Annotated in this window: 47 protein-coding genes; 22 read left to right on the plus strand and 25 right to left on the minus strand. The window is 58.7% G+C overall.

Annotated features, from left to right (window positions below):
- Positions 1–375 precede the first annotated feature (375 nt).
- Positions 376–1,221, plus strand: coding sequence for an MBL fold metallo-hydrolase (locus DWU99_RS10505; protein ID WP_115477974.1), 846 nt, complete (start codon positions 376–378; stop codon positions 1,219–1,221).
- Between the two features lie 276 nt (positions 1,222–1,497).
- Here DWU99_RS10505 and DWU99_RS10510 read toward each other — a convergent pair whose 3' ends face one another.
- The 13 genes from DWU99_RS10510 to DWU99_RS10570 form a co-directional block, all read right to left on the minus strand.
- The gene (locus DWU99_RS10510; protein WP_115477975.1) at positions 1,498–2,136 is read right to left on the minus strand and encodes a glutathione S-transferase family protein; all 639 of its coding nucleotides are present in this window, start codon (positions 2,134–2,136) and stop codon (positions 1,498–1,500) included.
- A 125-nt stretch (positions 2,137–2,261) separates the two neighbouring features.
- Positions 2,262–3,095: a fatty acid desaturase gene (locus DWU99_RS10515; RefSeq protein WP_199535761.1), complete on the minus strand. Its 834-nt coding sequence runs from the start codon at positions 3,093–3,095 to the stop codon at positions 2,262–2,264.
- A gap of 286 nt (positions 3,096–3,381) precedes the next feature.
- Positions 3,382–3,678, minus strand: coding sequence for a DUF1330 domain-containing protein (locus DWU99_RS10520; protein WP_115477977.1), 297 nt, complete (start codon positions 3,676–3,678; stop codon positions 3,382–3,384).
- 232 nt (positions 3,679–3,910) lie between these two features.
- Entirely contained in the window at positions 3,911–4,678 is a 768-nt protein-coding gene (locus DWU99_RS10525; protein ID WP_199535763.1) for a fimbria/pilus periplasmic chaperone, read from the minus strand.
- Between the two features lie 33 nt (positions 4,679–4,711).
- Positions 4,712–5,482, minus strand: a complete 771-nt coding sequence (locus tag DWU99_RS10530) for a fimbrial biogenesis chaperone (protein WP_233511039.1) — start codon at positions 5,480–5,482, stop codon at positions 4,712–4,714.
- A gap of 55 nt (positions 5,483–5,537) precedes the next feature.
- Complete coding sequence (locus tag DWU99_RS10535) at positions 5,538–6,023, minus strand: fimbrial protein (RefSeq protein WP_158543258.1); 486 nt, start codon at positions 6,021–6,023, stop codon at positions 5,538–5,540.
- A gap of 85 nt (positions 6,024–6,108) precedes the next feature.
- Complete coding sequence (locus DWU99_RS10540) at positions 6,109–6,657, minus strand: fimbrial protein (protein ID WP_115477979.1); 549 nt, start codon at positions 6,655–6,657, stop codon at positions 6,109–6,111.
- A 10-nt stretch (positions 6,658–6,667) separates the two neighbouring features.
- Positions 6,668–7,195, minus strand: coding sequence for a fimbrial protein (locus DWU99_RS10545; RefSeq protein WP_158543259.1), 528 nt, complete (start codon positions 7,193–7,195; stop codon positions 6,668–6,670).
- A 9-nt stretch (positions 7,196–7,204) separates the two neighbouring features.
- The gene (locus DWU99_RS10550; protein ID WP_233511040.1) at positions 7,205–8,284 is read right to left on the minus strand and encodes a fimbrial protein; all 1,080 of its coding nucleotides are present in this window, start codon (positions 8,282–8,284) and stop codon (positions 7,205–7,207) included.
- A complete protein-coding gene (locus tag DWU99_RS10555; protein ID WP_158543261.1) occupies positions 8,281–11,115 on the minus strand; it encodes a fimbria/pilus outer membrane usher protein in 2,835 nt (944 codons plus the stop codon). The genes DWU99_RS10550 and DWU99_RS10555 overlap by 4 nt, the downstream gene beginning before the upstream one ends.
- A gap of 105 nt (positions 11,116–11,220) precedes the next feature.
- Positions 11,221–11,979, minus strand: a complete 759-nt coding sequence (locus DWU99_RS10560; RefSeq protein WP_115477983.1) for a fimbria/pilus periplasmic chaperone — start codon at positions 11,977–11,979, stop codon at positions 11,221–11,223.
- Between the two features lie 76 nt (positions 11,980–12,055).
- On the minus strand, positions 12,056–12,628 hold the full coding sequence (locus DWU99_RS10565) for a fimbrial protein (protein WP_115477984.1): 573 nt from the start codon (positions 12,626–12,628) through the stop codon (positions 12,056–12,058).
- A 689-nt stretch (positions 12,629–13,317) separates the two neighbouring features.
- Positions 13,318–15,213: an AI-2E family transporter gene (locus DWU99_RS10570; protein ID WP_233511041.1), complete on the minus strand. Its 1,896-nt coding sequence runs from the start codon at positions 15,211–15,213 to the stop codon at positions 13,318–13,320.
- A gap of 326 nt (positions 15,214–15,539) precedes the next feature.
- On the opposite strand from DWU99_RS10570, the gene DWU99_RS10575 reads away from it, so the two are divergent.
- From DWU99_RS10575 to DWU99_RS10595, 5 genes are all read left to right on the plus strand, one after another.
- Positions 15,540–16,682 (plus strand): efflux RND transporter periplasmic adaptor subunit, encoded by a 1,143-nt coding sequence (locus DWU99_RS10575; RefSeq protein WP_115477985.1) that lies wholly within the window; start codon positions 15,540–15,542, stop codon positions 16,680–16,682.
- Complete coding sequence (locus DWU99_RS10580; RefSeq protein ID WP_267897520.1) at positions 16,679–19,783, plus strand: efflux RND transporter permease subunit; 3,105 nt, start codon at positions 16,679–16,681, stop codon at positions 19,781–19,783. The genes DWU99_RS10575 and DWU99_RS10580 overlap by 4 nt, the downstream gene beginning before the upstream one ends.
- Before the next feature lie 283 nt (positions 19,784–20,066).
- Positions 20,067–20,438 carry a DUF2946 domain-containing protein gene (locus tag DWU99_RS10585; protein ID WP_158543262.1) on the plus strand — a complete coding sequence of 124 codons (372 nt, stop codon included), beginning with the start codon at positions 20,067–20,069 and terminating at the stop codon, positions 20,436–20,438.
- Between the two features lie 237 nt (positions 20,439–20,675).
- Positions 20,676–21,776 carry a transporter gene (locus tag DWU99_RS10590; RefSeq protein ID WP_199535764.1) on the plus strand — a complete coding sequence of 367 codons (1,101 nt, stop codon included), beginning with the start codon at positions 20,676–20,678 and terminating at the stop codon, positions 21,774–21,776.
- Positions 21,777–21,866: 90 nt separating this feature from the next.
- Positions 21,867–22,382: a peroxiredoxin family protein gene (locus DWU99_RS10595; protein ID WP_199535765.1), complete on the plus strand. Its 516-nt coding sequence runs from the start codon at positions 21,867–21,869 to the stop codon at positions 22,380–22,382.
- A 268-nt stretch (positions 22,383–22,650) separates the two neighbouring features.
- Here DWU99_RS10595 and DWU99_RS10600 read toward each other — a convergent pair whose 3' ends face one another.
- The 3 genes from DWU99_RS10600 to DWU99_RS10610 all read right to left on the minus strand — a co-directional run bounded on the left by DWU99_RS10600 (position 22,651) and on the right by DWU99_RS10610 (position 24,242).
- Positions 22,651–23,403 carry a hypothetical protein gene (locus DWU99_RS10600; RefSeq protein ID WP_115477987.1) on the minus strand — a complete coding sequence of 251 codons (753 nt, stop codon included), beginning with the start codon at positions 23,401–23,403 and terminating at the stop codon, positions 22,651–22,653.
- 89 nt (positions 23,404–23,492) lie between these two features.
- Complete coding sequence (locus tag DWU99_RS10605; RefSeq protein WP_115477988.1) at positions 23,493–23,849, minus strand: YciI family protein; 357 nt, start codon at positions 23,847–23,849, stop codon at positions 23,493–23,495.
- Positions 23,850–24,032: 183 nt separating this feature from the next.
- Positions 24,033–24,242 carry a hypothetical protein gene (locus DWU99_RS10610; RefSeq protein ID WP_147292908.1) on the minus strand — a complete coding sequence of 70 codons (210 nt, stop codon included), beginning with the start codon at positions 24,240–24,242 and terminating at the stop codon, positions 24,033–24,035.
- Positions 24,243–24,897: 655 nt separating this feature from the next.
- On the opposite strand from DWU99_RS10610, the gene DWU99_RS10620 reads away from it, so the two are divergent.
- Together DWU99_RS10620 and DWU99_RS10625 are read left to right on the plus strand one after the other, a co-directional pair.
- On the plus strand, positions 24,898–25,353 hold the full coding sequence (locus DWU99_RS10620) for an FHA domain-containing protein (protein ID WP_233511042.1): 456 nt from the start codon (positions 24,898–24,900) through the stop codon (positions 25,351–25,353).
- A 4-nt stretch (positions 25,354–25,357) separates the two neighbouring features.
- Positions 25,358–27,064, plus strand: coding sequence for a protein kinase domain-containing protein (locus tag DWU99_RS10625; RefSeq protein WP_115477992.1), 1,707 nt, complete (start codon positions 25,358–25,360; stop codon positions 27,062–27,064).
- Here the strand turns inward: DWU99_RS10625 and DWU99_RS10630 are convergent.
- The 6 genes from DWU99_RS10630 to DWU99_RS10660 all read right to left on the minus strand — a co-directional run bounded on the left by DWU99_RS10630 (position 27,051) and on the right by DWU99_RS10660 (position 31,733).
- Entirely contained in the window at positions 27,051–27,995 is a 945-nt protein-coding gene (locus DWU99_RS10630) for a LysM peptidoglycan-binding domain-containing protein (RefSeq protein WP_115477993.1), read from the minus strand. The two genes, DWU99_RS10625 and DWU99_RS10630, sit on opposite strands and share 14 nt — an antisense overlap.
- Positions 27,992–28,858, minus strand: coding sequence for a PP2C family protein-serine/threonine phosphatase (locus DWU99_RS10635; protein WP_115477994.1), 867 nt, complete (start codon positions 28,856–28,858; stop codon positions 27,992–27,994). Before DWU99_RS10635 ends, DWU99_RS10630 begins: the two co-directional genes overlap by 4 nt.
- Before the next feature lie 620 nt (positions 28,859–29,478).
- Positions 29,479–30,003, minus strand: a complete 525-nt coding sequence (locus DWU99_RS10645; RefSeq protein ID WP_158543263.1) for a hypothetical protein — start codon at positions 30,001–30,003, stop codon at positions 29,479–29,481.
- A gap of 139 nt (positions 30,004–30,142) precedes the next feature.
- Positions 30,143–30,673, minus strand: a complete 531-nt coding sequence (locus tag DWU99_RS10650; protein ID WP_115477997.1) for a hypothetical protein — start codon at positions 30,671–30,673, stop codon at positions 30,143–30,145.
- A 113-nt stretch (positions 30,674–30,786) separates the two neighbouring features.
- Entirely contained in the window at positions 30,787–31,263 is a 477-nt protein-coding gene (locus DWU99_RS10655) for a hypothetical protein (protein ID WP_115477998.1), read from the minus strand.
- Positions 31,239–31,733 (minus strand): VOC family protein, encoded by a 495-nt coding sequence (locus DWU99_RS10660; protein ID WP_158543264.1) that lies wholly within the window; start codon positions 31,731–31,733, stop codon positions 31,239–31,241. Before DWU99_RS10660 ends, DWU99_RS10655 begins: the two co-directional genes overlap by 25 nt.
- Before the next feature lie 85 nt (positions 31,734–31,818).
- Between DWU99_RS10660 and DWU99_RS10665 the strand changes: the two genes are divergently transcribed.
- Complete coding sequence (locus tag DWU99_RS10665; RefSeq protein WP_147292909.1) at positions 31,819–32,334, plus strand: hypothetical protein; 516 nt, start codon at positions 31,819–31,821, stop codon at positions 32,332–32,334.
- Between the two features lie 309 nt (positions 32,335–32,643).
- Here the strand turns inward: DWU99_RS10665 and DWU99_RS10670 are convergent, their stop codons facing one another.
- Positions 32,644–32,934 (minus strand): hypothetical protein, encoded by a 291-nt coding sequence (locus DWU99_RS10670; protein ID WP_115478001.1) that lies wholly within the window; start codon positions 32,932–32,934, stop codon positions 32,644–32,646.
- 108 nt (positions 32,935–33,042) lie between these two features.
- Between DWU99_RS10670 and DWU99_RS10675 the strand changes: the two genes are divergently transcribed.
- Together DWU99_RS10675 and DWU99_RS20990 are read left to right on the plus strand one after the other, a co-directional pair.
- Positions 33,043–34,008, plus strand: a complete 966-nt coding sequence (locus DWU99_RS10675; protein WP_115478002.1) for a GlxA family transcriptional regulator — start codon at positions 33,043–33,045, stop codon at positions 34,006–34,008.
- A 14-nt stretch (positions 34,009–34,022) separates the two neighbouring features.
- Positions 34,023–34,166: a hypothetical protein gene (locus DWU99_RS20990; RefSeq protein WP_158543265.1), complete on the plus strand. Its 144-nt coding sequence runs from the start codon at positions 34,023–34,025 to the stop codon at positions 34,164–34,166.
- Between the two features lie 32 nt (positions 34,167–34,198).
- On the opposite strand, the gene DWU99_RS10680 is transcribed toward DWU99_RS20990, so the two are convergent.
- Positions 34,199–34,387, minus strand: coding sequence for a hypothetical protein (locus DWU99_RS10680; RefSeq protein ID WP_115478003.1), 189 nt, complete (start codon positions 34,385–34,387; stop codon positions 34,199–34,201).
- 256 nt (positions 34,388–34,643) lie between these two features.
- Here DWU99_RS10680 and DWU99_RS10685 point away from each other — a divergent pair, with 256 nt between their 5' ends.
- From DWU99_RS10685 to DWU99_RS10730, 11 genes are all read left to right on the plus strand, one after another.
- Positions 34,644–34,997, plus strand: a complete 354-nt coding sequence (locus DWU99_RS10685; RefSeq protein ID WP_115478004.1) for a YkgJ family cysteine cluster protein — start codon at positions 34,644–34,646, stop codon at positions 34,995–34,997.
- 13 nt (positions 34,998–35,010) lie between these two features.
- Positions 35,011–35,160 (plus strand): hypothetical protein, encoded by a 150-nt coding sequence (locus DWU99_RS21110; RefSeq protein WP_199535766.1) that lies wholly within the window; start codon positions 35,011–35,013, stop codon positions 35,158–35,160.
- The gene (locus DWU99_RS10690) at positions 35,157–35,651 is read left to right on the plus strand and encodes a YaiI/YqxD family protein (protein ID WP_115478005.1); all 495 of its coding nucleotides are present in this window, start codon (positions 35,157–35,159) and stop codon (positions 35,649–35,651) included. The genes DWU99_RS21110 and DWU99_RS10690 overlap by 4 nt, the downstream gene beginning before the upstream one ends.
- Before the next feature lie 272 nt (positions 35,652–35,923).
- Entirely contained in the window at positions 35,924–37,303 is a 1,380-nt protein-coding gene (dbpA, locus tag DWU99_RS10695; RefSeq protein ID WP_115478192.1) for an ATP-dependent RNA helicase DbpA, read from the plus strand.
- A 39-nt stretch (positions 37,304–37,342) separates the two neighbouring features.
- On the plus strand, positions 37,343–37,849 hold the full coding sequence (locus tag DWU99_RS10700) for a GNAT family N-acetyltransferase (protein WP_115478006.1): 507 nt from the start codon (positions 37,343–37,345) through the stop codon (positions 37,847–37,849).
- A 185-nt stretch (positions 37,850–38,034) separates the two neighbouring features.
- A complete protein-coding gene (locus DWU99_RS10705; RefSeq protein ID WP_115478007.1) occupies positions 38,035–38,841 on the plus strand; it encodes an AIM24 family protein in 807 nt (268 codons plus the stop codon).
- Positions 38,842–39,200: 359 nt separating this feature from the next.
- A complete protein-coding gene (locus tag DWU99_RS10710) occupies positions 39,201–41,597 on the plus strand; it encodes a type I restriction-modification system subunit M (protein WP_115478008.1) in 2,397 nt (798 codons plus the stop codon).
- Positions 41,594–42,811, plus strand: coding sequence for a restriction endonuclease subunit S (locus tag DWU99_RS10715; protein WP_115478009.1), 1,218 nt, complete (start codon positions 41,594–41,596; stop codon positions 42,809–42,811). The genes DWU99_RS10710 and DWU99_RS10715 overlap by 4 nt, the downstream gene beginning before the upstream one ends.
- Positions 42,812–42,828: 17 nt before the next feature.
- Entirely contained in the window at positions 42,829–43,071 is a 243-nt protein-coding gene (locus DWU99_RS10720) for a hypothetical protein (protein ID WP_147292910.1), read from the plus strand.
- 26 nt (positions 43,072–43,097) lie between these two features.
- Positions 43,098–46,205, plus strand: a complete 3,108-nt coding sequence (locus DWU99_RS10725) for a type I restriction endonuclease subunit R (RefSeq protein ID WP_115478011.1) — start codon at positions 43,098–43,100, stop codon at positions 46,203–46,205.
- Positions 46,206–46,207: 2 nt separating this feature from the next.
- Complete coding sequence (locus DWU99_RS10730) at positions 46,208–46,930, plus strand: M48 family metallopeptidase (protein WP_233511043.1); 723 nt, start codon at positions 46,208–46,210, stop codon at positions 46,928–46,930.
- 179 nt (positions 46,931–47,109) lie between these two features.
- On the opposite strand, the gene DWU99_RS10735 is transcribed toward DWU99_RS10730, so the two are convergent.
- A complete protein-coding gene (locus tag DWU99_RS10735) occupies positions 47,110–47,379 on the minus strand; it encodes an XAC0095 family protein (RefSeq protein ID WP_115478012.1) in 270 nt (89 codons plus the stop codon).
- Positions 47,380–47,465 lie beyond the last annotated feature (86 nt).

Consider the following 47,465-nt stretch of genomic DNA (forward strand, 5'->3'; position numbering starts at 1 on the left):
CGGAAAAATCGGCTTGGCGGGGGCACGCGCGAGCGTGCGTGCCGTATGATCGAACGTAACCATGATCAACTCTCTATCTAGTTGGTTGTGGCCAGCGGATCGTTTGGGGTGCAACCCAGGCGATCCGCGCTACTTCACTCATGTCGGGCGTGCCGGCTTCATCGAACCGGGATGGGCACGCCCGACAACAGCACCATCGCATAGATGCGATGCCGTGATCTGTCAGGGGACGCGGATTGGTGTTGACGGTAAAGCCGATGTGCTTTAGCCGATGTCGACCTTCCATGCGCCGAGCCGCCGCATCGGATGGAAACTTGAGCCGCGCGAGCCTAAACTCCGGTAGGGTCGAACCCTGAGCGGGGAGGCGTGAGCGCCATGCTGAGCTGGCAAGTAGGCCGGGTGAAGATCACCCGCATCGTCGAAATGGATTTGCCGGTGCCGGCCACATGCCTGCCGCAGGCCACGGCCGCGGAGCTGCGCAAGTCGCCGTGGCTCTATCCGCACTTCGTCAGCGAGGACGACAGCATCCTGAAGCTCAGCATTCACGCGCTGCTGGTCGAGGCGCCGGGGATGAAGCTGGTCGTCGATACCTGCATCGGGAACGACCGGCCGCGCGAGATCACCGGCGGCCTGCCGCTGGCGACGCCGTTCCTGCAGCATCTTGGCGATGTTGGCTGGTCGCGCGAGGGCGTCGACACGGTGGTGTGCACGCACCTGCACGTCGACCACGTCGGCTGGAACACGATGCTGGAGAACGGCAAGTGGGTGCCGACCTTCCCGAAGGCGCGCTACCTCATCGGTCGGCGCGAGTACGACTACTGGCGCACCTATGATGACGAGGAGCAGCAGACGATGCTCGGCGACAGCGTCAAGCCGATCTTCGACGCTGGCCTTGTCGAGCTGGTGGAGCTGGACCATGTGATCTCGCCGGAGATCCGGCTTACGCCTTCCATCGGCCACACGCCGGGCCACGTCAGCGTGATGATCGAGTCCGACGGTGAGCGCGCGGTGATCACCGGCGACATGACCCACCATCCCTGCCAGATGGCGCACCCCGACTGGATGTTCGGCGACGACGACCCGAAGGCCGCTGTGCTCACTCGCTCGCGCCTGTTCGCGGAATGGTCCGACCGACCCATCCTTGTCATCGGCACGCACTTCCCTGCCCCTACCGCCGGCCGCGTGGTTCGCGACGGTGTAGCGTTCAAGTTTGAGGTGTAAGGGCGACGAGCCTGAGGCTTGTGTCAGCAAATCATGGGGATAGATTTGGAGCGACATACCGCATGCTTTTTTTTGCTCGTCATCCCGGCGCAGGCCGGGATCCAGTGAAATACGCGTGCGCAGCACACTGAATAGCTTTTAGTTGTTGAGTGCTTCGCACCGGTATTCAAACTGGATCCCGGCCTGCGCCGGGATGACGAGCAAAAACGTGGCGACGAGCCCCACTCCCATCGCTGTGAACGCCATTCACTTGGTAGCAAACCGAACGGTGACCCACTATGCCGTTTGCGCGAGCCACGCCTTCCTGGAGTGACAGGTTTCCATGGCGCGCTTGTAGCCTTCGCGTGCGCGGGTGCGCGCCAGGTAAGACTGCTCTGCCTCGCCGAGGGTGATGCCGCCACTGGTTTTGGCCAACTCCAGGGCGTAGGTCACCGAAATGTCGGCGGCGGTGAACGTTTCGCCGGCAAGAAAGGGCGTGCGTGCAAGCTGTCGCGTCACCAGTGTCAGCCGGCTCTCGAAAACGCTTAGCGCCTGGCCAGCGCTCCAGTTCTTCCGCTCGGATTCCGGCGCAAAGTTGCGGGCACCCACGACGAAGTAGATGGAAGCCGCGAGGCCGGCTTCACCGAGGTGAAGGAACTGTTGATAAGCGGGGAAGGTGGGATCGTGCGGGTCGGGCGCGAGCGGCGTCGGCCCGTAACGCGCCATCAGGTATTCCATGATGGCGATGGACTCGACCATCGTGACGTCGCCGTCCTGAATCGCCGGAATGAAACCGGCGGGGTTGATGGCCAGGAACTCCGCGTCATGCTCGGCGCCAGCCAGCAGGTTCACCGGCCTCAGCCGGTACGCGAGCCCCATCTCCTCCAGCAGCCAGACGACCCGGAAACCTCTTCCTTCACCAAAGACTGTGATCATCGTTCGTCATCCTTCTTTGATTCGGCCTTATCGGCCCCGCCCCGGAACGACGAACGGGCATTTCGAAAATCGACATGGCCGGCAGAATTTATCCAGATCGCGCGATGGGGCCGGGCGCGTCTCCTTTAACGTACTTTGCCAAACCCGCGAAACTGCCGGAGCGCGGCTCTGAAATAACCCGCTTCGGTATCGGGAGCGGAGGCTGCGGCACCCTCGCGCGCGAGCGCCGGAAGCGCTGTCCACGGCAGCGTGGGATGCTGGTGATGCAGGCGGTGAAGATGATGATTCATCAACACGGGCCGCCAGATGGCCGGCGCGCGAAAGTTGCGAGCCCGTCCTTGTTCGTCAAGCGTGACATCGTAATGTGGAAGGTTATCCACCAGTGAGAGCCACAGTCCGCGCAAAAACATCGTTATGGCAAGCGCGGGCCACCACGCGCCGTAGAGATAAAATGCGCAGGCGTGGAGTGCGACCGATAGTATCCAGTCATGCCGCATACGGACGCGCCGCTCCGGATTTCCGGCAAAGCCGACAAACAGGCGCTGGACATCACGGCCTATCGGCTCTTCGCTGTGAAACTTGTGCGCGACGATGCGGCACACCCATGGGGTCGGCAGAAAGGTGACCAACGGCACCGCAAGTTCCACCAGATACAGACCGCCCAACAAGCGCGTGTAATAACCGACGCGAGCGAGCATGTGATGCGTCACGCCATCATGCACGTCCGGCCGGTCAAAGGGTTCGCGCGTAAAGCGGTGATGCATCAGGTGACCGAAGCGCACGGCGTCGAACGGCAACACGAAGGCGATGGCCAATGCCCGCCCAAGCCATTCGTTGAGCCGCCGTTGGGGCGATAACTGCCCATGAATGGATTCGTGGATCAGCCCCCAATGCGTCGGGGCCAGCACCACGAGCGGCAGCGCGACCCACAGCGCGGACGCACCCCACTGCCGCAACATGAATGGCCATGCGATGAGCTGCACCAGCACGGCTGTCGCGACGAGTCCAAGGAGCGCCCCATTGGCGCGATGGTCGATGGGAGCACGCCGATACGTCCGCCGTTCCGCCGCTGTTTGGGGGCCATCCCTTTCTGCCGCTGCCTGTAGGCGCATCTTTTCCCCACAAGTACAGAATAGTCGCCGGATAACCTAGCAGCGTCTTTTGACAGCTTAAAGAGCGTGCCAGCGATTAAGTCCTTTTGACCGGATAGGGCCTGAAATACCCCACCGCTTCGGTGCAACTCATTTAGGTTGGAAGGCCTTCAACGATGCGAACGTCACGTTCGGCTGCGCCCACGAGGTGCTGCACCGCGGCCTGATACTCGGGGCTGCGATACGCGGCGTCAGCGGCGTCGAGACTGCTGAACTCGACGATGGCTACGCGCTGCAGCATGCCCGCTTCGTAGGCAAAGGCGGGCAGGCCCACCGCTAGAACCCGGCCACCTTGAGCCCGGATGACCGGCCCAGCAGCGGCTGCGTATCTGTCGAAGCCAGCCTGATCCGACAGGGACCGAAATGTCATGATCCAGTATCCACTAGCCATCGTTCACTCCTCTGGGTGGGATATCGCCTAGGCATAAATCGTGAGAACAAGACACGGACTTTGCCACAGACATGAAGCCTGTGCCGATTAACCCATCGTGCGCAGATCGCGACGCAGCCCGTCGAGCAACGCCAGGGTGGCTATAGAAACAGTCGCATGTTGAAGAAAGTCTTCATGGCGCTGCTGACACATCGGTGATTTCGTCCAGCGTCCTGGATTTTTCAAGCTGCCCTTACGGCGTCAACGTCGCGGTGTGCGGCACAAATTGGCCATAGTCGCTGATGCTGCTGAAATGCACTTCCAACTTCGCCCCGTTGGCCGGATGAAAATCCTTGAGCGGGTAACGTTGCGTGCCGCCGGGCGCGATCATTTGCGGGGTGTCGCTCTTGATGTCCTTGCCATCCGCGACGAGCGACACGCTTTCGAACGAGACGTGATAGACGCTGGGGTTTTCCGCGACCAATGCCGGTTCCGCGCCGTCTGTCACCAGTTTCCAACGTAACTGGCCTGGCGCATCGGCGGCATTGCCTTTCAGACCTTTGGGTCGGAAGAACAGCTTGATGCGCGTGCGAAATGCCAGTTGCAGCGTATTGGGCTGCTGTCCGTTGACGGCCTTGGGCTTGGGCGGTATTTCCAGCACATTGAGCCAAAACACCGACTCTTTGTCCGTGGGCAGCGGTTTATCGTTGTCCTTGAGGTAGGTCACCCGCAGTGCTTGCCCCTTGCCGGGGTCGATGCGAAATACGGGCGGTGTCAGGAGGAACGGTACATGGAGCTGATCCGGCGTGCTCTTCTCATTGCCGTCATCGATCCAGGCGTGCACCAGCAGCGGCGACTTCTCGTCCTGATTAGTCAGCTTGACGGTGATCTCGCGCTCCTGCGCGGGATAAATCACCCGTGTAGTGTCGAGCACGACACCGGCCTGGACGGGAACGGTGAACATGCTTGCCAGGCAGCAGGCTGCCAGCGCACATAGCGAGCGAACGTGGTGCATCTTCATGAGTAGTCTCTCCCCATCCTCAAGGATGGGTGTTCAATGCCATTGCAACTTGGCCGTATAGTTCTGCTCGCTGCCGTAATCATCGACAGCCGAAAAATGCACTTCTGACGTCGCATCGGTCTTGCCGGAGAAGTCTTTGAGCACGTAGCGTCCCGTACTTCCCGGAGCAAGCATCGGCGGTGCGTCGCTTTTGATGTCCTTGCCGTCCACCACCAGCGCGATCTTGGAAAACGAGATGTGGTAAGCACTGGGGTTGTAAACCTCCAAGGCTTGCGCTGCACCGTCTGATACGAGTTTCCACTTCAACTGCCTCGGTGCAGCGTCAGGCTGGCCGGCGAGACCGTCGGGGCGGAAAAACAATTTGATCCGGGTGCGGAAGGCAAATTGCACGGTGTTTTCGCTGGCCTTGCCGGCGGGTTTGGGCGGCACCGCCAACACGTTGAGCCAGAACACCGACTCCTTGTCCGCGGGCAATGGCTTTCCGTGGTAATCGCTTTTTGTATAGATGACGCGCAAGGCTTGGCCCTTGCCCGCGTCCAGGCGAAACATCGGCGGTGTCAGCGTAAACGGCACATCGATCTGATCGGGCGTTTTACTGGTGTCGCCATCGTCGATCCACGCGCGCACCAGCCGTGGGTCGGTTTTTTCGTCATTGGTCAGCTGGACGGTGACTTCCCTCTCTTTCGCGGGATAAATCACGCGCGTGCCGTTGATCACGATATCGGCCTGCACCGGCGCACAGAACAGCGCCATCAGGCACGTGGCGGCAAATAAACGGGCAAGGTTTGAAAATAACATGTTCATGATCTCGACTCCCTCGATGATGTCTTTCCACTCGCAGAGAGGAACGTAGGCCGCATCAGTTATACGACAACATCACGGTCACCACGCTATCGGCCGCACCCGGCGTGACCGTTGACAGTGTTTGCACATAACGCGCCCGCATGGGGTAGGTACTGCCGGCTGCGACCGGTGACCAATTCAATAAATTGGTGGTGCTGTTGGGCACCACGGTGGCGGTGCCATCCTGGGTCTGCAGTTGTATCCCGATCCCGCTGGCGCCACCGGTAGCAATCGCAAACAGGCCGCTGTTGGTGGTGTCGGCGTTTCCGTTAAAGCCCATATGAATGGTCACGATATCGGCACTGCATCCTTCCGAGGTGATCGGAAAATCGACCCAGCCGGAGGGTGGTGACGTACCGACGCCGGTAAATTCGCTGGCGTCGTGCGCACCCAGGTCGACCGGATTCGTCGAGATGGCGCAAGCGCCGCCGCCGATGACGCCGGTGACGTTGATGGTGGCGTTCCCGGTCTGCGCCAGCGCAGCACCGGATACCAGGGTCATCAAGCCCGCCAATAAAGCGATAGCCCGTCGACGATGCCCTAAACGGGTATGGGGAAATACATACGGGTGTCTCATCTCGTGCATCTCACGTATAAGTGATCAGGACGGTGATGGTTGCGTCGGCCGGCCCTGTGGTGATGTTGAGGTCGCTTTGTACATAGCGCGCAGAGAACGTGTAGAGCCCGCCTGCAGCCTGAGGTGTAAACGGCACCGGGGTGCTGCTATTGGGTATGGCTATAAAGCCGTTGAGCTGAAACAACTCGATGCCGACACCGGCAGCACCCCCGGTCACCGCAAATAAATGGGGGTTGGTGCTGTTGGCTGGGGCGGTGAAGGTCATCGATACCAGGGACGCGTCGCAGCCACCGGAAACCAGGCTGCCGTTCACCCAAGGCGAAAAGCTTCCCACGCCGGTAAAGGTCGACTTATCCACGGTTCCCAACGGAATCGTGACATTCGACGTGCTCAGCGTGCAGGTTGCCCCGGTAATCGTGCCCGTGACATTAATTGTCGCATTGCCGGTGCTCTGCGCAAAAGCGGAGCCGCATCCCAAGGCCATGACACCCGCCAACAAGGCGATAGTCTGGCAGCGCTGCGCTAAATGTAATTTATAAAATTCGCGTATGTTTTTCATGTCAGGTATCTCAGGTATACGTGATCAACACGGTGATGGTCGCGTTGGCCGGCCCCGTCGTGATGGTGGCATCGCTTTGGACATAGCGTGCAGTAAACGAATAGCCTGCACCCGCTGCTGCCGGTGCAAATGTGACGGGATTTGTCGTGTCGTTGGGTATGGCTTGGCCGCCGCCTGCACCACCACTGGTATTGCTCTGCTGCAACTGTATGCCGACCCCTGCTGCACCGCCGGTGACCGCAAACAAATTAGGGTTGCTGCTGTTGGCCGCACCGGTGAAAGTCATCGATACCAGTGAGGCGTTACAACCCGCTGAAACCAAGGCCACATTCGGTCCCCAGGGCGACGGGCTGCCAACGGCGGTAAATACCGATTTGTTTACGGCGCCCAGCGGAATGGTGATATTCGATGTACTCAGTGAGCAGGTCGGTCCATTGATCGTGCCGACGAAATTGATGTGCGCCGTATCCTGGGCCGAGGCCGAACCGGTAACCATCAAACCTGCTAGCAGGGCGCAATGAAAAAAGGTGTGTTTCATCTTCATCCCTTATTGGTAATTGACGGTGACGGTGACGGTGGCGTTAACCGAGCCGGCGGTGACGGTCGGCGCCGTTTGGATATAGCGCGCGCTGAACGTATAGGGTCCGCCTGCGCCCTGCGGGGCAAAATTGATGGCACCGCCATTGGGAATGGCTTGCGAACCGCTGGCTTGCCATAACTCCATGGCAACCCCTGTCGCGGTGCCGTTGTTGGCAAACGCATTGGTATAAGGTGCCGCCGCAGCGGTGCCTGCAAAGGTCATGGATACGGTGTTGGCATTACAGCCGCCAGAAATCAGGGACTGGTCCGCCACCCAGCCATACTCATGACCGACCCCGCCGTTGAAGCTCGACGTCACCAAGGTACCCATGTTGAAGGTGGCGCTGGAGGTGGAAAGGGAGCAAGTGGGCGCCGGGATGATGAATTGGGTGGTTCCCACCCACAGCGCGCTGGGCGCATCGACCCCTGTTTGAGTGGCATGCAGCGTTGCCACCTGCTGGCTGTTGATGGTGTACGTGCCTGGACTGAGGGGCCCAGTTTGAATGAATTTGGCTTGAGTAGTCCAACCAATGCTTTGATATGGATAAGCGACGATGTACGGACTCTGCACTGATGCGACCACACCGGTCATAGGCTCGCCTGTAGGAGTGCCCGTCACACCAATGACGACTCCCACACCTGTGACATTTGTCGGATAGATCGTGTAGTTGAGGCCCGCTTCCGAGTAGGTGCCCGCTCCAGAGGCGGGCACGCCGATTTGGAAGCTATAAGTCCAAGGACCAGTGATGTTGATGTAATAGCACGTCTGTACAATGGGTATATAGTTCGTACCCAACCATCCGGTCAGTGGAGTGCCTACTGGCACCTGGTTTTGAATGGTGATCGAAGCGGGCAATGTGATGGTGACGCTTGGCTGCGTCGTTGTGCACCACCCGTTTCCTGTTCCTTGCGCAGCAGCATTACCCGACAGCAGCAAAAGTAGCGCAAAGACGATATAGCGCGGGTAGGACATGAGATTGTTCATGCCGCGATCCAGCCGCGCATGCCCACCGACGCGTATCGTCGTCAAATACTTCAACATGTTCATCCTGTGGCCCTCACTGACAAGCCTGGGAATTGATTCTCGACGCGGGCAGGCGTGAAGCCACCCGCATGCATGGATGGTGTGCGGTTGACACCGGGATCGCGCTGTATCGGAGCGCGCACGGCGACGGGCTTGGATGACGGAGTGCCGGGTTGCACGCTCGCCGCACCTTCGGTCTGGCAGGCGGCGTGAATCGTCTCCAGTTCGGCCTGACGCCCCTTGGCTGCGGGTGGTAACGACACGTTGATGCGGCACGATTCCGCTGCGCCTTCGCCCCATTTCACCGTCAAAACGCCGGACGACTGCATGTCGCGGATAAACAGCCGGCTGCCCTGCCCGGCGACGCCCACGCTGTTGCCTTGCGCGTCGAACACGTCGGCGCCGAACGGTACCGGGCTTCCATCGGGCAAGGCGGTTTCGATCATCAGCGCGCGGCCGCTGGTGGTTTCGTAGTTCAACCGCACCACCGAACCCGCGCGCGGCGCGACGTTGGCGGTGGTGGTTTTCAACTCCACGCCGGCATCGGTGCCCTTGGGATCGAGCGTGACGGTGTTGAGCTGATACGGCATCAGGTTCGGCACCACCGCATAGCCGTGCCCGTTTACTACCGCGCCTTGCCCGTTGGAAACGGTTGCGCCGGTGGCGTTGGGAGCATGCACCAAACCGATGGTTTCGCCGGTGGGCGGCGCAAACGTGACGCCACCGCTGTGGACGACCACGCTGCCCGATGCACTGGCATTGATCTGATGATAATCGCTGCCCTGGCTGTAACCGGCGACGAGCTGCGCAAGCGGACTGCTGTACTGGGCGTTCACGCCGCCGGTGGTGCCGCTGCCATCGGCCTGACCGACGGTGGCGCTGTAATTGAGGCGATTGTCTGCACCAGCCGAACCGCTCACGGTGGCCTGGCTGCTGTTGCCGCCGTCCTTGGAGCGATTGAACATAGTCGTCAATTGGGGCGCTTGTGCACTGCGTCCCAACGGCACGCTGACCGTGGCCATGAAAAGCGTGTCGCGACGCCCGGGGGTTTGAAGATTGAACGCACTGGGCGCACCGGGAATCTGGTCGATTGGTGCCGTACCCGGCACGCCAACCTGACTGGCGCTGACCAACTGACGTTGCGCGGTGAAGCTGTAGTTGAGCGACTTCCAGTGGTTGCTGTAGCCCGCCGAGAAATTGGTCTGACGTCCGCTGCCGTTCCAGTAATCGGCCACCGAGCCCTGCAGGAACAGTTGTCCATAACTGTCACCGAGCTTCTGGTTGATATTGACGTCGATACGGCTGCGCTGGCGCGGAATGTAGCTGGCGCCCAAGCCGCGCGCTGCCGCATCGCGCATGGCGACGGCATCGTTGAGGCCGACATAGCCGCTGGTCGAATAGCGATACGCGGCGACCGCGAAATTGGTGCCGGTGTCGATGACGTCTTTGCTGTAGCCCAGGCGCAGGCTCTGGCCCTGGGTCTTGCTTTGGCCCGGCGCCTGGTTGCTGGCATGGGTGATGTCGGCGGAAAAGGCGCCGACCTTGGTGTTGAGTGCCGCGCCGGCGAGGACGGCCCCGTAGCCGTTGGCGAAGGTGGCGCCGCCATAGGCGGTAACGCTGTTGGTGATGCCGCGCTGATAGGTGCCCTGCACCATCATGGGTGTATTGAGCAGGTTCAGCTGCTCGACTTTGCCGGCAGCCACGCTCCAGCGGCTTTGCCCGGGGCGAAGCAATTGCGCCACGGCGGAGAAAGGCACGGTAAAGCGCTGGACGCGCCCATCGGCTTCGGTGACTTCCACATCGAGATCGCCACCGTAACCGGTGGGGTAGAGATCGTCGATGGCGAACGGACCGGGCGCCACGTTGGCGTCGTAGATGATGTAGCCATGCTGGCGGATGACGACGTGCGCATTGGTTTCCGCAATGCCGCGCACGATGGGCGCGTAGCCGCGCATGGACTGGGGCAGCATGCGGTCGTCGGTGTACAGGCGCATACCGCGCAAGCGTACGCTGTCGAACATATCGCCCGGCGTGAAGGTGTCGCCCACCACGACCTGCGCTCCCAGCGAGGGAATATCGTGCTGCAGGTAGGTGGCGGTGTTCTGGTAGTGCTTGCCGTTGCGGCTGGACCAGCTCAAGGAGCCCAAGCTATACGCGTGCCAGGAACCCAGTTTCAGCGACGCGTTGAGGCCGACATAAGCGCTGGTCTGGCTCTGGTTGCCCTGACTCGAGCGATATAGGTTGGTGTTGTAGCCGAGCACGCCCGCGTTGATGCCCGCATCCCATTGCGAGGGATCGACATAGCCGCGCGCCGCCTGGTTGGTGTAGATCTGCGGCACGGACAGCGACAGTTCCTGCGTACCGATATCGAAGTCGGCCGTGGCGCCGGGGATGTAGTCGCCGATGGGGCCGCAGAACTGGCCCTCGGGCATTTTCTTGAGCGAGGGGTTCTCGGTTTGCGTAAGGACTTTTTTCAGATCCACGCCAAGGCTGATCAGCGTGGCCGGATCGAAACAGGGCTGCGCGTTGTCCTTGCCTGGCACGGCCACGAACACGAGATCGTTGCGCGCCTTCCACACCTTGTTGAGGTACACGTCACCGCGATAGGTGCCCGGCAACACGACGTTGCCTTTCTCGAAGCGGGAGAGATCGACCTTGGGCGCCGTGCCAGCGGGAAAGAAGTTCTGATCGAAGTCCACGCTGTTCGATGCCGGATCGGCCGGGTCGACGGCGGCAGGGTCTGCCGCATACGCCGAGTTCGCCAGCGCACTCAGCAGCAGCGCAGGCAGCAGCGCGCGACGCATCAGCGCATCCTGGCTGGCTTTCGATGCTTTGGTTTTGGCTCTGGAGGACATATCGAACATTCCCAACGGTTACTTCGAGACAGCTGTGGTTAGTTGCCGCGCAGCGTGCTGCGCGGCCATGGACATTTCTGCGGTAGCTGCCGGGGCAACGCGCGCTTACGGCGTGAGTGGTTGCTCCAGCTTGTTGATGGCGCCGAAGTCGGTGATGACGCCGAATTGCGCCTTCACATCGCCCGTCGGCCGGCTGCTTAGCCCTTCGAGCTGGAAGGTGGTGGTGCCGCCTGGCGCGACCATGCCGCCCTTGTCGCCCTTTTCCTGCTGCGGGATGCTGCGCTCGCCAACCTTCACGCCCACACTGGCGAAGTTGACGTAGTACGGCGTCGGGTTGGCGACTTGCAGGGCCATGCCCTTGCCACCTTCGCCATTGACCAGTTTCCAGGTCAGCTTTTCCGGCGCGCCGTTGACCGTGCCGGGCAAACCGGCCGGCCGGAAGAACAACTTGATGCGGGTGCGGAAGGCAAACTGCAGCAGATTGCGGCCGTCATCGGCCGACTTCGGCGGCACTTCCAGCACGTTGACCCAGAACAAGGTTTCCTTGTCGGTGGGTAGCGGCTCTCCGCTATACATCACGCGCACCGCCTGGCCCTTGCTCGGGTCGAGGCGAAAAAACGGGGGCATCACCTCGAACGGCACTTTGGACGAGGTCGGGGTCGAGTGTTCATCGCCCGTATCGAGCCACACCTGCACGAGCGCAGGCTTGGTGCCTTGGTTGGTGAGCTTGATGGTGACTTCCTTCTCCTGGGCGGGGTACACCACGCGCGTGCCGCCGATCACCACCGTGGCTTCGGAGCGACCGGCAAAGATGCCCGCGCAGAGAAACAAGCCAGCCATGGCGTAGCGCATTACGTTGTTCATACATCACCTGTGAGAGGGGGTTAAATCGACGGCCGTCTAAACGGCCGTCGAGGGGTAACACTTACGGGCTAAGCGATCAGTTGTAGGTGACCGCGTACACAACGTTCGTGCTGACCAGGCCCGGCGTCGCTGCGCCGTTGACGGCCAGGTACTGGGCGGTGAACGGAATCGTCGCCGTGTTGTTGGCGATCGTTGCCATGCCGGCAACGGCGCCCATGCGCAGATCGATCACGGCGTTGGTGCTATCGAGCAGCTGGATCTCCGTGTTGGTGGCTTCGCCGGACAGGGCGTTGGAGAGGGCGCCGGTGGCTGCATCGATATAGATGCTGGACGGCAGGAACGACATCGAGGCGACTTTGCCGTCCTCGCAGGTGCCCTGGCCCGGACCGCCGATGATCACGTCGAACATCTTCGGGTTGGCGGTAACGCCAGCAGCGGACAGCACGCTGGCATCCACCTGGTCGAGGGCCACGCTGAAGTTGCCGGTGCCGCCGGACGTGCCGGTGCCGCCGGTGACGGTGCAGGTGGCGTCGGTGACCGAGCCGGTGAAGGTGATGGTGCCGCCCGAGGAGCTCTGCGCGCTGGCCGAACCAGCAATGGCGAGGCCCAGGGTGAGAGCAATCGCGGAGGCGATCTTGAACTGCTTCATTTGGTAAATCCTTGAGGTTGGGTTTGTTGTTATTCGCTGGTTGGCGAATTGCCTTTGTTACCGGTCGCACGACTGGCTACAAAGAGGGGTGGAACAAGCGCATCGATGTGCGTCTGATCCGAAAATGGGCCATGAAGAAGCGCGCGGAAGGGATTTACCCTCAGCGAAATCACTGCATCCGATGGCGTTTGTCTTGCTCGATGCGGAGCAATCTGCAGGCGTTCCCGTCATCCGGATGGAACGCTCGCTCCGTGAAGCAAACTTTAGGAAAAATGCGAGGGCAAAAAAATCGTACTAGCCCTAAAAATCAATCCAGAATGAGGCCTTCTGCTGTTCTCGCGACACAAGAGGCGACGACGCGAATCGTTCAAGTCATCCCTGATCGTTGCAAGGGAAGCGGCAAGCATTGTGGGATCTTTCTCGGGGTTTTCTACGCGGCCACCTACAAGGGGCCGCGTGCCGGGAAGTATGAAGATTTGTCATCGCCAATCCATCGGACCGGTCCTAAATTTTCGACGGCCGACGAAGCTTCACATCCATGACGGTATCAACCGCATGCCGGCACACATCACCCCTTACGCACATAAAAAAACCGGCATCCGAAGATGCCGGTTTGGCATTGCCGCCCGCGTTCGTACCCGGATGTTCTACTTAGATCGCGAAAGACATGGCATGCCATTCGTCGCCGGTCACTTCATGAACTTTTCGAGCGTATATTGCGCCGCCTGTTCAAAGGACTGGGCGATGCGATCGATGTGCTCGCCCAACGCGGGGATCTCCTGCGTTTCCAGGAGAGTCGGGAGAAGCACGGCGATGATGACGGCATCCGCATACCGCGCTCGCTTTCGCATTTCACTTGCTATGGCATCGCCGGATTCCCACCCGTCGGTGCCGGACGCGTTGACTACGTGGATCATCGAAATGGCATCGGGCGTCGCTTCCGGATGGCTCTCACCTTCGAACTCTTCGACATCTTTCAAGGATGCATGCCGTGCATCGACATGAAGTTCGCGAAGAATGCGTACAAGTATCTCCGTCGCCATGTCGTCATAACGGTTGCCGCTACCCATGCATAGCACGATCGACCCCGGCGCCACGGCAAGCGGCCCTTGCCAGCGTCCTGCCACATGCTCGCGTTGCTGCCGAAGGTAACGTCCCAGGTTGTCGTCATCGAGCACGGAAGTACGGCGGCGCCAGCGCGGCTGCGGAGGCGTCTCCCTTCCAAGCGACTCGACGACTTTGACAACCGTCGTTCTCGCCTTGAGCAGTTGTTCCGGAACGATCGCTTTCTGCGCAAGATCCATTTGCGCGAGCTGCAGCGCCGGCAGCAATACGACATCGCAATACCTGGCAAACGATCTTTGCCTTAAAAAGACACGCGCGGCCTCGATGATTTCGTCGGCGTCCCCGGAAAGCGCCCGCTGATAGAACCGTTGCGGCAACGTCAAGGCCGGCGTGTCTCCAAGCAGAATCCCCAGCAACGTGAATGCTTTGACATGCCGTCCCACCACCACCAGGCAAAGCGTCAGCGGCGTGGACAGCACCAATCCCATGGGTCCCCAAAGCCAACTCCAGAAGATCGCCGAAACGACAACGGCAAGGGGCGACAAGCCAGTCGCATGGCCATACAACTGAGGTTCCAGCAACTGGCTCACCAGCAATTCGACGATGACGAACAGACCCAGCGTCATCAGCAGTAGCGACCACCCCGGGGTAACGGCCGCGGCGAGCAAGGCAGCAAGAAGCGCGGCCAGCCACACACCCACGTAAGGCACAAAGCGCAGCACGGCGGTGAGCGCGCCCCAAAGCAAGGCATTCGGAAGTCCGATGACAGCCAATCCCAGCCATATCGCGAGCCCCACGCCGAAATTCACCGAAAACTGCGAGACGAAAAAATGGGAAAGGCGTTCACCGGCGTCATTGATCGCCGCCGTCGTTGCGCGCAGATCGGCGCCGCCGATGGCGCGGATAAAGCGATCGCGCAAGGATTCGTATTCGAGCAAAACAAACACCAGCGTGACCAGCACAATGCCGGCGGTTTCCAAGGGGCTCCAGAGCGAGGACAGCACCTTCCTCACCGCGTTCCAGGGGCTGCCCAGAACGGAGACGTCCGTCGCATTGGCGTAGGAAGGCGCGACAGGCGCTTCCCGGACTTGCTCCGCATTGCTTGTGACACCAAACGAGTTGATGACCTTGCCCGCTTCGCCCTGCACCGCTTCCAGACGAGCTATCGTCAGGTCATGCAGCACCTGGAGTTTGGCTTGAACGGTCCTTTCGTACTGGGGAAGGCCTTCCGCCAGATGCACGATCTGGGAACCGATGACCGCCATAAGCCCGGCTGCCACCATCGCCAACAACAGCACGGCAACGAGTACGGCGTATGCATGGCCCAACTTCAACTTCTGCAGCACACGCACGAACGGCGCCATCAGCAACGCCAATATCAAGGCCAGGATGATGGGAACAAGTACGTCTTTGCCGACATACAGCAAGGCAAACACCACGCCTGTGGCAATGATGGTCAACGATCGTTGACTTGCCGATGCAACGGGCTGCGAATCTGGCGTCAAGGGCATGATGGACATGTCGGCTGGAGTGGCTGCTCCGCAAGGACTGCTCACACAAGCGGCGTTCGAACTGCACAAGCATTATCCCCGGACATGGCTCAAGCCTGCCGTGCTTCAAGGATGCATGCGATTGGATCACATCGTTTGCGCATCCTCTTACTCATCGGATCATGACAGCTTTCCCGATCCTGACGGTTGGTCCCGGCGAAACTCCATTGCCTGATAGGCCCCACGCCGTCTGCCGTCATATTTTTGCAACCTCTCACGATTTTCGTGGCTAATCAAACAGAAAGTTTCTGCGGATAGGCTAGGGACCGACGCAGTAGGCTGGGAAAGGGGTTCCGGTGAAGAAGGTGTTGGCCATCGCCACCGCGGGCATGATTGCGCTGGGTGTCGCGATCGCCTGGCTTTTTGTCCATTCCGCACCTGCCGCCTCGACGGCTCGCGAGGCGGTCCATGCCGTACCCGTCGTGGTTGCGCCGGTGATCCAGCGCGATATGCCACTCAGCGTCACCGCACTGGGCACCGTGCAGGCGTTCAACAGCGTGTTGGTGAAACCGCGTGTCGACGGCACGCTCGATCAGGTCGCCTTCGTCGAAGGAAAAGCCGTCCATCGAGGCGATCTGTTGGCGCAGATTGATCCACGTCCCTATCAGGCGCAGCTGCAAGCCGCGCAGGCGCAAAAGGCACACGACGCCGCGCAATTGGCCAATACGGAACGCGACATCCAGCGTTACACCTATCTGGCCTCGCAGAAGATCTATCCGCAGCAGCAACTGGACACCACCCGCTCGCAAGCGGATGCGCTGAAAGCAACCGTCGCACAGGATCAGGCGCAGATCGACAACGCCCGGGTGCAGTTGGAATACACCACCATCCGCGCGCCGCTGGATGGCCTCACCGGTGCACGCCTCGTCGATGCGGGCAACATGGTCCATGCCACCGACACCACGGGACTCGTGCTGATCACGCAGGTGCATCCCATCTACGTGAGCTTCAACTTGCCGCAGGATGCCTTGCCCGCCCTGCTCTCTGCGCGCGCGCACGGTGCGGTGGCGGTCATCGCGAGCAATCGTGATGCAAGCCAGTTGCTCGACCACGGCGAGCTCAGCCTGATCGACAACCAGATCGACGCCACGACCGGCACCATTCATTGCAAGGCCACGTTTGCCAATCAGCAGGAAACGCTTTGGCCTGGCCAGTTCGTCTCGCTGCGCATCGTACTGTCTACCCAACACAACGCCCTGACCGTGCCATCCGCTGCCGTGCAACAAGGCAGCAACGGCAATTACGTGTTCGTCATCAAGCCTGACAACACGGCCGAGCTTCGCCAGGTCAACGTGGCATCCAACGAAAACGACACCAGTGTGATTACGCGTGGCCTGAACCAAGGCGATCGCGTGGTCGTGCAAGGCCAGTTCAAGCTGGAAGACGGCACAGCGGTGCGCATCGCCGGCGATGCGGCACGCGACGGAACCGCCCCGTGAGAAGCGTTCCATTCTCGACGTTTTTCATCCGGCGACCGGTCGCCACGTCGCTGCTGATGGTCGGTGTTCTGTTCCTGGGCATCGCCTGCTATACCCAACTGCCCATCGCCGGCGTGCCGCAAGTCGATATCCCCACCATCGGCATCAGCGCGTCGTTGCCCGGCGCAAGCGCGGAAACGATGGCCACCGCGGTCACCGCACCCTTGGAGCGCGCGTTGGCGGTGATGCCCGGGGTCACCGAGATGACCTCGACCAGTTCCCTGGGATCGACGTCGATCGACGTACAGTTCGACCTCTCGCGCACCCTCGACGGCGCCGCGCTGGACGTGCAATCGGCGATCAACGCGGCGGCCGGCGATTTGCCCAAGGATCTCCCGCACCCGCCCACCTTCGAGAAAGCCAACCCCGCGGATGCCCTGTTGATGAGCATCGCGGTGTATTCGGACATCCTGCCGATCGACCGTGTGGACGACTACGTCGAAAACTACCTCGCCCCCGAGATCGCGCGCATCAATGGCGTGGGCGTGGTGGATTACCACGGCCAGCAGAAACCGGCGATTCGCGCGCGCGTGAATCCGGCGGCGATGGCGTCGCTGGGCTTGAGCCTGGAGGACGTGCGCAATGCCATCAGCAATGCCACGTCCAATGCTCCGAAGGGCACGCTCAACGGCGCGCATCAAGCTGTCACGCTCGACGCCACCGACCAGGCCATCGATGCCGCCACGTACGCCAGCCTGATCGTCGCTTATCGCAACGGCGCACCCGTACGCCTTCGCGATATCGCACAAGTCGTGCCTTCGGTGGAAGACATCCGTCAGGGCGCCTGGTATGGCAACCATCACGCCGTGATGGTCGATGTGCACAAGCAGATCGGATTCAACATCAACCAGACCGTGGACTTGATCAAGGCGGAATTGCCGCGCCTTGAGCGCGATCTTCCCGCCTCGATGCACCTGGAAGTGTTGGGCGATCGCACACAGACCATCCGCGCCTCGGTTCGCGACCTGCAATTCACTCTGTTGCTGAGCGTGCTGCTGGTGGTTGGCGTGGTGTATGTCTTCCTGCGCGACATTCGGGCGACACTCATTCCCGCCATCACGATACCGTTGTCGCTGCTGGGCACCTTCGCCGCGATGAAGGCGCTGGGTTACAGCCTGGACAATGTCTCGCTGATGGCGCTGACGGTGGTCATTGGCTTCGTGGTGGACGATGCCATCGTGATGCTGGAAAACGTGCTGCGCCATATCGAGGAAGGCAGAACGCCGTTCGATGCGGCGATCGAGGGCTCCGGCGAGATCACTTTCACGATCGTCTCCATGACTTTTTCGCTGGTCGCGGTGTTTATCCCGCTTCTGTTCATGGGCGGACTCGTGGGACGGCTGTTCCGCGAGTTCTCGGTGACAGCGGGCGTGGCGATCATCATTTCGGGCGCGATATCGCTGACGTTGACTCCCATGTTGTGCGCGCTGTTCCTCAACCGGGATACGGCCCACGGTGACGGTCATTTTCACCGCGCGGCGGAAGCCTTTTTCAACCATTTGCAGGAGCTGTACGCGAAAAGCCTGCAACGCGCGCTGAGACATCCCGGTCTGATGCTGGCCGTCGCCGCCGCCACCATGGTTGGCACGGTATGGATGTATGCCGCCATTCCCAAAGGCTTCTTTCCACAGCAGGACAACGGCTTGATCGCGGGCGTGGCCGAGGCGTCGCAGGATATTTCCTATCCGGCCATGGTCGAGCGCATGCATGCCCTGGCTGCCGCGGTGGAAAAAGATCCCGCCATTGCGCATGTGTATTACTGGGTCGAAGGCGATCCCTCGGTCAACATCGCGCGGCTGATGATCGATTTGAAACCCTTTGGCGAGCGCGACGTATCGGTTTACGAGGTCATCAACCGACTTCGCCCGAAGGCGGCGCAGGTACCGGGCATCACACTTTCCATGCAGGCACGGCAGGATCTGCAGATCGGTGCCCGCGTGAGCAAATCGCAGTTTCAGTACACCTTGCGGGACGCCAACCTCGATGAGTTGCGCCAATGGGCGCCGGTGATGCTGAAGGCGCTGCGCGACATCCCCGTGATACAGGATGTGGAGGCCGACCTGGAACCCGTGGCACCGCAGCTGAAAGCGATGCTGGATCGCGACACGATGAGCCGCCTCGGCATCACGCCGCAGCTGGTCGACGATACGCTCAACGATGCTTTCGGCCAACGCCAGGTCGCCAGCTATTACACGCAGCTCAATGCTTATCGCGTGGTGCTGGAAGTCGATCCGGCCTATCAGCTCGACGAAAATGCACTGCAACAGCTTTACCTCACGGGTAGCGATGGCAAGCAGGTGCAGTTGTCTTCATTCATCCGCCTGCAGCACTCCACCGCGCCATTGACGGTCAACCATGACAGTCAGTTCCCGGCGGTCACCATCTCGTTCAACCTCGCACCCGGCCATTCCTTGAGCGAGGCCGTGGAAGCCATCGATGCGAAAGGACAGGACCTGGGCAAGCCGTCCGGGCTCACTGCCTCGTTCCAGGGATCGGCCAAAGCGTTCAAGGCATCGCTGGCCGACCAGCCGTTGCTTATCGCCGCGGCATTGCTGGCGATCTACATCATTCTCGGGATGCTCTACGAGAGCTATATCCATCCGCTGACGATACTCTCCACGTTGCCTTCGGCAGGTATCGGCGCGCTGGGTGCGCTTATGCTGCTGCATGACGAGTTTTCGCTGATCGCCCTGATCGGCGTGATCCTGCTGATCGGCATCGTGAAGAAGAACGGCATCATGATGGTGGATTTCGCCATCGCCGCCGAGGATCAACGCGGCTTGCCACCGGCACAAGCCATCTACGAAGCCTGCCAGCTGCGTTTCCGCCCGATCATGATGACCACCATGGCCGCGTTGCTGGGCGCGCTTCCGCTGGCTTTCGGCGCGGGAGCCGGTGCCGAGCTGCGGCGTCCACTCGGCATCACCATCGTGGGCGGCTTGCTGATTTCGCAGGTGCTGACGCTCTACACCACGCCGGTGATCTATCTGCTGCTTGATCGGTTCCGGAATCGAAAGGCACATGTGATCCCAGATAGTGGGATTGCATACGAGGCAGATTAAACGCCTGTCTACGATCATCGCGTGGCCTGCGCTGGTTCTCTTTGCTCGCCCGGGAGCCGCCGGCCATGCCTCAAGTGAGATGAGGGAAAGCGACGCCCCGCCGATCCTGGGGCTCCCTTTCAAACCCGCAACCTGAATGCCGATAGGCGATTGTTTCAAAACAGGTTGCCATCGTCCTATTTAATGCCATCGAGCGCGTGGCAGGATGTCGCGTCACCGCACGAGGCAGGACGGTTATAATGCCGAGGGCGGTGAGGTCTTTCCTTCGCTTCAGGGATTTACGGTGCTCCGTGTAAAGGCTTTACATCGATATATGGCGTGGCTGGCGATGCTGGCCATGGCATTTATCGTGGTGATGCCTGTCGTGTCGCGCACAATGCCCATGTCGATGCCGGGCATGGACGGTGCTTGCCCGGAGCACGTCGCGCTGGGCGCAAAACAGCCGGGCTCGCCTCACGCACCCGTCGACCCGATGGAGCGCTGCGGTTACTGCTTCCTGCTCCATCACAGCCCGCTTCTGAGTGCGGGCACGATCGTTCATCTTGTCCCAACGGCCCCTTCGCTCGATGTTCCCGTCGCGGCGCTGCCCGCCGACAGGTCCAACGCGCCGCTGCTTAGCGCCGATCCACGCGGACCACCCGCACACATCAGCTAATCGGCAAGCCTCGTCGATGCGGCGCGCATGCCGCGATGTTTGCCCTATTCCACGCATTCTTCTTCCGTGCGCGATCTGTGCGCCTTCACGGCGCGTGGATCCATGGCGTATGGAACCCGCCCATGGCGCGTGATTCGGTTTGCCCGAGGATCGCTGCCTTCTCGCGAGAGTTTCCTGTTCATGACAACCGAGCGTTCTCCCAACTCCCCTCGCACACGTGAACGACGGCGTGCCTGGATGCCATCCGACAAAGGCTCATCCGTGCATCGACGCACCATGCGCCTCGCCGACAAGCCGCTATTCGCGATCACAGTGTTGTGCGCGGTTGGATTCCTGCCGCACGCGGCCTATGCATGCGCCACATGCGGCTGCACGCTGAGCACCGATGCCGCCACGGGTTATTCGACAGCATCAGGATGGCGTCTGAATATCGATTACACCTTCATCGATCAGAATCAACTTCGGCACGGCAGCGGCAAGGCCAACCCCGAACAGGTTGTCAATCAGCCGTCCGATCCTTCGCTCGGCGGCGGCGAAATCGAGCGTGGCACGATCAACCGTTACATCAATGTCTCGGCAACGTATCGCTTCAATGCCGACTGGGGCGTCACGTTTCTGCTGCCTTATGTGATTCGCGATCACTCCACCTACGGCACGCAGCTGGCTCCGTATTCGTCCAGCGAAACCGCGCCCAACCAGATCAGCGATTCGCACGTATCGGGGTTCGGCGACGGCAAGATCATCGCCAGCTATCAGGGCTTTCTGCCCACGCACAATCTCGGCGTGCAATTCGGCGTCAAGCTACCCACCGGCAACTACGGCGGCCAGGACATCGACGGCAATCTGGTCGGTCATCCGGTGACGTTCAAAACAGGCCCCAATCTGGGGCAGTCGCTGGATACCAGCCTTCAGGCCGGCACCGGCAGCACGGACTTGATTATTGGCGGCTACTACTTCCAGCCGGTGAGCCAGAATTTCGATGCGTTCGTGAACGGCCAGTTTCAGGCCGCTGTCAAAGAGAACCTGGATCAACCTGGCGCGGATTTCCGTCCCGGCAACACCACCACCGTCAGCATCGGCCTGCGTTACGAAGCGCATGCCAACTGGGTGCCGCAATTGCAGATCAACTGGCTGCACAAGATGGCCGACCAGGGATTTCTGTCCGATCACCCGGATACGGAAGGCACGGTCGCGTATCTCAGCCCTGGCATCAGCGGCAGCCTGAGCAAGAATCTTCAGATGTATGCCTTTGTGCAGGTGCCGATCTATAGCCACTTGCAGGGATATCAGCTTTTCCCCGGATGGACGGGAACCGTGGGTGTCAGCATGAAGCTCTGATGGACTGAAGTGGTTTTCGACAAGGCGTTGCCGCACACAGGCGGCAACGCTCCGAAAAACAATGTTGGAACTGAAAAAATGTTTGAACGCATGAACCGTTACGTACGATGCATGACAGCCGCGATGATGCTGATGGTTGCCGCGCTGCCGCTGCACGCCAACGACCTGTCGGTGGGAAAACCTGCCCCACCGATAACGCTCAACACGCTCGATGGAAAACACATCGCGCTGGGCGATCTGCGCGGAAAAGTGGTGATCCTGACCTTCTGGGCAACGTGGTGCGGCCCCTGCCAGCAGGAGCTGCCACTGCTATCCCAGTACGCGCGCGAGCATGCGAAAGATGGCCTGATCGTGCTGGGCTTCAGCCTCGACGAGCCGGACGACATGAAGCAGGTTCGCGCGGTGGCCGACCGTTTGAGTTTCCCCGTGGGCTTGCTGGGTGACCCGCGCGTACCCGGCTATGGACGCATCTGGCATCTGCCCGTGAGCTTCACCATCGATCGCAACGGATTGCTCGTTGACGACGGCTGGAAAGACGAAGATCCATCGTGGACGCAGGCGCGGCTCGAGAACATCGTGACGCCGTTGCTACGATCATCGAATTGATCGTCGCGTCGTCGCTAGTTTTGTCCAGAAAAAAATGGGGATAGATTTGGAGCGACATGCCGCATGCTTTTTTGCTCGTCATCCCGGCGCAGGCCGGGATCCAGTGAAATACGCGTGCGCAGCACACTGAATAGCTTTTTAGTTGTTGAGTGCTTCGCACCCATATTCAAACTGGATCCCGGCCTCCGCCGGGATGACGAGCAAAAACGTGAGGAAACCTCAGGCTCTGCCCCCTTTTCGTGATCCCATTTTCGAGACCGCGCCTGTATCAGTGATCATGCATATCCGCAGGCGTTCCGTCGGACCAATTGGGGACCGCGACCAGGAACACCAGAATCGGCGGTAGCTCTTTCATTTTGGGTTGTTCGCCCGGAGAGTAGAACCAATAGGGGCTGGACATGATCGGCGAGTTCTCTGCGCCTGAACCCCAATCCTTACTGTCTTTGACGCGGGTGTAGAACATGACATGGGGCATGTTGTGGCCCCCTTGGTCGGTGAGATACGACGATTTCGACATCATGAAATCCATCGCACCGCTTTCGAGGTCCGGCAGTTGTTTATTTTGGTATGCGGCCTTGAGTGCCGACACCGTCTCCGCCTTGGAGCGACCGGCCATCACCATCTTGGCGCGTAGCTCAATGATGGGCACTATCGAACGTGCAGCCTGGGGGTTCAGGCAATCGGCAGCTCTCACCTTCGGGTTCCAGAATTCGTCCCAGTCGAATGCCGCAGCCCAGCTCCGGCCCACAAAGCAGACGAAACCGTTCTTTCCTTGGACCGCCGTCTCATAGCCATGCCGTCCCAGCACCAGAATCGTCGCATCGCGAGAAATGGATTCCGGCGCCGCACTTCGCGCCAGAGCAATTTCAGCGTCCCGGTCCGCCATGAGGTATTGATCGGTCGGCGCCATCTTCGGATAGGGTTGCGCGGCATCTTGTGCCATCGCCTGAAGTGCCGTGCCGAGCCCGACAAGTAGTGCGACGCTCGTGATTACCGTTGCGCCAATCTTGTTCTTGCGCATAGTGCTCTCCTCACCATCGGTCATTTCACCCAGAAACGTATCGTGCGCCCGACCCTCTGCGCCGCACCCGTTCGCTGCTGCCGTACTGCTCAGTTCTCCGCAGGAGCGGGCATGAAGAAAATCTCCCGCACCTCGACCACGCTCTGGAACGCCTTGGCGCCTTTGCGCATCCACGCCAGCACTTCATCCAGATTTTCAGTTTCCAGTATCGAAAGACCGCCCACGTATTCCTTGGCCTCGATGTACGGACCGTCAGTGACGACCACCTCACCATTGGGCTGCGACCGCATGGTCACTGCCTTCGGACTCAGGCCACACGCAAACTTCCTGACACCCGCAGCGACCATCTCCCTGTTGAGCGCGTGGATGGCTTCGATGGTCTCTTCGGTGACGAGCGACGGGTCGAAGTTTTCGGGAATGTAGGTAGAGATCAGATATTGCGGCATGGTCGTTCCCCAATAGAGTCATCAGCCGGGCCGGTTGCCCATCTTGACTATAGCGACGAACGACCAAACCGGAATTCGACAGGTTGCCCAGAAAATTTTGACTGCTTTCACACTGCAAAAAAGGGGCCAGCGCACTTTTCTATTTCCCTTTCCATGGAAAAGTGCTTCGACCCTTTTCCCAGCCTAAATCGGCTTCAAATCATCCGGAAACTGGGAGGCAGAGTCCCAATCTCTCTTGTCCACGGCTCGCATGCTGCGGCGCCACGCCCTGTTTAGATGCGCATATACGTGGCCAAGATCGATTCGTAAATTGCTTTCGTCATAGGCCGCATCTCCCTCGATTTCCTTAATGAGGTTGGCAAGATGTTCCTTGGCGTCTTCAAGTTCATACATGAACTCGGACCACTCCACCGGTTGAAGATTTCGGTCAATCATCTGTCGCCTTGATCGCTGAGGGCTTTGAATGACAAGGTCCGCTCCGGGTCGATAGCGGACCTTCAACGCCAGGGTTAAGCGGCACGGGGGCATCCGCTTTGAATGAATGGTTGAGTGCCATTTGCACTCGCTCCCATGATGCTACCGGACCCGCGCTTTTGCGAAATAGCGGGTGGCACATTGGCCGCTTGTGCGGATGCTCATCGACGACGACAACTTCGATGACAAAGATCATCTGTTCGAAGCGCCGGACTCGCACCCGAGCATCGAAATTCGCCTGTTCAATTGCGTAGACGACGCATGCATAAGTCAATGCGTGGCGTCATCCGGCTCTTTCAGCAGCCTGTCGCATTTCACTCAATGTCGAGTACCCCCATGGATTCAGGGCCTGGACCCGCCATGTTCGTTTTGGATCAAAGTGTGCGCCAGGACAAATTGTAAGGCCCATGAAAGCAGGAAGATTGCGTGACGCAGATCAAGTTTGTGCACCTTCGGCCGATTCGGTAGCTTTACGGTCCGCGCGATTCGTTAGCCTAGGCGTCCGATGGAAAACCCTCATCACACCCCGTCTGCCAGAACCTTGAGGCGCCTTGCGGGCTCGCAAGGGACGCAGTTGTTTTCTGCCAATGAACTGAGCGAATGGGCCGCCGAGGCGGGTCCCGCGTCGCATGGACGCGCCAGCAAGCGCGAACCGGTGCTGCAGGGAACGAATGCCGGGCTCGAAGGCCATCGCTTTTCCCTGCGCGCCGGCCGGCAAACGATCGGCCGCCGCGCCGACAACGACATCGTGGTGAACGAGCCGAGCGTGTCGTCGGCGCATGCATGGATCATCAACCAGCAAGGCCACTACGTGGTGATGAACACACTTTCCACGAATGGCACGTTCGTCAACGACCAAAACATCCACGAGGCCACCATCAAGCATGGCGACCGCGTTCGCTTTGGCCAGGTGGAATTCGTGTTCCTGACGCGCGAGACTCGCAAACGCAGGCGCACCGGCGTCATCGTGCTGACGAGTCTGCTGGTATTGGCAGGCCTGTCCGCGCTGTCCTGGTGGATGCTTTCCTGACACGATGAGCGACTACGACATTCCGCGCAGCATCGGCCGCTATCGCATCGACGGCATCCTGGGTGCAGGGGCGATGGCGGTGGTCTATGCCGGTTTCGATCCCGACATCGACCGGCCCGTGGCCATCAAATGCCTTCATCGAGACACGGCCTCCGATCCCGACGCCGATCGCCGGCTGCTGCTCGAGGCGCGTGCGTCGGGGCAGCTGGTGCACCCCAACATCGTCACCATCTTCGACACCGGGGAAACCGACGACGGTCGCCCCTATATCGCCATGGAGCGATTGTCGGGCGAAACGCTGGCCAGCCGCGTCGCGCGCGAGGGGCTGCCATCGCTGCTGACGGCGATCGAGCTGGCATCGCAGGTTGCCTCGGCGCTGGATCATGCTCACCGGCAAGGCATCATCCATCACGATGTGAAGCCCGAAAACATCATGCTCGCGGAGTACGCCAAGCTCAGCGACTTCGGCATCGCCGAGCGGCGTGCGCGTCACGGTGGACTCGCCGGCGGCAACCAGATCGGCGGCACACCCGCGTACATGGCGCTCGAACGTTTGCGCGGCGAACCGGCCGATGCGCGCAGCGATTTGTTTTCGCTGGGCGTGGTCCTCTACTGGCTGATCACCGGCAAATTGCCGTGGCCGGACATGCCGGACATAAAGCAGCTGATCCGCGAACGGCATCGCCACCCGCGACCCGCTGTCACGCCGCTCGATCCTGCGGCCCCCGCGATCCTGACGGACGTGGTCGGCACCTTGTTGGACCCCCGCGCGGATGCGCGTTATCAATCCGGCGCGGAAGTCATCAACGATCTGCGCCTGGCGCGCCGCGAATACGAGCAAGCGAACGAAACGCCCATCGCCGCCCGCATCATTTCGTTGCGCATGCGTTGGATCGGAACCCTTGGCGCCATCCTGTGCCTCGTGCTGCTCATGGGCCTGGCCGGGATCTACGCCAAGCAGAACATTGCGGTGAACGGCCTCGCCACCGACTTCGGCAGCTCGCTGAGCCGCATGGTCGCGAGCGAATCGGCGGAAAACCTGCTGCTGGGTGACAACGCCGCCACGCGCGCGCTGGTGCAAGACGTCGCGCGCAATCAGCAGATCCACTACCTTGCCATCGCCAATCGTCAGGGCCAGGTCGTGGCCAGCACGCAGGCATCGGACATGGGCCAGCCGCTCGCCGATGCCGGCCCCTCCCAGCCCTTGGCTTCCGCCCCTGACGTCAAGCGATATCTCGGCCATCCGGCCGGCCTGGACGACATGATGGTGTTCGACGTACCCATCCATTACCAGGACAAGTCGGTGGGCGAACTGCGTCTTGGCGTGAGCGACGCGCCGCTGGTCGCCGCGCAGCGAACCACGCTGGGCGTCATCATCGCGGTGCTGCTGGTTACGCTGTTGGCGTTGGTGGGCGCGGCCTACTGGCTGTTCCGCCAACCGTTGGCGTTGATGGCGATGCTCGGCGATGCGCTTAGGCGCGTGGCGCGGGGCGAATACCAGCATCGCATCCGCCTCGCGCGTCGCGATGAACTTGGACAACTCTTCGCCTCGTTCAACTTGATGACGAGCGCACTGGAATCACGCCACGCTGTCGATACATCGCCACGGCAAGGCCCGCCGGCTCAATCCGCCGAGCAGCCTACGGTGATCGTATCGCTGCCGACAGACTCCATCGGCAAGCGACAGCGCTTGCGCCTCAAATCTGATTGAGGCGGCGTTGCAGTTCGATGGCGCGTGCGCGGTAGATCACCGCAGGCTCGTAGCTCGGATCAACAGCCAGGATGCGATCCCATAGCGCGATCGCCTGATCGAGCTTCTGATCGCGATAAAGCACCACGGCGCGCTCGTGATACGACGACAGCAATTGAGCGCGCAATGCAGGATCGCCGGCCGGCTTCACATGCGGATCGACCGTCAACGCCTCATCGAGACGCGTCAGAGCCTGATCCTTTTTCCCCTGTTGGAGCAGGGCCGTGCTCTCCGCCTGCAATCGTTGCGCTTTCATCGCGGGCGATTCGTCGGATGGCGAGGCATCCTGCGACGTTGCGGGCGTGACGACGATGGTGGGGGTCTCCTTGGCGTTGCCATGGGTCGATGTGCTGTTCGATGCCGCGCCGCGCGAGGCCATCCTAGGCAGGCGAACCACTTCGCCTACACGAAGCGTGGATGGGTTCGTCGAACCGTTGTAACGCGCCAACGCGAGAAACTGATTGGAATCGCCCAGATAGCGCGCGGCCAGCGTGCTGTAACTATCGCCCGGCTGCACGACATAGCTGCGCGACGCCGAGCCAAGCATCGCCTTCGGATCCGCGGTGAGCTGTCGCAGCATGTTCTGCGCGGCGCGGTCGTTCGGATACTTGGCCAGGTATGTACGCAAGTGTTGCTCGCCTTCGACATAGCGGCCTTGCAACAGATACGTGTTGGTGATGGCGCTCAGGCTCAGCGGCTGGTCGCTATCCGGCGCAGGCGAAGCCTGTACGTCGGCCCCTGCTGGCTTCGGGCTGAAGGCGTTGCTCACCTTGGATTTAAGCGCCCCCACCTGGCTGCAGCCGGCCATGCCAAGCACGGCGATGAGGCACAGAGCGTGTGTCGCGCATCGCGCAACAGTTAGTTTGGAACGAATCGCAGCGATCAAACTCATACCTCGTCATACGTGTTGACCGGCGACTTGCTTCGCCGCCGGATCGGAAATATCGCCTGCCACAGGGCGGGCCAAAAACCGCCGCCAAGTCGTCGCCGCCCACTGCCGACCTGTGGGCGCGCAAAGATCAACGAGACATTGTCGCCACTTATGCCGCCGCGCTCCACCGCCAGATGGATGGCTTCGTGCAAAGCTTCATGCTGGTCGCGGCGTTGCGCGAAACGGCCAAGCTCATCGTCCTGCAGCTGCGTCCACACGCCATCGCTGCACAACACGAATGCATGGCCTCGGCGCAAATCGCCACTGCCGTGATCGACCACCGGCTCATCGGGTCCGCCCAAACCACGCAACAGCTGCTGCTGATCGGCGTGCGTCGCGAGTTCGCACTCGGAGATCTCGCCTCGCCGATACTTGAGCTGCGCCAAGCTGTGGTCCTCCGTGCGCCCCATCAATCGGCGCCCATTAAAACGATACAACCGGCTATCCCCGACGTGAGCCCAGGCGACGCGGCTATCCTTTACCAACAAGGCGACCACGGTGGAGTGCGTTGCACCGCTGGCCAGGCGCACCTGACGACGACGAAGCTCGGCGTGGGCTGCCTGACACAATGACTCCAGGAACAACGAGGTCGGCTGGCGACGCCATTCACCTCGTTCCCATAGCCGGTGCGCGACGTCGATCACACCCTGGGAAGCCAGCTCGCCCGCACCGTCGCCGCCCATGCCATCGGCCAGCACCAGAAGGTAGGTATGCGTCGCCGGATCGTAGAGACAAGCCAGATCATCCTGCTGCGTATCGCGGCCACCTCGCGCCCGGCCAGCGGCCACGCTGGGAAGCGCATGGAATTCGATCGAGTTGTCCACCCGCCCCCTCCCTTAGAGACCGATCCTCGGCTCCGACAATTTAGCTGGATGAGCACTATTGTGTAATGTCCACTTTGGGTCGAAAGCGGACCTCATGTCTATTCGCAAAAAACTGAATCACTGGAATTGCCACTCATTACATATCGATCAGAACCAACACTGTGAATGCTCAGAAAAAAATCAGAACCACAAAGCACAAAACAGCACATACCCCCGACAGGCAAATTCCGCACCAAAAGAGAACAGGATCCTCAGATCTCTTGGCCATTGAATAGAGGATTGAAGCATTTCCAGTTCTGAGCCCTCTGATCAAATTGAGCAAAAGGAACGCGCCGGCCAAAAGTAAGAAAAAATCTTCCTTCACAGTTTGGCTACTGTAATTTCGATTAATCATACTGTTCGCAAAGGTGAACACCCAGACCTTCATAACCATCCCCCGTGGCTAACCGCAATGTCAGCTATGGATCGAAACAGACTAAGAGGCCAAAGAGAAATCAACTAAAGCTCCCTAGCCACTTCCAGCCTTTTTACGCACTAAACATAAAACAGCTAAGGGCATACCAATCCGTCTTGCAACTCGTCGAAGACAGCTTTGCTCAAAACTCAGCAGGAAGCTCTCGCTAATACGCCTGGTTCGTGGGTTGCTGATCTTCCGTCAGGTGAATTACCGAAGGATAAACACGAGACAATTGTGGATAGTCGCTCGCGACAGTAGGGAGCCAGACTTTGGACTGATCCTCAATACGCAACTTATAAGTCGGCAAGCCATCCGGTCTATTGACCCTGGTAAAAGTGAGCAATAGATCACCGACGTAGTTGATTTTCCCTGCCTCGATGGTAAAGGGCATGCGATACGACGTCGCAGATCCTGCGTAAAGGCCCAAATCTATAGTGGCCCAGTTGTACTCTCCCGCCGGAAGCGCAATCACTATTAGGTTGCTCCGTTTACGCGGATAGAGAGTCGTCGGGATCGAACTACCATCGAGCTTGTCGACTTTGATACTGAGAGCATCGTATTTGAAGGAGGAGGTTTCCGAAAATATCGAGACATGGGCAACCATGATGCCAGTCCCCGGAGGAAGCATGGCAGTGTCTTTCAATATTGAATTTGTCGAGCAGCCGGCGATCAACATGATCAACAGCAAGAACCACACCCTGCCTAATGACATATTCCAATCTCCAATAGATGTGTTCGATTAGGTCCGCTATAGGCCGAAAGCGGACCTTAACTAAAGCACTAAAACGCTCGACTGCACGCTCCAGAAATCTTGACCTCATCCACAGCTACCGGAAGCCTCGCGCTACCTTTTCTATATCGTCCCTATTTTTGAGGGGCATCCGAGGGCGGAGACAAGTACTCCCCCAAGGGTTTGTCGCCGGATCTACTTCGGATATCTCGTCTAAAGTGCCTCCGGAAAAATAAGCACCGTACTCCGCCAATTCCACGGGGCGCGCTTTGAAACGTCCCCATATCCTCACGTAAGTGTGGTTCAGCGAGAAGAGCTGTTGCTTCAACTTAAAATTCTTCGGGAGCGCAACGACTAAGCCATTCGAGACGTCTGAATTCATAAAAGAATCCGGATTGAGAAACAAGATCGGCACTTTCGCATATACAAAATAGCCCGTGACCATGACTAATTTGTTGTCGAATTCCTCGCGCCTAGCCATCAAAACCGACATGGATGGCATGCACGTGACTTCGCCGAGTCCGCCTATGTAGTGGCAATAAGGATTGGGGTTGTCGCCTGAGATAGATGGCTCGATGGAATTTGCAGCCAAGAGCGGAGCGACGATCACTAACACCCACTTTTTCATATCAGCCCTTATTGCCTCTATATCGGGTGATGTCGCTTCCAGTCTGGCACTTGACGCCGAAGACGGAGAGGAGCCCATCTCATTGCTTTGGGTCGGAAGCAGACACCAAAAAGCTACCGGATAAGCTGATCTCTCCATCCGATAAGCAACTCAACCACTTTCCTGTCGTGCTCGTGATTAGCCCCCACGCCGATCTGCTCGGTGCTCAGCCAATGAAGGTATTCGGCCACATCCTTCCCATCGGTGGTGCCTTTAAGTCGCAGGAACACCTGCGGGACATAGCTTTCGTACTCATCCCTCGCCTGAGGAACATGGGCGACTCCAACTGGATCCCATACGTAGTGAAGGACTTCGTCGATCCTGCGTAGAAGCTCGTTGTCTTGTGGCGAGAGATTCACTGGGTCATTTCCGGAGGAATTTTTGTTTGGTCCGCCTTGGGTGGGAAGCGGACACTCCAAGAATGTCCGCGCAATCATCTCGTCAACAATGTTGCCTTGGACTACCAGCGACCATACGGTTCTAGCGTACATAAAGGAAATGGAGGCGATCCCTTCTTGTTCGATGGCTACGGGTGCCGCTTCGGGTTCCACGCTTTGTGCACGAACTCAATACGGTTTCCATCGAAGTCGGCGACGTTAGCTGCGTAGTAGCCTCGGGCAAAGTAGGTACGATCTGCTGGTTTACCTTCGTCGGTGCCACCGGCTTTGATTGCGGCCGCGTAGGCGGCGTCGACCAATTCATTGGTATCGCAGACGATTCCGATGTAGAGCCCGGTCTCGCCAGGCTTGCGTTGCCGTAGCCAGACGCTTGATCCGACCGCCTTCCCGCTGAGATACGCATCATCAGCAATGCCGTAAAGATCCGGGACGCCCTCGGGACCTGAAGCAGCGTCGTAGTTGCCGAACAGGCGCCAGCCGAGCGGCTTCAGGGCTTCAGAGTAGAACGCCAGCGACTTGTCGATGTCGGTGACGGAGATGTAGACGTGGTCGATCATTTTTCCCTTTTCTTGTTGCTTCAAAGCCAATGCGGAAAAGGTCCGCTTCGGGTCGAAAGCGGACATTACGACAGCTCGACGGGGAACTCCAATCCGATGAGCATGGTCAAGTCTCGGACGCGCCAAGTGGGCGCATATAGGGAGTGGAGCCATGAAGGTACAAGCGTGCATCGCACTGGCCATTGTCGCAGTGATGTCTATCGGCAATTCTTCGATGGCAGCATCGCCGACAATGCCGCCTGTGCAAGGCGACGAGGTTTCAGCGCTACATGCGCTGTGGGGTCGCTATCAAAAAGCCGTTGCGAGTAAAGATGCGGCAGCGATGCTGGATATGTACGTGAGTGGAGATGCACCCGTCATGGGGGCATTCGCTCCCAAGTCCTATGCGGTTGTAACGGCCGCCAACAAACAGCCGGTGCCGCGCACCCTGCTGAGCACCGCAAAGGAAGACGTGGCGGGTGAGGTCAAACTACCGCCAGACGAGATTGAAAATCTGGACATTCATACCGACGGAGAGGTCGGGTCAGTCTCGTTCGACTATAAAGCCAAGGTAGGCCACGGACGGATCATCTGGACAACCGTCCATACAAACGAAGGATGGAAGATAGCTTCCGTCGTCTATTCAATAAATGTTCCCGCTGCGGACAGCGAAGGCACGTCGGGCTAGAGAGCCCGCTCACTCATGTGGCCACCCATGTTTTGCGATAGACAATCGTCAACAAATCATTGGGGATAGATTTGGAGCGGCATGCCACATGCTTTTTTGCTCGTCATCCCGGCGCAGGCCGGGATCCAGTTTGAATACCGGTGCGAAGCACTCAACAGCTAAAAAGCTATTCAGTGTGCTGCGCACGCGTATTTCACTGGATCCCGGCCTGCGCCGGGATGACGAACAAAACGTGGAGAAACCTCAGGAGCAGCACACTTTTTCTATATCCGTTCCATAGAAAAGTGCCCCGCCCCTTCTTCACCACACTTACTTGCCTTGGATCAGCAGCTCCAGTGGCATGAGCGGACTGACTAGCATCAGCTCGTAGGTCATCAGGTTTGCCGCCACCAGCGGCAGCGTCGCCAGCTTCGCCTTGGCTTCTTCAACCGACTTGGCGTTCATCAGAAAGATGGGGCCGGCGTTCTCACGAAACCAGAACTGCTCGATGTCGCCGTCGAGATAATGTTTGAGCGTGGCCGGAACTTCACTCGGCAGGTATTGCTTGATTTGTTCGGGCGTAAGGGGAGATTTCACAGAAGCGATAGCCATGACTTTCATGGAGGTTCCTCGTTTGATGTGCATTGCGATGTGCAACGAGGAGCAATCTAGTCTTCGGCCTGCCAAAGCGGTATCGTCGTAAATGACAACTTTAGGGTCATTTACGCCATGCGCATTTCCATACTTGCCCTGGACGGCCTATTCGATACGGGCCTTACCGTCACCTTGGACGCCTTCGGGATTGCCAACAATTTTGCGGCCCGGCAAATGAGTGGCCCGCCTCCTTTCGAAGTGTCGATCGTGGGTGTGCGCAAGAGCGTGCGGTCCGGCCATGGATGGCCCATACCCGTCCAAGCCATCACACCGGATTTAAAGCCTGACTGGGTGATCGTCCCGGCGCTCAATACAAGTACGCCGGATCGATTGATCCCGGCGCTTGCGCGACGAGACGTGAACCAGGCCAAGGCGCAACTGCTGACATGGCATGCCGAAGGCGCTCACATCGCCGCATCGTGTATCGGATCGTTTCTTCTGGCGGAAACCGGATTGCTCGATCATCAGGAAGCGACAACGACCTGGTGGCTCGCTCCCCTGTTTCGCCAGCGCTACCCGAATGTCTTGCTGGACGAATCGCGCATGCTCGTGCCGTCCGGCAGGATGGTTACGACGGGCGCGGCGATGGGACATCTCGATCTCGCTCTCTGGCTGGTACGCAGAGCCAGTCCAGAACTCGCAACCATGGTCTCGCGCTACCTGCTTGCCGACATACGCTCCTCGCAGGCTCCCTACATCATCCCCAATCATCTGGCGCAGGCGGATCCTCTCATTCTGCGCTTCGAGCGTTGGGCGCGGGAGCATCTCAAGGAAGGGTTTTCGTTGCAGAAAGCCGCCGATGCATTGACGACAAGCGCACGCACATTGCAGCGCCGCTGCCAAGCCGTGCTTGGCAAATCTCCGCTCGATTACTTTCAGGACCTGCGCGTCGAACGCGCGCGATCGCTGGTACAGGGCAGCAGCCTCGATCTCGAAGCCATCGCAGCCGAGGTGGGTTACGTCGACGGAGCGACGTTGCGAACACTCCTGCGTCAACGCTTAGGGCGCGGAGTGCGAGAACTTCGCGCCGACCTGCGTTGACGGCTCGCACAACCGTGCACGCGTCGCATCGGATTCATTCGTCGCAACTGCAAACAGGCCGCCCCATCGAGCAGGCCAACAAGGCCGGCGATACCGCGCTTGCCTTTGCCGTGCTGTTCGGCAAGTACTTCTGCTCACCATGGCGAGCTGAAAGTTGATCGCTGTGCAAAAGCACGCGAGACATGCTCCGTCACGTGCGGCGTGACTGCTTCTTTTCCACTTTGGGCTTCTCGGGTGCCTGACCCGTATGCGCGGCATCGCGCGCGAAACTGTTCGTCGATTTGAAGTCTTTGGCCTGGTCGACCACAGGCGTGATTTTCTTGCCGGAATAGACCGAGTGGATGATCGCTGCCGATAGAGGGCGTGGCGTGTCGTTCATTCGGATACCTCGATGATCGATAAACTGGCTCTCCACCATACTCCTAAACCGTTGGCCGCGCAGGCCATCATTTCCCATATCAACTTGCGATAACAGTACACAAACTCGGCTCCCTGGCCCGGCATGGTGTATGATCAGTCCGCAAGTATTTGCTTGTTTCTTGCGTTCCGCGTGGCCATTCAGCAGCTACCCGCTTCGCTCCCTCATCTCACGCGTGAAGCACCTCGCTTAGAAGGTGGCACCCTCGGGAGCATCCATGCCGAACCCATCCGCTCCCCGCGCCGACACGACCCAGCCCGCCAGCCCGGCAAGAGCTGGATCAAAGTGCACGAGATGCGATGCGGTGTGCTGTCGCCTCACCGTTGTCCTGCAACCCGAGGACAACATCCCTGCCCACCTCACCGCGCAGCTTCCGAACGGGCTTCAGGTGATGGCCCACGCCGAAGACGGATGGTGCGTCGCCATGGACCGCACCCACATGAACTGCGGCATCTACGCAAATCGACCCTCCGTCTGTCGACGATTCGTGATGGGCGGCGCGTACTGCAACGCCATTCGCTCGGATTACACAAGACAACACCCTCGCAGCATCGCGATCACTCTGAAATAACAGGACTCCCCACTTGGCAAAGACCAACTACACCTTTGAAAAACGCCAGCGCGAACTGGCCAAGAAGAAACAGCAAGACGCAAAGCAGGCCAAGAAGAAAGCGACGCGCGAAGACGTAAAGCCAGGCGATACGGCACGCGATCTACCCGAACGCCGTCCATGAACGCGCCGGAGGCCGCCGCACCGCAGATATGGGTCGATGGCGACGCCTGCCCGGGCGTGATCAAGGACATTCTGTTTCGCGCCGCCGAACGCGCAAGAATCCATGTAACGCTGGTCGCCAATCACACGCTGTCGCGTCCTCCATCGCGTTACATCCGGGCCATCACCGTGAGGGGCGGATTCGACGAGGCCGACAACGAAATCGTCGAACGCATGCACGCCGGCGACCTTGTCGTCACGCAAGACATCCCTCTCGCCGCACGCGTCATCGAAAAAGATGGCGTGGCCATCAATCCGCGCGGCGAGCGCTACACACCTGAGAACATGGCCGAGCGATTGTCGATGCGCAATTTCATGGAAGAATTGCGCGGAGCCGGCGTTCGCACGGGCGGCCCGTCCGCCTTTCACCAGCGCGATCGGCAGGCGTTTGCCAATCAGCTCGACCGCTGGCTGGCGCAACACGCCAAGCACACCGCACAACCGAGCGCGTGATCGAAACTTCGCGCATGGCATCTCCGGTGCAGATGCGCAGCAGGCGTTGAAAACACGCCACCCATTACACCGCCCCCTCCCCTGCGTGCAGCAGGGGAGGGTTGGGGTGGGGTGAAGCCTTCATGCGAAGCAAGAGCGTTACCCCCTCCCAACCTCCCCCTACTTCGCAGGGGGAGGAGCACAGTGCCGCGTCTCTCATCATCTTCGACCTGTGTTGACGTATTCGTTTTGTTAGCGGCTCTTAATGACGCAATCATGCGATCATGCCGCGCATGACCGCCTTCAACACCCTTCCCCTCAAACCCGCTTTGCTCGCCAGCGTCGAAACGCTCGGCTATAGCGAGATGACGCCCGTCCAGGCGCAAAGCCTTCCCGCCATGCTGGAAGGACGCGACGTGATCGCCCAGGCACAGACCGGCAGCGGCAAGACCGCGGCATTCGGGCTGAGCCTGCTGCAATCGCTGAACGCGGAAACCATTCGCCTGCAGGCGCTGGTGCTGTGCCCGACGCGCGAGCTGGCCGATCAGGTGAGCAAGGCCATTCGCAAGCTCGCCGCGAACATCCCCAACGTCAAACTGCTCACCTTGTGCGGCGGCATGCCCTTGGGGCCGCAACTGGCCTCGCTGACGCACGATCCGCATATCGTGGTCGGCACGCCCGGTCGCGTACAAGAACACCTCAAGCGCGGCAGCCTGCATGGCGGCGGCATCAAGGTGCTGGTGCTGGATGAAGCCGACCGCATGCTGGACATGGGTTTCAGCGAAGCCATCGACGACATCGTCGGACGCATCGCCAAGCACCATCAGACACTGCTGTTTTCGGCCACCTATCCGGACGATATCCGCGAAGTCAGCAAGCGCGTGCAACGCAACCCGGTCGAGATCATCGTGGAAGCGCCGGTCGAGACGAAGCCCGCGATCGAGCAGCAATTCATCGACGTCGATCCCGCCCGCAAACTCGACGCTCTGGCCCAGCTGCTTACCGGCGAAGGCGGCCAGCACGCGCTGGTGTTCTGCAATATGCGCCGCGACGTGGACGCCGTGGCGGAAGAATTGGATCGCCGCGGCTTCTCCGCGCTGGCCTTGCATGGCGACATGGAACAACGCGATCGCGACGAAGTGCTGGTGCAGTTTGCAAACCGCAGTTGCGCCGTGCTGGTGGCAACCGATGTCGCGGCACGCGGACTCGACATCACCGCACTGCCGCTGGTGATCAGCTACGACGTCGCGCACGATCCCGACACGCATGTCCATCGCATCGGCCGCACCGGACGCGCCGGGCAAACAGGGCTTGCGATAGCACTGTGCACACCGCGCGAAAAGCCCAAGGCCGCGAACATCGAAGAAGCACTCGGCAGGCCGCTGCCGTGGCACCCGCTGAAGGTTGCGCAGCCACGCGGCAAAACGCTGCATCTGGCGCCGATGAAAACGCTGGTGATCGATGCCGGCCGCCAGGACAAACTTCGCCCCGGCGACATCCTCGGCGCACTGACCGGCGATGCCGGCCTCAAGGCGGACGACGTCGGCAAGATCGACGTTTTCGCCACGCGCGCCTATGTGGCCGTCAACCGGTCACTCGCCAACAAGGCGCTGGAGCGTCTGCGTGCAGGCAAGATCAAAGGGCGCAATTTTCGAGTCCGTGCGCTGCACTGACGCGCACTGCGGCGCCTCCATCCAAGGGGAACAACACGTATGTGTCCATTCGAGACCGAGCGGCTTCGCGTCGACTACTTCACGCTTGACGATGCGAACTTCATTCTCGAACTGTTGAACGAGCCGGATTTCATCCAGAACATCGCCGACAAAGGCGTGCGCGATGTCGCTGGCGCAGAGGCCTATCTCCGCGACGGACCGCTGGCGAGCTACGCCAAACACGGCCATGGCTTGTACAAGGTCACGCTGAAACACAGCGGCGAACCGATCGGCATGTGCGGCTTGATTCGCCGCGATGTGCTCGAAGACCCCGACCTGGGCTACGCCTTCCTGAAACGACACCATGGTCAGGGTTACGCCAGCGAATCCTGCGCCGCCGTGCTCGATCGCGGCCGCCGTCAATGGAACATAGGCCGCATCGTGGCGATTACCGCGCCGCAAAACACGGGTTCGATTCGCGTGCTTGAGAAATTGGGGTTTCGCTATGAATCGGAGCGCAGGTTGTTCGAGGACAGGCCGAGCAGTTACTTCATCTGCGATCCTTGAAGCGACCTCGCGTGCGTGAAAAGAGATGCGTCAACCGGTCCCAATCGGCGATCCTCATGCTCGATCTTCGGCACCCCCTTTCTAACGAAAAGCCAACACCGAGCGTGACTCTCGCCATTAGGCTAGCCTCGCCGCTTCGTCTTACGATTTAGCCGAATTCGCACTGATACAGGGAGAGCAAAGCCATGAAAACGCGTTTGGTGGGAACGACGTTGCCCGTGCTTGAAGTGGGCCTGGAGCAAGGCGACAGAATTGTTTCAGAGCCCGGCCGGTTTTCCTGGATGACACGCAGCATCGTGCTCCAGACGACAGCGCAAACGGCCGGCGCGAAAGGCTTTCTCGGTGTCGTGGGACGCGCCCTTTCGGGCGGTGGCCTGTTCATGAATGAATACGAGACTTCCGGCTCGCCCGGCATGGTCGCCTTCGCGGCGAAAGTGCCCGGATCGATCGTCGAAGTACAGGTGAACTCCGGCCAGACCTACTTCATCCATCGCCACGGTTTTCTCTGCGGCACGGAAGGCGTGGATCTCAGCATCGGTTTCCAGCGCTCGCTCGGCGCCGGCATCTTCGGCGGCGACGGCTTCATCCTGCAAAAACTGGCCGGCACCGCTCGCGCCTGGGTGGAACTCGGCGGCGAAATCGTCACCTACACCCTCGCTCCCGGCGAAACGCTGCAAGTGCATCCCGGCCACGTCGGCATGTTCGAAGGCACCGTCAACTTCGACATCACCCTGTTGCCCGGCTTGAAGAACAAAATCTTCGGCGGCGACGGCATCTTCATCGCCAACCTCACCGGCCCCGGCCAGGTATGGCTGCAGACCCTCACCATGCCGAACCTGGCGCACGCCCTGTCTCCCTACATGGGTCGCGAGGGCGGATCGACCTCGTCTGTCGTGAGCGGTATCGGCGGCGATTCGGCTGGTATTGGTGGGGCTATTGCCGGAGGCGTGATCGGGTCGGTGCTTGGGAGTATTTTCAACAAGGACGACTAAGCGCCTGAATCGAGCTATGGGCCAGCGAGTGCTAGTCTTTGAAGAAACAGAATCACTCGCTGAACGGACAAGTTATGGTTTACCGCACATCTGGCCAAACTCAAAAGTCCACGATAAACCTCGCTAAATGCGAGGTTTTTTGTGCGACAAAGTCCATCAAAATCCAATTGATTCCAACAAAAAGCGGACAGGATTCTGTTTAAGTGCGCCGGTTAAATCGCCGGTCGATTACCTAGGTATTGCTCGCCGACTCACGGTTGGCATTCTTTATTTGATCCAGTGAGAGACTCCTGGCACCTTGGCTGATCTGTAAAATCGCTTGCTCAAGAGCCCCCTACCTTTTTACTGCTGCCCCTCTAATGGCCATCAAAAAATCCGAGCTTTATTCGTCCCTTTGGGCCTCCTGCGATCTGCTGCGCGGCGGCATGGACGCCAGCCAATACAAGGACTATGTGCTGGTGTTGCTCTTCATCAAGTACATCAGCGACAAGTATGCCGGGCAAAAGTACGCCCCCATCACCATCCCTGCGGGTGCAAGCTTCCGCGATTTAGTAGCACTGAAGGGCAAGCCGGACATCGGTGATCTGATCAACAAGAAGATCACGGGACCGCTGGCAGCGGCCAACAAGCTGGCGGACATGCCGGATTTCAACGACACGAATAAGCTCGGCAGTGGCCCGGAAATGGTCAAACGCCTGTCCGACCTGGTCGCCGTCTTCGAAAACCCCGCCCTAGACTTTTCGAAGAACCGCGCCGATGGTGATGACATCCTCGGTGATGCCTACGAATATCTGATGCGCCACTTCGCCACCGAGAGTGGCAAGAGCAAGGGTCAGTTCTATACCCCTGCCGAAGTCAGCCGCATCATAGCTGCGGTCATTGGTATCGGAAACACCAAGACCAGCCATGACACAACGGTGTATGACCCTACCTGTGGCTCTGGCTCGCTGCTGCTGAAGGTAGGCGACATGGCCCATACCAAAGTTACCTTGTACGGGCAGGAAAAAGATTCCGCCACCAGCGGTTTGGCGCGCATGAATATGATCCTGCACGACAACCCCACCGCGCTGATTGCTCAAGGCAACACACTGACCGATCCGAAGTTCCTGGATGGCGCCGCGCTTAAAACCTTCGACTTCGTGGTGGCCAATCCTCCGTTCTCCGACAAGCGCTGGAGCACCGGCCTCGATCCACTGCACGATCCCTACGCACGCTTCGACACTTTCGGTGCACCACCCGCCAAGCAAGGCGATTACGCCTATCTGCTGCACATTATCCGTTCGCTCAAGAGCAAGGGCAAAGGCGCCTGCATTCTGCCGCACGGCGTGCTGTTCCGTGGCAATGCCGAAGCGGAAATCCGTAAGAACCTCATTCGCCACGGTTACATCAAGGGCATCATCGGCTTGCCAGCCAACCTGTTCTACGGCACCGGCATCCCGGCCTGCATTATTGTCATCGACAAGGAAAACGCGCGTACCCGTGAAGGCATCTTCATGGTCGATGCCAGCCAGGGCTTCATCAAGGATGGCCCCAAGAATCGCCTGCGCGAACAAGACATCCACCGCATCGTGGACGTGTTCAATAGGCAGGACGAAAGTGATCCTCGTTATGCTTGCATGGCGAGCCCAGCCGAGATCGAAAAGAATGACTACAACCTCAACCTGTCACGCTATATCGAAAGCAGCGCGACCGAGGACACCCAAGATATCGAAGGTCACCTCAGGGGCGGCATCCCCTTCGCCGACGTAAAAGCGATGGCTGACTATTGGGCCGTTTGCCCGGCACTGAAGCAGGCGTTATTTAAATCACTGCGTACTGGCTATGTCGAACTGGCCGTGGACAAGGCCGCCATCAAAACTACCATCTATCAGCATCCGCAATTCGCTGGCTTTATCAAGGATATGGATGCGTACTTCGCCAAGTGGCGCAAGCAAGTCACGAAAAACTTTAAGGCGCTGGAACCTGGCTTCCATCCCAAGCAGTTAATCGTGGACATCGCCGATGGCCTACTGAAGTACTACGAAGACAAGCCACTGATCCACGCTTACGACGTGTACCAGCATCTGATGGATTACTGGGCGGAAACCATGCAGGACGATGCATATTTGGTGGCGGCCGATGGCTGGGTGGCCAAGCCGTACCGCATCATTGAGAAGGACAAGAAAGGAAAGGAGAAGGACAAAGGCTGGACCTGCGATCTACTCCCCAAGCCGCTGATTGTGGCGCGCCACTTTGCCAAGCAACAGGCTACCCTCGATGCCAAGCTGACTGAATTGGAAGCAATAAGCAACCAGATCGCCGAGTTAGAAGAGGATCAAAGTGGTGAAGACCTGGCCCTCTCTGGCTTCGACAAGATCACTGTCGCAGCGGTGAAAGAGCGCATCAGGGAAGTCGAAAACGATCCTGAAAGTGTAGACGAACTGGCTGTGCTTAGAGCCTGGTCTAGGCTCAACGGTTTGGAGAGTCAGCTTAAGAAAAAGGTCAAGGATCTGGATGCTGAATTGGATAAGTTGGCATATAACCGCTACGCCAAACTCAGCGTCGATGACATTAAGACGCTGGTAATCGAGGACAAGTGGCTCGCAAGAATAGCTACTGACCTGCAGTCCGAGCTCGATCGCGTCAGCCAGAACTTGACTCGCCGTATTGGCGAACTAGTCGAACGCTATGCCACCCCCTTGCCGACATTGACCGCACGGATGGCCGAGCTACAGGCTAAGGTCGATGCGCATCTGGCGAAGATGGAGGCGGCGTGAAACTGAAGTCACGTTACAAGCAGACTGAAGTAGGTGCTATTCCAAACGACTGGGATGTAAAACTATTGCCCGATGTCTGTCGTTTTCGAAGTGGAAAAGCTCATGAACAATATATCTCCGAATCAGGAGAATATGTTTGCGTAAACTCTAAATTCATTTCAACGGATGGACAAGTCCGCAAATATTCTTCCGTTAATTTCTGCCCCGCCTATCAAGACGACATCTTGATGGTAATGAGTGACTTGCCTAATGGAAGGGCTCTTGCAAAGGCCTATCTCGTCAAGGAGGGTCAAAAATATGCTGTGAATCAGCGCGTATGCGCTCTTACTCCGTTGCGCGGGAATATTGCCGGCTATCTCTACTACACGCTTAACAGGAATCCTTATTTTCTAAAATTTGATGATGGGGTTAGTCAAACACACTTATTGAACCCCGTCTTCAAAAAGTGTCCAGTTGCAATTCCTCAGTCACCTGACGAACAGTCCGCCATCGCCGGCGCCTTGAGTGATATGGATGCGTTGCTATCCAGCCTGGACGCCCTTATTGCCAAGAAGCGCGACCTCAAGCACGCCTCCATGCAGCAACTACTCACCGGCGAGACTCGCCTGCCGGGATTTAGTAGCGAGTGGGAGATGAAGCGCCTCGACCAGCTCGCCAGCATTCGCAGCGGTGGGACCCCAAGTACAAGCATAGGACGATTCTGGGATGGTGATATTCCGTGGTGCACACCAACCGACATCACCCAATTGAACGGCGGCAAGTACTTGTCAAAAACAAGCCGTACAATTACGCGGGAAGGACTATTGAACAGCTCCGCTGAACTAATTCCTACAAACTCAGTCGTGATGACCTCTCGTGCCACTATCGGCGAATGTGCAATTAACTCAATACCGATTTCGACCAATCAGGGTTTCAAGAACTTCGTTCCATATGCTTCCACGAATGTAGAATTTCTTTACTACCTTCTGCAAACGCAGAAGCAAGGATTCATACGACTTTGCGCAGGCAGCACATTCCTCGAAATCAGCAAAACTCAGTTGGCAGCCCACGAAGTTCCCTTGCCCTCCTCGAAGAAAGAGCAAGCCGCCATTGCTAAAGCTCTTTCCGACATGGACGCTGAACTCGCCACACTTGAAGCGCGCCGCGATAAAACCCACGCACTCAAGCAAGGCATGATGCAGGAATTGCTAACCGGCAAAACCCGATTAGTTTGAGAGTGGACATCGCGACCATGCCCAAGCGAAAGTCCCCCTCTTCACTAACCAGCGAAATCGCTTCGCTGGAAGCTGATAAGGCGGCCAGAACATCACAGAAGATTCGTGCCTTGCTTCAACAGCAACCGAAAATGATTTTGACCGAGGTCGCACAGGCCATTAGATGCTCCTTGCGTAAGGTGGACCACGCCTCCGCCAAACTTCAGCAAGAAAACAAGTTGCGCTATCGCGGCCCAAAGAAATGCGGCAATGGGCAGTGACATGACAATCACAGGGGATTGAGTACATGAGCAACATTGGTAAGGCGGAGCGGATCACACAGAACCGTGTCATCCAGCTATTCAAGGATCAGTTGCACTACGCCTATCTGGGCGACTGGACGGATCGTCACAACAGTAATATCGAAGACGGTTATCTTACGGCCCACCTTACGGAAGCCGGTTACCGCCCTGCACAAATCAGTCAGGCTATCCACCAGCTAAGGACCGAAGCCGACCACCCCCAGCGCGACCTGTACACCAATAATCAGGCCGCATATCAGCTTCTTCGCTACGGCATTTCCGTGAAAGTGGAAGGTGACAAGCGGAACCAGACGATCTGGCTCATCAACTGGAAAGAGCCGCTTAAAAACCACTTTGCCATCGCCGAGGAAGTAACGCTGCGTGGTGGCCACGAGCGCCGCCCCGATATTGTGTTGTACGTCAACGGCATTGCCATCGGTGTGCTGGAGTTGAAGAGCAGCCGGGTCAGCATTGGCGACGGCATCCGCCAGAATCTTTCCAATCAGCAACCGGCGTTCAACGAGTGGTTTTTTAGCACCGTGCAATTCGTGTTCGCTGGCAATGATACCCAAGGGTTGCAATATGGCACCGTAGGCACGGAGGAGAAGTTCTTCCTCTCATGGAAGGAGGACGAAGCCGACAACGACGGCTACAAGCTGGACAAATACCTGCTGAAGATGTGCGAGAAGTCGCGGCTTATCGAGCTAATGCACGACTTCATCCTGTTCGATGGTGGCAAGAAGAAGCTTCCCCGCGTCCATCAGTATTTTGGTATCAAGGCTGCGCAGGCACATGTGCGCGAGCGCCAGGGCGGCATCATCTGGCACACCCAGGGCACAGGTAAAAGCATCCTGATGGTATTGCTAGCCAAGTGGATTCTAGAAAATAACTCCGCCGCGCGCGTAGCTATCATCACCGACCGCGATGAACTAGACAAACAGATCAAGCGGGTGTTCGAAAGCGCCGGAGAGCCCATTTACCGTACTAGCAGCGGGCGCGACCTAATGGGCCAGTTGGCCCTGCCCGCACCCCGCCTGCTTTGCTCGTTAGTGCACAAGTTCGGGGCCGGCAAAGGCTTGAGCGATGGCGATTTCGATGCCTTTATCAAAGAGTTTGGAACTCAGCCTAGCGAGGCTGTCGGTGACTTGTTCGTGTTCGTGGACGAATGCCATCGCACTCAAGGCGGCAGGCTAAATCGGGTGATGAAGGCGATGATGCCGAATGCGGTGTTCATCGGCTTTACTGGTACGCCACTACTAAAGAAGGATGCTGCCACCAGTCTTGAAGTATTTGGCAGCTACATCCACACCTATAAGTTTAGCGAGGCGGTGGAGGATAAGGTCGTCCTTGACTTGGTTTATGAGGCACGTGACATCGACCAGAAGCTTGGCTCACAGGACAAGATCGATCAGTGGTTTGAAGCCAAAACCCGTGCATTGAACGACTGGCAAAAGAACGAGCTGAAAAAGCAATGGGGCACGATGCAGAACGTGCTCAGTTCGCGCTCACGCATGGATCGTGTGGTTGCTGACATCATCTTCGACTTCGAGACGAAGCCCCGCCTGTCCAATGGATGTGGCAACGCAATGCTCGTAGCCTCCAGCATCTACGAGGCATGTAAGTATTTCGATCTCTTTCAGAAGACACCTTTCAAGGGCAAGTGCGCGATCGTCACCTCGTACAACCCACTGGCCAAAGATGTAACGCTTGAGGAAACCGGAGCCAACTCCGAAACCGACAAGCAGTTCATCTACAACACCTACACCGAGCTGCTAAAGGGCGTGCAAACCAAGCCAAGCATGTCTAAAACCGAGGTATACGAAGAACAAGCCAAGGCCAGGTTCATCAAGGAACCGGCCAACATGAAGCTGCTGATCGTTGTGGACAAGTTGCTGACCGGGTTCGATGCGCCAGCCTGCACTTATCTCTACATTGACAAATCCATGCAGGACCACGGACTGTTCCAGGCTATCTGCCGTACGAACCGGCTGGATAGCGACGATAAAGACTTCGGCTACATCGTCGATTACAAGGACTTGTTCAGGAAGGTGGAAAAGGCCGTCGCGGTGTATTCCTCCGAGCTTGATCACAGTGCTGGCGGTGTCGCACCAGAAGTCATGCTTGAGAGCCGAGTTAAAAGAGGTAAGGAACGGCTCGGTGCCGCGCTGGAAGCCCTAGCTCTGTTAGTGGAAAAGGTGGAGCCTCCCAAAGGGGAGCTGCAGTACATCCATTACTTCTGCGGCAATACCGAGATCGCTGAGGACTTAAGGGCACACGAACCACAGCGATTTGCCTTCTACACTGGCGTCGTGAGCCTGTTGCGCGCCTATGGCGCTATAGCTGACGAAATGGACGAGGCTGGTTATGACCCGACTCAAAAGGAAGCGATTCGGCGCAAGCTCGACGAGTACGTAAAGCTGCGCGAGACGATTCGCCTGGCCAGCAATGAGACGCTGGACCTCAAGCCCTTCGAGGCTGACATGCGCCATCTGATCGACACCTACATTGAGGCCAGTGAACCCCGCAAGATTTCCGATTTCGACGATATCGGCCTGCTGGACTTAATCGTGAAGGCGGGCATTGCTCAGGCTATTGCGGAAAAGCTCGGTCAAATCAAGGATCGGGAAGCCGTGGCGGAAATCATCGAAAACAATGTCCGCAGCAAGATCGTCAAAGACCACCTGACCGATCCAGCCTACTTCGCCAAAATGTCCGCGCTGCTGGATGAGATCATCAAGAAGCGCAAAGAGAAGGCTATCGACTATGAGGAATACCTCAAGCAGATAGCTGCGATTGGGAAGATGGTGCAAAGCGGCAAGGCCGACGACACCCCGATCGCATTGGACACTGCCGGCAAGCGCGCGCTTTACAACCACCTTAAGGATAAGGTACGCGGAGTTGCGGAGCCACCCGCGATCTATGGCCAGCCTGTAGACGAGATGCTAGAGCTAGCTTTGCGAATCGACCAGACCGTTAAGCGCGTTCGTCCGGATGGTTGGCGCGGACACACCCCGAAGGAAAACACAATCAAACACGCGCTTTTGGAAATTCTTGGGGACGAAGCCGAAGTAGAACGCTTGTTCTCCATCGTCAATGCGCACTCGGAGTATTGAGCGTGCAGCTGCATAGCCAGCTCGAATTGGGTGAGCTGCATGTAGATGTAGTTAGAAAGGACATCAAGCATGTCCACTTGAGCGTGTATCCACCTGATGGCCAAGTGCGTATCTCTGCACCGCTGGACATGGCGCTAGAAACTATACGCATTTATGCAATTACTAAGCTGGACTGGATCAAGCGTCAGCAAAGCAAGCTTCGCTCACAGGAGCGGGAAACCGTTCGCGAATATCTGGAGCGTGAAAGTCACTACGTTTGGGGCAAGCGATATCTGTTACACGTGGCGACAACTGACGCCGCACCCACGGTGAAACTGAAACACTCAAAGCTGGAGTTGCATCTGCGCCCTGGCAGTGGCACGGACAAACGTCGTGAGCTACTCGAGGCATGGTATCGGGAACAGCTCAAAGCCACTGTGCCAACCTTGCTGGCACGCTGGGAGCAAACGCTTGGCGTGAAGGCCCGACGCGTTATTGTCCAGCGCATGAAAACAAAGTGGGGGAGCTGCAACCCGACTAGTGGCCTAATCCGCCTCAACACCGATCTGGCCCGCAAACCGCCTGTTTGCCTCGAATATATCGTCGTGCATGAGTTGGTACACCTACTGGAGCCGACCCACAATGCTCGTTTCCAGTCGCTGATGGATACTGCCATGCCGCATTGGCGGCACGTCAAGCGGGAGTTGAACCAGCTACCCGTGCAGCATGATGATTGGGACTATTGATCCGCGTCGCCAACAGTAGTGCGTATCCCACATGAAGGCCGCACTAAATCGTCCCAACCGACTAAGCGCCATTGTAGTTAGTCAATGATTTGGTCGAAAAGATAAAGTAATTTTGCCCCGCTTATTCAAAAAGCATTGTGCCGCTGTTCCTGATTCCCTTTTCCTTTTCTGGCGCACAATCAATGCGCGTTCGCGCAACCCGATCGTGTTGCATCCTGCGCAACAATTTCCAACACATCAGCCATCTGAAAACTTAGGTCGGCGAAGAGCTGTCCGATCAAGCTGCGACGGATGAAAAGCATGGTGTCGTGATCGCCGTTCGTGGTGGCAGTGCCGGCAAGCTGTGCCATCAGAAGTAACTTGTCGCGAATCATGCACAGATCGTCGTAGTGATCTTGGGACAGCTCGTAGCTTCCCGTGTTGAACAGGTTGTGATGGGGGTGATTCATGGGCCTAGTCCATTACCGTAGGTCGCGCCACGTATTGCGCGTGGCGCGAAGGGCTACAGGAAAAATCCTGCACGTAGTGGTGGAAC

The sequence above is a fragment of the Dyella psychrodurans genome (assembly GCF_003363265.1).
Taxonomy (GTDB): domain Bacteria; phylum Pseudomonadota; class Gammaproteobacteria; order Xanthomonadales; family Rhodanobacteraceae; genus Dyella_B; species Dyella_B psychrodurans.

Bases quoted from the DNA above. Each gene is read 5' to 3' on its own strand.
- DWU99_RS10685 (WP_115478004.1), top strand. From the start codon at position 34,644: ATGCCGAACCCATCCGCTCCCCGCGCCGACACGACCCAGCCCGCCAGC.
- DWU99_RS10670 (WP_115478001.1), bottom strand. From the start codon at position 32,934: ATGAAAGTCATGGCTATCGCTTCTGTGAAATCTCCCCTTACGCCCGAA.
- DWU99_RS10660 (WP_158543264.1), bottom strand. From the start codon at position 31,733: ATGTCCGCTTTCGACCCGAAGCGGACCTTTTCCGCATTGGCTTTGAAG.
- DWU99_RS10550 (WP_233511040.1), bottom strand. From the start codon at position 8,284: ATGAACATGTTGAAGTATTTGACGACGATACGCGTCGGTGGGCATGCG.
- DWU99_RS10665 (WP_147292909.1), top strand. From the start codon at position 31,819: ATGAAGGTACAAGCGTGCATCGCACTGGCCATTGTCGCAGTGATGTCT.
- DWU99_RS10705 (WP_115478007.1), top strand. From the start codon at position 38,035: ATGAAAACGCGTTTGGTGGGAACGACGTTGCCCGTGCTTGAAGTGGGC.
- DWU99_RS10725 (WP_115478011.1), top strand. From the start codon at position 43,098: ATGAGCAACATTGGTAAGGCGGAGCGGATCACACAGAACCGTGTCATC.
- DWU99_RS10590 (WP_199535764.1), top strand. From the start codon at position 20,676: ATGCCATCCGACAAAGGCTCATCCGTGCATCGACGCACCATGCGCCTC.
- DWU99_RS10700 (WP_115478006.1), top strand. From the start codon at position 37,343: ATGTGTCCATTCGAGACCGAGCGGCTTCGCGTCGACTACTTCACGCTT.
- DWU99_RS10525 (WP_199535763.1), bottom strand. From the start codon at position 4,678: ATGAAGATGCACCACGTTCGCTCGCTATGTGCGCTGGCAGCCTGCTGC.
- DWU99_RS10690 (WP_115478005.1), top strand. From the start codon at position 35,157: ATGAACGCGCCGGAGGCCGCCGCACCGCAGATATGGGTCGATGGCGAC.
- DWU99_RS10630 (WP_115477993.1), bottom strand. From the start codon at position 27,995: ATGAGTTTGATCGCTGCGATTCGTTCCAAACTAACTGTTGCGCGATGC.
- DWU99_RS10625 (WP_115477992.1), top strand. From the start codon at position 25,358: ATGAGCGACTACGACATTCCGCGCAGCATCGGCCGCTATCGCATCGAC.
- DWU99_RS10650 (WP_115477997.1), bottom strand. From the start codon at position 30,673: ATGAAAAAGTGGGTGTTAGTGATCGTCGCTCCGCTCTTGGCTGCAAAT.
- DWU99_RS10605 (WP_115477988.1), bottom strand. From the start codon at position 23,849: ATGCCGCAATATCTGATCTCTACCTACATTCCCGAAAACTTCGACCCG.
- DWU99_RS10515 (WP_199535761.1), bottom strand. From the start codon at position 3,095: ATGTTGCGGCAGTGGGGTGCGTCCGCGCTGTGGGTCGCGCTGCCGCTC.
- DWU99_RS10530 (WP_233511039.1), bottom strand. From the start codon at position 5,482: ATGAACATGTTATTTTCAAACCTTGCCCGTTTATTTGCCGCCACGTGC.
- DWU99_RS10570 (WP_233511041.1), bottom strand. From the start codon at position 15,213: ATGTCCATCATGCCCTTGACGCCAGATTCGCAGCCCGTTGCATCGGCA.
- DWU99_RS10600 (WP_115477987.1), bottom strand. From the start codon at position 23,403: ATGCGCAAGAACAAGATTGGCGCAACGGTAATCACGAGCGTCGCACTA.
- DWU99_RS10675 (WP_115478002.1), top strand. From the start codon at position 33,043: ATGCGCATTTCCATACTTGCCCTGGACGGCCTATTCGATACGGGCCTT.
- DWU99_RS10540 (WP_115477979.1), bottom strand. From the start codon at position 6,657: ATGAAAAACATACGCGAATTTTATAAATTACATTTAGCGCAGCGCTGC.
- DWU99_RS10610 (WP_147292908.1), bottom strand. From the start codon at position 24,242: ATGTATGAACTTGAAGACGCCAAGGAACATCTTGCCAACCTCATTAAG.
- DWU99_RS10545 (WP_158543259.1), bottom strand. From the start codon at position 7,195: ATGAAACACACCTTTTTTCATTGCGCCCTGCTAGCAGGTTTGATGGTT.
- DWU99_RS10535 (WP_158543258.1), bottom strand. From the start codon at position 6,023: ATGACCCTGGTATCCGGTGCTGCGCTGGCGCAGACCGGGAACGCCACC.
- DWU99_RS10735 (WP_115478012.1), bottom strand. From the start codon at position 47,379: ATGAATCACCCCCATCACAACCTGTTCAACACGGGAAGCTACGAGCTG.
- DWU99_RS10720 (WP_147292910.1), top strand. From the start codon at position 42,829: ATGCCCAAGCGAAAGTCCCCCTCTTCACTAACCAGCGAAATCGCTTCG.
- DWU99_RS10595 (WP_199535765.1), top strand. From the start codon at position 21,867: ATGAACCGTTACGTACGATGCATGACAGCCGCGATGATGCTGATGGTT.
- DWU99_RS10560 (WP_115477983.1), bottom strand. From the start codon at position 11,979: ATGAACAACGTAATGCGCTACGCCATGGCTGGCTTGTTTCTCTGCGCG.
- DWU99_RS10510 (WP_115477975.1), bottom strand. From the start codon at position 2,136: ATGATCACAGTCTTTGGTGAAGGAAGAGGTTTCCGGGTCGTCTGGCTG.
- DWU99_RS10520 (WP_115477977.1), bottom strand. From the start codon at position 3,678: ATGGCTAGTGGATACTGGATCATGACATTTCGGTCCCTGTCGGATCAG.
- DWU99_RS10680 (WP_115478003.1), bottom strand. From the start codon at position 34,387: ATGAACGACACGCCACGCCCTCTATCGGCAGCGATCATCCACTCGGTC.
- DWU99_RS10710 (WP_115478008.1), top strand. From the start codon at position 39,201: ATGGCCATCAAAAAATCCGAGCTTTATTCGTCCCTTTGGGCCTCCTGC.
- dbpA (WP_115478192.1), top strand. From the start codon at position 35,924: ATGACCGCCTTCAACACCCTTCCCCTCAAACCCGCTTTGCTCGCCAGC.
- DWU99_RS10565 (WP_115477984.1), bottom strand. From the start codon at position 12,628: ATGAAGCAGTTCAAGATCGCCTCCGCGATTGCTCTCACCCTGGGCCTC.
- DWU99_RS10505 (WP_115477974.1), top strand. From the start codon at position 376: ATGCTGAGCTGGCAAGTAGGCCGGGTGAAGATCACCCGCATCGTCGAA.
- DWU99_RS10555 (WP_158543261.1), bottom strand. From the start codon at position 11,115: ATGTCCTCCAGAGCCAAAACCAAAGCATCGAAAGCCAGCCAGGATGCG.